The sequence below is a fragment of the Cellulomonas sp. ES6 genome (assembly GCF_030053835.1).
GTDB lineage: Bacteria > Actinomycetota > Actinomycetes > Actinomycetales > Cellulomonadaceae > Cellulomonas.
The window spans coordinates 1,991,504-2,048,311 of the sequence record NZ_CP125655.1 but is presented as its reverse complement, the minus strand read 5'-3'; the positions used below and the strand labels follow the sequence as shown (position 1 = coordinate 2,048,311).

The 56,808-nt window shown below is 75.7% G+C and carries 55 protein-coding genes and 1 pseudogene (1 of these 56 running past the window's edge); 38 read left to right on the top strand and 18 right to left on the bottom strand.

Annotation, left to right across the window (positions count from 1 at the left end):
• Positions 1–44: 44 nt before the first annotated feature.
• The 4 genes from P9841_RS09670 to dtd are packed head-to-tail and all read left to right on the top strand — an operon-like array spanning position 45 to position 3,068.
• On the top strand, positions 45–1,082 hold the full coding sequence (locus P9841_RS09670) for an FUSC family protein (protein WP_283321803.1): 1,038 nt from the start codon (positions 45–47) through the stop codon (positions 1,080–1,082).
• A gap of 38 nt (positions 1,083–1,120) precedes the next feature.
• A complete protein-coding gene (locus P9841_RS09665; RefSeq protein ID WP_343301757.1) occupies positions 1,121–1,459 on the top strand; it encodes a DUF2516 family protein in 339 nt (112 codons plus the stop codon).
• A gap of 44 nt (positions 1,460–1,503) precedes the next feature.
• Entirely contained in the window at positions 1,504–2,628 is a 1,125-nt protein-coding gene (locus tag P9841_RS09660) for an asparaginase (protein WP_502848885.1), read from the top strand.
• Complete coding sequence (gene dtd / locus P9841_RS09655) at positions 2,625–3,068, top strand: D-aminoacyl-tRNA deacylase (protein WP_283321802.1); 444 nt, start codon at positions 2,625–2,627, stop codon at positions 3,066–3,068. The genes P9841_RS09660 and dtd overlap by 4 nt, the downstream gene beginning before the upstream one ends.
• Before the next feature lie 21 nt (positions 3,069–3,089).
• Here the strand turns inward: dtd and P9841_RS09650 are convergent, their stop codons facing one another.
• Complete coding sequence (locus P9841_RS09650; protein WP_283321801.1) at positions 3,090–3,566, bottom strand: GNAT family N-acetyltransferase; 477 nt, start codon at positions 3,564–3,566, stop codon at positions 3,090–3,092.
• A 77-nt stretch (positions 3,567–3,643) separates the two neighbouring features.
• Positions 3,644–3,826: a hypothetical protein gene (locus tag P9841_RS09645; RefSeq protein WP_283321800.1), complete on the bottom strand. Its 183-nt coding sequence runs from the start codon at positions 3,824–3,826 to the stop codon at positions 3,644–3,646.
• 65 nt (positions 3,827–3,891) lie between these two features.
• Between P9841_RS09645 and P9841_RS09640 the strand changes: the two genes are divergently transcribed.
• Entirely contained in the window at positions 3,892–4,416 is a 525-nt protein-coding gene (locus P9841_RS09640) for an O-acetyl-ADP-ribose deacetylase (RefSeq protein ID WP_283321799.1), read from the top strand.
• A 63-nt stretch (positions 4,417–4,479) separates the two neighbouring features.
• On the opposite strand, the gene P9841_RS09635 is transcribed toward P9841_RS09640, so the two are convergent.
• Positions 4,480–5,622, bottom strand: coding sequence for a pyridoxal phosphate-dependent aminotransferase (locus tag P9841_RS09635; RefSeq protein ID WP_283321798.1), 1,143 nt, complete (start codon positions 5,620–5,622; stop codon positions 4,480–4,482).
• 74 nt (positions 5,623–5,696) lie between these two features.
• On the opposite strand from P9841_RS09635, the gene P9841_RS09630 reads away from it, so the two are divergent.
• The 9 genes from P9841_RS09630 (at position 5,697) to P9841_RS09590 (ending at position 13,615) form a co-directional block, all read left to right on the top strand.
• Positions 5,697–6,722 carry an SHOCT domain-containing protein gene (locus P9841_RS09630; RefSeq protein ID WP_283321797.1) on the top strand — a complete coding sequence of 342 codons (1,026 nt, stop codon included), beginning with the start codon at positions 5,697–5,699 and terminating at the stop codon, positions 6,720–6,722.
• A 64-nt stretch (positions 6,723–6,786) separates the two neighbouring features.
• On the top strand, positions 6,787–7,143 hold the full coding sequence (locus P9841_RS09625; protein ID WP_283321796.1) for a TraR/DksA family transcriptional regulator: 357 nt from the start codon (positions 6,787–6,789) through the stop codon (positions 7,141–7,143).
• Positions 7,144–7,423: 280 nt separating this feature from the next.
• Complete coding sequence (locus P9841_RS09620; protein ID WP_283321795.1) at positions 7,424–8,269, top strand: SDR family NAD(P)-dependent oxidoreductase; 846 nt, start codon at positions 7,424–7,426, stop codon at positions 8,267–8,269.
• A 10-nt stretch (positions 8,270–8,279) separates the two neighbouring features.
• Entirely contained in the window at positions 8,280–8,954 is a 675-nt protein-coding gene (locus P9841_RS09615; RefSeq protein ID WP_283321794.1) for a TetR/AcrR family transcriptional regulator, read from the top strand.
• On the top strand, positions 8,944–9,717 hold the full coding sequence (locus tag P9841_RS09610) for a hypothetical protein (RefSeq protein WP_283321793.1): 774 nt from the start codon (positions 8,944–8,946) through the stop codon (positions 9,715–9,717). Before P9841_RS09615 ends, P9841_RS09610 begins: the two co-directional genes overlap by 11 nt.
• Before the next feature lie 7 nt (positions 9,718–9,724).
• Positions 9,725–11,002, top strand: a complete 1,278-nt coding sequence (locus P9841_RS09605) for an aminotransferase class III-fold pyridoxal phosphate-dependent enzyme (protein ID WP_283321792.1) — start codon at positions 9,725–9,727, stop codon at positions 11,000–11,002.
• A 107-nt stretch (positions 11,003–11,109) separates the two neighbouring features.
• A complete protein-coding gene (locus P9841_RS09600) occupies positions 11,110–12,555 on the top strand; it encodes an MFS transporter (protein WP_283321791.1) in 1,446 nt (481 codons plus the stop codon).
• 92 nt (positions 12,556–12,647) lie between these two features.
• Entirely contained in the window at positions 12,648–13,145 is a 498-nt protein-coding gene (locus P9841_RS09595; protein ID WP_283321790.1) for a VOC family protein, read from the top strand.
• Positions 13,142–13,615 (top strand): acyl-CoA thioesterase, encoded by a 474-nt coding sequence (locus P9841_RS09590; RefSeq protein ID WP_283321789.1) that lies wholly within the window; start codon positions 13,142–13,144, stop codon positions 13,613–13,615. Before P9841_RS09595 ends, P9841_RS09590 begins: the two co-directional genes overlap by 4 nt.
• Positions 13,616–13,658: 43 nt before the next feature.
• Here the strand turns inward: P9841_RS09590 and P9841_RS09585 are convergent, their stop codons facing one another.
• Complete coding sequence (locus P9841_RS09585) at positions 13,659–14,525, bottom strand: Cof-type HAD-IIB family hydrolase (protein WP_283321788.1); 867 nt, start codon at positions 14,523–14,525, stop codon at positions 13,659–13,661.
• A 177-nt stretch (positions 14,526–14,702) separates the two neighbouring features.
• On the opposite strand from P9841_RS09585, the gene P9841_RS09580 reads away from it, so the two are divergent.
• From P9841_RS09580 to P9841_RS09560, 5 genes are all read left to right on the top strand, one after another.
• Positions 14,703–16,343: a methyl-accepting chemotaxis protein gene (locus P9841_RS09580; protein WP_283321787.1), complete on the top strand. Its 1,641-nt coding sequence runs from the start codon at positions 14,703–14,705 to the stop codon at positions 16,341–16,343.
• A gap of 123 nt (positions 16,344–16,466) precedes the next feature.
• Complete coding sequence (locus P9841_RS09575; RefSeq protein WP_283321786.1) at positions 16,467–16,832, top strand: hypothetical protein; 366 nt, start codon at positions 16,467–16,469, stop codon at positions 16,830–16,832.
• A 174-nt stretch (positions 16,833–17,006) separates the two neighbouring features.
• Positions 17,007–19,589 (top strand): ATP-dependent Clp protease ATP-binding subunit, encoded by a 2,583-nt coding sequence (locus P9841_RS09570; protein WP_283321785.1) that lies wholly within the window; start codon positions 17,007–17,009, stop codon positions 19,587–19,589.
• An 87-nt stretch (positions 19,590–19,676) separates the two neighbouring features.
• On the top strand, positions 19,677–20,384 hold the full coding sequence (locus P9841_RS09565; RefSeq protein WP_283321784.1) for a helix-turn-helix transcriptional regulator: 708 nt from the start codon (positions 19,677–19,679) through the stop codon (positions 20,382–20,384).
• A gap of 65 nt (positions 20,385–20,449) precedes the next feature.
• Positions 20,450–21,532, top strand: coding sequence for a serine hydrolase domain-containing protein (locus P9841_RS09560; RefSeq protein ID WP_283321783.1), 1,083 nt, complete (start codon positions 20,450–20,452; stop codon positions 21,530–21,532).
• A 22-nt stretch (positions 21,533–21,554) separates the two neighbouring features.
• Here the strand turns inward: P9841_RS09560 and P9841_RS09555 are convergent, their stop codons facing one another.
• Positions 21,555–21,944 (bottom strand): VOC family protein, encoded by a 390-nt coding sequence (locus P9841_RS09555; RefSeq protein ID WP_283321781.1) that lies wholly within the window; start codon positions 21,942–21,944, stop codon positions 21,555–21,557.
• A 154-nt stretch (positions 21,945–22,098) separates the two neighbouring features.
• Between P9841_RS09555 and P9841_RS09550 the strand changes: the two genes are divergently transcribed.
• On the top strand, positions 22,099–23,118 hold the full coding sequence (locus tag P9841_RS09550) for a LacI family DNA-binding transcriptional regulator (protein ID WP_283321780.1): 1,020 nt from the start codon (positions 22,099–22,101) through the stop codon (positions 23,116–23,118).
• A gap of 32 nt (positions 23,119–23,150) precedes the next feature.
• On the opposite strand, the gene P9841_RS09545 is transcribed toward P9841_RS09550, so the two are convergent.
• Positions 23,151–23,705, bottom strand: a complete 555-nt coding sequence (locus P9841_RS09545) for a hypothetical protein (protein WP_283321779.1) — start codon at positions 23,703–23,705, stop codon at positions 23,151–23,153.
• Positions 23,706–23,845: 140 nt separating this feature from the next.
• Here P9841_RS09545 and P9841_RS09540 point away from each other — a divergent pair, with 140 nt between their 5' ends.
• On the top strand, positions 23,846–24,544 hold the full coding sequence (locus P9841_RS09540) for an alpha/beta fold hydrolase (RefSeq protein ID WP_283321778.1): 699 nt from the start codon (positions 23,846–23,848) through the stop codon (positions 24,542–24,544).
• Between the two features lie 196 nt (positions 24,545–24,740).
• Here the strand turns inward: P9841_RS09540 and P9841_RS09535 are convergent, their stop codons facing one another.
• Positions 24,741–25,367 carry a TetR/AcrR family transcriptional regulator gene (locus P9841_RS09535; protein WP_283321777.1) on the bottom strand — a complete coding sequence of 209 codons (627 nt, stop codon included), beginning with the start codon at positions 25,365–25,367 and terminating at the stop codon, positions 24,741–24,743.
• Positions 25,368–25,474: 107 nt separating this feature from the next.
• Here P9841_RS09535 and P9841_RS09530 point away from each other — a divergent pair, with 107 nt between their 5' ends.
• Together P9841_RS09530 and P9841_RS09525 are read left to right on the top strand one after the other, a co-directional pair.
• Positions 25,475–26,566, top strand: coding sequence for an ABC transporter permease (locus P9841_RS09530; RefSeq protein WP_283321776.1), 1,092 nt, complete (start codon positions 25,475–25,477; stop codon positions 26,564–26,566).
• A complete protein-coding gene (locus tag P9841_RS09525) occupies positions 26,563–28,302 on the top strand; it encodes an ATP-binding cassette domain-containing protein (protein WP_283321775.1) in 1,740 nt (579 codons plus the stop codon). The genes P9841_RS09530 and P9841_RS09525 overlap by 4 nt, the downstream gene beginning before the upstream one ends.
• A gap of 19 nt (positions 28,303–28,321) precedes the next feature.
• Here P9841_RS09525 and P9841_RS09520 read toward each other — a convergent pair whose 3' ends face one another.
• The gene (locus P9841_RS09520; RefSeq protein WP_283321774.1) at positions 28,322–29,089 is read right to left on the bottom strand and encodes an ABC transporter ATP-binding protein; all 768 of its coding nucleotides are present in this window, start codon (positions 29,087–29,089) and stop codon (positions 28,322–28,324) included.
• Positions 29,090–29,235: 146 nt separating this feature from the next.
• Positions 29,236–30,693, bottom strand: a complete 1,458-nt coding sequence (locus tag P9841_RS09515) for a sugar porter family MFS transporter (protein ID WP_283321773.1) — start codon at positions 30,691–30,693, stop codon at positions 29,236–29,238.
• 221 nt (positions 30,694–30,914) lie between these two features.
• Between P9841_RS09515 and P9841_RS09510 the strand changes: the two genes are divergently transcribed.
• From P9841_RS09510 to P9841_RS09500, 3 genes are all read left to right on the top strand, one after another.
• Entirely contained in the window at positions 30,915–31,517 is a 603-nt protein-coding gene (locus tag P9841_RS09510) for a hypothetical protein (RefSeq protein ID WP_283321909.1), read from the top strand.
• A 369-nt stretch (positions 31,518–31,886) separates the two neighbouring features.
• Positions 31,887–32,507: a DUF47 domain-containing protein gene (locus P9841_RS09505; RefSeq protein ID WP_283321772.1), complete on the top strand. Its 621-nt coding sequence runs from the start codon at positions 31,887–31,889 to the stop codon at positions 32,505–32,507.
• Positions 32,508–32,513: 6 nt separating this feature from the next.
• Positions 32,514–33,518 (top strand): inorganic phosphate transporter, encoded by a 1,005-nt coding sequence (locus tag P9841_RS09500; protein ID WP_283321771.1) that lies wholly within the window; start codon positions 32,514–32,516, stop codon positions 33,516–33,518.
• A 43-nt stretch (positions 33,519–33,561) separates the two neighbouring features.
• On the opposite strand, the gene P9841_RS09495 is transcribed toward P9841_RS09500, so the two are convergent.
• Both P9841_RS09495 and P9841_RS09490 read right to left on the bottom strand, forming a co-directional pair.
• On the bottom strand, positions 33,562–34,533 hold the full coding sequence (locus P9841_RS09495) for an NUDIX hydrolase (protein ID WP_283321770.1): 972 nt from the start codon (positions 34,531–34,533) through the stop codon (positions 33,562–33,564).
• A gap of 10 nt (positions 34,534–34,543) precedes the next feature.
• Positions 34,544–37,033, bottom strand: a complete 2,490-nt coding sequence (locus tag P9841_RS09490) for an RNA degradosome polyphosphate kinase (RefSeq protein ID WP_283321769.1) — start codon at positions 37,031–37,033, stop codon at positions 34,544–34,546.
• Positions 37,034–37,524: 491 nt separating this feature from the next.
• On the opposite strand from P9841_RS09490, the gene P9841_RS09485 reads away from it, so the two are divergent.
• Positions 37,525–38,133, top strand: coding sequence for a hypothetical protein (locus P9841_RS09485; protein WP_283321768.1), 609 nt, complete (start codon positions 37,525–37,527; stop codon positions 38,131–38,133).
• A 218-nt stretch (positions 38,134–38,351) separates the two neighbouring features.
• Positions 38,352–38,981 (top strand): hypothetical protein, encoded by a 630-nt coding sequence (locus P9841_RS09480; RefSeq protein WP_283321767.1) that lies wholly within the window; start codon positions 38,352–38,354, stop codon positions 38,979–38,981.
• On the opposite strand, the gene P9841_RS09475 is transcribed toward P9841_RS09480, so the two are convergent.
• Positions 38,978–39,214 (bottom strand): hypothetical protein, encoded by a 237-nt coding sequence (locus P9841_RS09475; RefSeq protein WP_283321766.1) that lies wholly within the window; start codon positions 39,212–39,214, stop codon positions 38,978–38,980. The genes P9841_RS09480 and P9841_RS09475 overlap by 4 nt on opposite strands.
• 60 nt (positions 39,215–39,274) lie before the next feature.
• A complete protein-coding gene (locus P9841_RS09470) occupies positions 39,275–39,505 on the bottom strand; it encodes a hypothetical protein (protein WP_283321765.1) in 231 nt (76 codons plus the stop codon).
• A 346-nt stretch (positions 39,506–39,851) separates the two neighbouring features.
• Here P9841_RS09470 and P9841_RS09465 point away from each other — a divergent pair, with 346 nt between their 5' ends.
• Positions 39,852–40,379 (top strand): hypothetical protein, encoded by a 528-nt coding sequence (locus tag P9841_RS09465; protein ID WP_283321763.1) that lies wholly within the window; start codon positions 39,852–39,854, stop codon positions 40,377–40,379.
• Between the two features lie 280 nt (positions 40,380–40,659).
• Here P9841_RS09465 and P9841_RS09460 read toward each other — a convergent pair whose 3' ends face one another.
• A complete protein-coding gene (locus P9841_RS09460) occupies positions 40,660–40,881 on the bottom strand; it encodes an ABC transporter ATP-binding protein (RefSeq protein WP_283321762.1) in 222 nt (73 codons plus the stop codon).
• A gap of 1,136 nt (positions 40,882–42,017) precedes the next feature.
• On the opposite strand from P9841_RS09460, the pseudogene P9841_RS19155 reads away from it, so the two are divergent.
• Both P9841_RS19155 and P9841_RS09450 read left to right on the top strand, forming a co-directional pair.
• A pseudogene (locus P9841_RS19155) lies at positions 42,018–42,125 on the top strand (helix-turn-helix domain-containing protein); the annotation flags it as partial.
• Between the two features lie 137 nt (positions 42,126–42,262).
• Positions 42,263–42,784, top strand: coding sequence for an MmyB family transcriptional regulator (locus P9841_RS09450; protein ID WP_349306961.1), 522 nt, complete (start codon positions 42,263–42,265; stop codon positions 42,782–42,784).
• A gap of 37 nt (positions 42,785–42,821) precedes the next feature.
• Here the strand turns inward: P9841_RS09450 and mshD are convergent, their stop codons facing one another.
• Entirely contained in the window at positions 42,822–43,718 is an 897-nt protein-coding gene (gene mshD, locus P9841_RS09445) for a mycothiol synthase (protein ID WP_283321761.1), read from the bottom strand.
• Between the two features lie 90 nt (positions 43,719–43,808).
• Here mshD and P9841_RS09440 point away from each other — a divergent pair, with 90 nt between their 5' ends.
• Complete coding sequence (locus tag P9841_RS09440; protein ID WP_283321760.1) at positions 43,809–45,161, top strand: NAD(P)-binding domain-containing protein; 1,353 nt, start codon at positions 43,809–43,811, stop codon at positions 45,159–45,161.
• An 86-nt stretch (positions 45,162–45,247) separates the two neighbouring features.
• On the opposite strand, the gene P9841_RS09435 is transcribed toward P9841_RS09440, so the two are convergent.
• On the bottom strand, positions 45,248–46,147 hold the full coding sequence (locus P9841_RS09435) for a LysR family transcriptional regulator (protein WP_283321759.1): 900 nt from the start codon (positions 46,145–46,147) through the stop codon (positions 45,248–45,250).
• A gap of 85 nt (positions 46,148–46,232) precedes the next feature.
• On the opposite strand from P9841_RS09435, the gene P9841_RS09430 reads away from it, so the two are divergent.
• Complete coding sequence (locus P9841_RS09430) at positions 46,233–47,498, top strand: MFS transporter (protein WP_283321758.1); 1,266 nt, start codon at positions 46,233–46,235, stop codon at positions 47,496–47,498.
• 9 nt (positions 47,499–47,507) lie between these two features.
• On the opposite strand, the gene P9841_RS09425 is transcribed toward P9841_RS09430, so the two are convergent.
• Complete coding sequence (locus tag P9841_RS09425) at positions 47,508–48,608, bottom strand: LacI family DNA-binding transcriptional regulator (RefSeq protein ID WP_283321757.1); 1,101 nt, start codon at positions 48,606–48,608, stop codon at positions 47,508–47,510.
• Positions 48,609–48,810: 202 nt separating this feature from the next.
• Between P9841_RS09425 and P9841_RS09420 the strand changes: the two genes are divergently transcribed.
• The 5 genes from P9841_RS09420 (at position 48,811) to P9841_RS09400 (ending at position 56,734) form a co-directional block, all read left to right on the top strand.
• Positions 48,811–50,082, top strand: coding sequence for an extracellular solute-binding protein (locus P9841_RS09420; protein ID WP_283321756.1), 1,272 nt, complete (start codon positions 48,811–48,813; stop codon positions 50,080–50,082).
• 4 nt (positions 50,083–50,086) lie between these two features.
• Positions 50,087–51,052: a carbohydrate ABC transporter permease gene (locus P9841_RS09415; protein WP_283321755.1), complete on the top strand. Its 966-nt coding sequence runs from the start codon at positions 50,087–50,089 to the stop codon at positions 51,050–51,052.
• 5 nt (positions 51,053–51,057) lie between these two features.
• A complete protein-coding gene (locus tag P9841_RS09410) occupies positions 51,058–51,960 on the top strand; it encodes a carbohydrate ABC transporter permease (RefSeq protein WP_222171108.1) in 903 nt (300 codons plus the stop codon).
• Between the two features lie 91 nt (positions 51,961–52,051).
• Positions 52,052–55,486 carry a GH36-type glycosyl hydrolase domain-containing protein gene (locus P9841_RS09405; RefSeq protein WP_283321754.1) on the top strand — a complete coding sequence of 1,145 codons (3,435 nt, stop codon included), beginning with the start codon at positions 52,052–52,054 and terminating at the stop codon, positions 55,484–55,486.
• Between the two features lie 60 nt (positions 55,487–55,546).
• Complete coding sequence (locus P9841_RS09400; protein ID WP_283321753.1) at positions 55,547–56,734, top strand: glycoside hydrolase family 1 protein; 1,188 nt, start codon at positions 55,547–55,549, stop codon at positions 56,732–56,734.
• Positions 56,735–56,802: 68 nt separating this feature from the next.
• On the opposite strand, the gene P9841_RS09395 is transcribed toward P9841_RS09400, so the two are convergent.
• A protein-coding gene (locus tag P9841_RS09395; protein WP_283321752.1) for a dicarboxylate/amino acid:cation symporter crosses the window boundary here: on the bottom strand, positions 56,803–56,808 show its 3' portion. Its footprint extends 1,428 nt past the window's final position; the window shows 6 of its 1,434 coding nt (coding positions 1,429–1,434); its start codon lies off the right edge, out of view; it ends in the stop codon at positions 56,803–56,805.

Here is a 56,808-nt window from a genome sequence, read left to right as displayed (position 1 = left end):
TCCGCGTGCAGGTCGCCGCGCGCGCCCGGCAGGGGTGGTCGCGCGTGCGCAGCGCCTTCGCCCCCGTCCTGCAGGCGGTGGTCGCGGCCGGCGTCGCCTACGCGATCGGCTACCACGTGCTGGGGCACAGCGCGCCGTTCTTCGCGCCGGTGAGCGCGTGGATCGCGCTCGGGTTCACCGCGGACCGTGACCTGCGCCGGGTGGCGGAGCTCGCGGTCGGCGTCGCGCTCGGGGTGGCCCTGGGCGACCTGGTGGTGCACGGCATCGGCACGGGGCCGTGGCAGGTGGCGCTGGTGCTCGGCGTCGCGGCGCTGGTCGCCCGGTTCCTCGACCGCGGGCCGATGCTGACCACGCAGGCCGGCGTCCAGGCGATCGTCATCGTGGGCCTGCCGGCGGTGGGCGCGTCGGGCGGTCCCGTCGGCCGGTGGACCGACGCCCTGGTCGGCGGCGCGGTCGCCCTCGCCGTCGCCGCGCTGACCCCGAGCGACCCCCGCCGGCGCCCCCGCGCGCAGGGCCGGGCGGCGGTCGAGGAGCTGGCGGCCATGCTCCGCGTGCTCGCCCGGGGGATGCGCGACCGCTCGCCGGCCGACGTCGAGGACGCCCTCATCCGCGGTCGCGCCAGCCAGCCCGCGCTCGACGAATGGCAGGACGCGGCGACGGCGGCCCGGGACCTCGCGCGGGTGTCCCCGGCGGGGCGGCGGCACCGGGCCGAGCTCGTGTGGGTGGGCCGGTCCGCCGTGCGGGTGGACCGGGCCGTGCGCAACGCCCGCGTGCTGGCGCGCCGCACGCTCGCGACCGTCGAGGCCGAGCCGCCGCACGACCTGGCCGCCGTGGCGGACGCCGTCGACCGCGTCGCGCTGGCCGCGGACGCGCTCGCCGCCGCGCTCGGCACCGGGTCCGAGCCGCTGCGCACGCGCGAGGAGCTGCTGCGCCTGGCGGCCGGGCTCGACCCGTTCACGCTCACGCCCGGCGACTGGCAGGCCCAGAGCCTCGTGCTGCTGCTGCGGTCGCTCGTCGTGGACCTGCTGGAGGCCGCCGGGGTGGACGCCCGCACCGCCCGGGAGACGCTGCCGGAGATCTGACCTCGTCGTCGTCCGGCTCCGCCCCGTAGGCTCGGCGCGTGATCTTCGCCTCCGCGCAGGTTCTGCTGCTGCTCGCGTTCAGCCTCGTCATCCTCGTGCTGGCGGTCTGGGCGCTCGTCGACGCCCTGCGCCGGCCGGCGTCGGCGTTCGCCGCGGCGGGCAAGCAGACCAAGCAGATCTGGTCCATCATCCTGGGCGTCGCCACGGTCGTGGCGTTCATCGCCGTGCCGCCGCCGCTCGGCATCGGCGCGTTCCCGCTGTTCCTGGCCCTGCTGAGCGCGGTCGCGGCGATCGTCTACCTCGTCGACGTGCGCCCGGCGGTCGGCCCGCACTCCGGCCGGCGCGGGGGCGGCGGTCCGTCGCGCGGCGGGTGGTGAGCGTGCCGGGGGCCCGCCCCGGGGGGCCGCAGCTCGCGGCCCGGCTGCACGAGGTCGGAGCCGCCGCGTCCGTCACGGCGGCGCACGCGGCGGCGACCGGTGACGTCGGCACGGCGGCCGTGCCGCTGGCGCGCGTGGTCCGCGGCGACGTCGTCGAGTCGGTGCACACCGGGCACCTCGTGGTGCTGGGTCCCGGCGGCGACGTCCGGCTGGCGCTCGGCGACCCCGACGTCACGGTGCTCGCGCGCTCGTCGCTCAAGCCGCTGCAGGCGGTCGGCATGCTGCGCGCCGGCCTCGACCTGGACGGCCCGCACCTGGCGCTCGCGTGCGCGAGCCACGACGGCACCCCGGAGCACCTGCGGGTGGTGCGGGAGACGCTGCTCGGCGCGGGGCTGGACGAGTCCGCCCTGGACAACACGCCCGACGTGCCGCTGGACCCCGACGCCGCGTTCGCCTGGCGCCGGGACGGCCACGGGCCCGAGCCCGTCGCGCAGAACTGCTCCGGCAAGCACGCCGCGATGCTCGCGACCTGCGTGGCGCACGCCGGCGAGCCCGGGTGGGAGCCGGAGCGCTACCGCGAGGCCGACCACCCGGTGCAGGTGGCGTGCCGCGCGGCGGTCGAGGAGCTGACGGGCGTCCAGGCGTGGCACGTGACGGTCGACGGCTGCGGGGCCGCGCTGTTCTCGACGACGCTCACCGGGCTGGCGCGGGCGTTCGCGCGGATCGCGACCGCCCCGGCGGCCGAGCCCGGGTCGCCGCTCGCGCGCGTCGCGACCGCGATGGCCGGGCACCCCGGGCTGGTCGGGGGCGAGCGGCGCGACGTGACGCGCGCGATGCGCGCCGTCCCCGGACTGGTCGCGAAGGACGGCGCCGACGGGGTCTACGCCGCGGCGCTGCCGGACGGCGGGGCGCTCGCGTTCAAGGTCGCCGACGGCAGCGCCCGCCCGCGACCGGCCGTGCTCGCGGCCGCGCTGCGGGTCGCCGGAGCCGAGGCCGTGCCCGGGGTGGACCTCGAGGCGCTCGCCGCGCTGGGCGACGTGCCGGTGCTCGGCCACGGGGAGCCGGTCGGGGCGGTGGTGCCGGCCTTCGGGGCCGCGCCGGCGCCGGCCGTGCCCGCGGTGCCCGCCGACCTCGCCGACCCCGCCGAGTCCGCGGAGGGGACCGCGTGAGGGCGGTCGTCCAGCGGGCGACCCGCGCGTCGGTGACGGTCGCCGGGCAGGTCGTCGGGGCGTTCGACGGTCCCGGCCTCGTGGTGCTGCTCGGCGTCACCCCCGGGGACGGCCCCGCGCAGGTCGCGCACGTCGCGCGCAAGATCGCCGAGCTGCGGATCCTGCGCGACGAGCGCTCCGCCGCGGAGGTCGGGGCCCCGGTGCTCGTGGTCAGCCAGTTCACGCTCTACGGCGACACCCGCAAGGGCCGCCGCCCCACGTGGAACGCCGCGGCGCCCGGTCCGGTCGCCGAGCCGCTCGTGGACGCCGTCGTCGCGGACCTGCGGGCGCGGGGGCTGACGGTCGCGACCGGGGTGTTCGGCGCCGACATGGCGGTCGAGCTCGTGAACGACGGACCCGTGACGCTGCTGGTGGAGTCCGCCCCGGACGCGGTGGGCTGAGCGCGGGCCCCGACGGGCGCCTCAGGCCAGGTGGAGCACCAGGCGCTCCTCCGATCGGCCCGGCGCCTGCGCGTGCCGCTCGCCCGTCCGGACGAAGCCCGCGCGCACCACGAGGTCACCGGCGGCGTGGTTGCCGTCGACGACCCACAGCGACACCGTCGCCGCGCCCTCCGCCCGGGCCGCCTCCCGGACCGCGTCGAGCAGCGCCCAGCCCAGACCCCGCCGCCGGACCTCGGGCGCCACCCACAGCTGCACCACGTGCCGGTCGGACGTCGGCGAGCCGGGCTCCTGGATCATGCCCACGAGTCCGCGCGGCGTGCCGTCGTCGTCGACCACCCACGTCGCCGCACCGCGCAGGCGCATGCGCCAGTGGGTCTCGGCGAACATCTCCTCGCGCGCCAGCGACGACCCGAACACGCCCGGGTCCTCGCGCAGGGCGCGCAGGCGGACGTCGCGGACGACCTCCCAGTCGTCCTCGTCCACCCGCCGCAGCTGCACCCCGCCAGCATGCCGCACGGCCGTGGGGGCGTCACGGCGGGCGCACCGGACGGCCGGGGGCGTGCCCGCGGCCGGCGTCAGGGGCGGACGGGATCCGCGTCGTCGCGCCCCGGGACCGGCCCGCCGTGGCCCGCCGGGTCGGGGACCGCGCGCGCGACGTCGGCGACCTCCTCCTCCGGGCGGGGCGGAACCGTCTCGTCGACCTCGAGCTCCGGGACGTCGTCCCGGCCGTCGTGGACCGGGTGGCTGGACTCCGTCATCGTGACCTCCTCGCTGTGCCGCTCACGGTAGGCGCACCCGCGGCGGTCCGCGCGACGATGGGGCCATGCGCATCGAGGCCGCGGCCGGGGACATCACCACCCAGGACGTCGACGTCGTCGTCAACGCGGCGAACTCGTCGCTGCTGGGCGGCGGGGGCGTCGACGGGGCGCTGCACGCCGCCGCCGGGCCGGAGCTGCTCGCCGCCTGCCGGGAGCTGCGGCGCACGACGCTGCCGGACGGCCTGCCGACGGGCGACGCCGTCGCGACCGGCGCGGGGCGGCTGCCGGCGCGCTGGGTGGTGCACACCGTCGGGCCGGACGCCCGCGCGGGGCAGCGGGACCCGGCGCTGCTCCGGTCGTGCTTCACGCGGTCGCTCGACGTCGCCGCCGGGCTGGGCGCGCGCTCGGTGGCGTTCCCGGCGGTGAGCGCCGGCGTGTACGGCTGGCCGGCGGACGCGGTGGCGCGGGAGGCGACCCGCGCGGTGCGGGAGTGGGCAGCCGGGCACGACGGCGCGGTCGACCTCGTGCGGTTCGTGCTGTTCTCGCCCGCGGTGCTGGCGGCGTTCGAGGACGCGCTCGCGGAGGCCTGAGCGGGGGTGGCGGGCGGCGCGGAGCGCGGGCGCCCCGGGCGCGTCCGGGCCGGGTGCCGCGCGTCAGCCGCGGGCGGGCAGCCGGGACAGCCCGCGGCGCAGGTCGTCCGCCCCGGCCGTGAGCGAGATCCGCACCCAGCCCTCGCCCGCGGCGCCGAACGCCGAGCCGGGCGCGACCGCGACGCCCTCGCGCCGCACCAGGTCCTCCGTCCACGCCGCGACGTCGCCGCCGGTGGCGTGGGAGACGTCCGCCCACAGGTACAGCCCGCCGGTCGCGTCCAGCCACGGGATGCCCCGCCCGTCCAGCACGGCGGTCGCCAGGGCGCGGTGCTCCCGGTACGTGCGCCGGGCGTGGTCGACGGCGTCCTGCGGCCCGGTCAGCGCCGCGAGCGCCGCGTACTGCGCGGGGGTGTTCACGCAGGACACCACCGCCTCCTGCACGTGCGGCAGCAGCGGCGCCAGCAGGTCGGGGACCACGAGCGCGCCGACCCGGAACCCGGTCATCGCGTGCGTCTTCGAGAACGTGTGGACGGTCAGCACCCTCCCGTCGGTGTCGAACCGCGCGGCCGGCACGTGCGGGGCGTCCCCGGGGAACGCGGCGTAGCACTCGTCGGACAGCACCCACAGGTCGTGCCGCCGGGCCACGTCCACGAGCTCGGCCAGCAGACCCGCCGGCAGGGTGGTGCCCAGGGGGTTGGACGGCGAGTTGAGCAGCAGCACCCGGGTCCGGTCGGTGACGGCGGCCTCGACGGCCGCCGGGTCCGGCAGGAACCCGTCCTCGGCGCGCAGCACGTACGGCTGCGGCTCGGCCTGGAGCAGCCGGGTCGCCATCGTGAACGGCGGGTAGCCCGGGTCCGGCACCAGGACGCCGTCGCCGGCGCCGACCGTCAGGCTCAGCCCCAGGTGCAGCGCCTGGGCGCCGCCGGCGGTGACCCACACGCTGTCCCGCCGCACCGGGGGAGCGTGCTGGGGGTCCAGCCACGCGGCGAGCGCGTCGCGCAGCGCCGGGACGCCGCCGTTCGGCGTGTACCGGGTGTCGTCGCGGTCCAGGGCGTCGCGCGCGGCGGCGAGCACGTGCGGTGCGGTCGGCAGGTCCGGCTCGCCGACGCAGAGCACGATCGCGTCCGGCACCGTCCACGCGAGCTCCAGGACGCGGCGGATCCCGGAGGCGGGGACGGTGCGGACGTGCGGGGCGGCGACGGGCATGACCGCAGGCTAGGACGCGCGTGTGTCCGGCCGGTGACGCCGCGGGGCCGGACGCCGGCGGGCAGGATGGTCGCGTGAGCAGCCCCGTCACCGCACCGCCCGCCGCGTCCGCACCACCCGCCCCGGGCCGCGGCGCGCTCGTCCTGCTGCTGATCGCCCTGGGTGCCGGTGCGCTGACGTGGTGGCTGCTGTGGCTCGGCGCCCACGACGCGACGCTCGTGCGGTGGGAGTGCGCCGCCGCGCAGTGCGCCACCGACGACCTCGCCGGGGCGGCGTTCCCGCTGGCGGTCTTCGCGGCCGGCGTCCTCGTGACCACCCTCGCGCCGCTGGCACGCCGGGCGACCCCCGGCCTGGTCGTCGCCCTCGCAGCCGGCGCCCTGGTCACCGGCTGGTCGGGCGCCGTCCGCGACGGCCTGTCCCCGCTGGAGCGTGTGCGCGTCCCCCTGGTCGTGGCCGGCGCCCTGCTGGTCGCGGGCCTCGTGGCGGCCGTGCTCGGCGGGGTGCGCAGCGCGCGCACCTCCGGGGTGGGCCCGCGGCTGCTCGGCCTGACCGGCACGTGGGCGCGGGTGCGTGACTACGAGACCGTGGACCGGACACGGTGCCGGGCGACGGTGCACTACGCGGACGCCCGGGGGACGCGGTACGCGGTCCGCACGGAGGTGCCGCGGGAGGCGTTCCGGCACGCGCCGCGGGCGTACTACGACCCGCTGCGGCCCGGCGACCCGTCGCGTCTCCGGGTGGCCGTGCCCCCGCAGCCGCTCGGAGCGGCCGGGCGCCGCGCCCGGGACGAGGCGGTGCGCGCGCTGCTGCCCCTGCCCGACGACGACCTGCCGGGCGGGGCGCCGGCGACGGCGTCGACGCGGCGGGGCGCGCGGCCGGGTGCGCCGGGCACGTCTGGGTCGTCCGCTGCGGGCACCGGCTCGGTGTCCGGGGCTGGGATGTCGGGCACGTCCGGGTCGTCCGACGCGTCCCCGGGAGACGCCGCGGCGCTCGTCCACGAGCTCGAGCGCCTGCACGCGCTCCACGCGTCCGGCGCCCTCACCGACGGGGAGTACGCCGCCGGGAAGGCGCGCGTGCTGGGGGACCGCGGCGGGGCGTGAGGCCCTCACCGGCGGTGCCGTCCGCCCCTGTGGCGGGACGCCGTGGGCGGCGGATACTGGCTGGATGGCGGAGACGCTCGACCGGGACGAGGTCGCGGCGGTGCTGCGGGAGCGCCGGCGCGAGGCGGTCGCGCGCCTGGCGGGGACGGGCGCCGAGCGGGACGCCGTCGTGGCGGCGGCCCGCGAGTCCGTCACCGACGACGAGCACGACCCGGAGGGCTCGACCATCGCGTACGAGCGCCGGATGATCGACGCGCTGACGCACGACATGCGGGAGCGGATCGCCGACGTGGACGCCGCGCTCGACCGGCTGGAGCGCGGGACGTACGGCACGTGCGAGCGGTGCGGGCAGCCGATCCCGGTCGAGCGGCTGCGCGCCCTCCCGACCGCGCGCACCTGCGTTCCCTGCGCCTCCCGCTGACCTGACTCACCCCACCTCGCCCCCGGCCGCGCCCCGACCCCCGCCCCGACCCGCCCTGCGCTCACCCACCCGCGCGCACCCGCATGGGTGGTCGAGATACCAGGACACGCCGAGCCGGGGGCCCGACTCCCGCGCGTGTCCTGGCATCTCGCTGGTGCGCGGGCCTCCTGGAGGGTGCGGGGCCGGTGTTGTCGGCGGGCGCGCCGGCGGCGTGTTACCAGGGCGTAAAGCCTGGTCGGGAGGGCTTCCGCACGGTCGGGAGCGGGTGCGACAGTCGGCTGTGGGTCGATCGACCCACTTCGCCCCGCCGGTCCGCCGGCACCTCGCCCGGGAGCCCGTCATCGCCACCGCACCCCGCCCCGTCGCCGTCGTCACCGGCGCGTCCTCCGGTATCGGTGAGGAGTTCGCCCGCCGGTTCGCCGCCCGCGGTCACGACGTGGTGCTGGTCGCCCGCCGCGCGGACAGGCTGACCGCGCTCGCGGACCGGCTCGCCGCGGAGCACGGGGCCGCGGCCACGGTGCTGCCGGTCGACCTCGCGGACCCGGGCGGTCCCGCGGAGCTGGTGGCGGGGATGCGCGAGCGCGGCCTGCGCGCCGACGCGCTCGTCAACAGCGCCGGGTTCGGCACCTACGGGCCGTTCGCCGGGGAGGACCCCGCGCGGATCGCCGCGGAGGTCCAGGTCAACGTCGCCGCGCTCACCGTGCTGTCCCGGCTGCTGCTGCCGGACCTCGTCGCGGCGCCGGCCGGCGTCCTCGTGAACGTCGCCAGCACCGCCGCCTACCAGCCCGGTCCGTCCTTCGCGGTGTACGCCGCGACCAAGGCGTACGTGCGGTCGCTGACGGAGGCGATCTGGCAGGAGCACCGCGGCACGCCGCTGCGGGTGCTGTCGCTGGCGCCCGGGCCGACGGAGACCGAGTTCTTCGAGGTCGCCGGCTCCGACCGGTTCCGCATCGGCCAGGTGCTGACCGTCCCGCAGGTGGTCGACGTCGCGTTCCGGGCGCTCGACCGCCGGGACCCGCCGCCGTCCGTCGTCGCCGGCCGTCGCAACGCCGTCACCGCCGCGCTGGCGGGGGCGCTGCCGCGGCGGCTGGTGCTGCGGGTCGCGGGCCGGCTGACGGGGGCGTGACGTGGCGCGGATGGCCGTGGGGGACCGCCGGCGGGCGCTCGTCGACGCCACCGTGCGCGTGATCGCCCGCGACGGCGTGGCGGGCGCCACCACGCGGGCGGTCGTCGCGGAGGCGGGGATGTCCCTGGCGAGCCTGCACTACGCCTTCCCCTCCCGGGACCACCTCCTGGAGGCGGTGGTCGCGGACGTCACCGCCCAGGAGCGCCGCACCGCGGAGGCCGGCCTGCTGCCGCTCGACGACGACGACGCGGCAGGCACCGGCGCGGGCACGCTGGAGGAGGTCGTCCGCGACGGCCTCGAGCGCTACGTCGGGCTGCTCGTGGCCGACCCGGACCGCGAGCGCGCGCTCCTGGAGCTGGCGCTGTACGCGATGCGCGCCCCCGGGCAGCGCGCCGCCCTGGTCGCGCAGTACGACGTCTACCGGACCGCCGCCCGGGCCAGCCTCACGGCCGCCGCGCGCGCCACCGGCAGCCGGTGGACCGTGCCGCTCGACGACGCCGCGCGGGCGCTCGTGATGGTGACGGACGGCATCACGACCGCGTGGCTCGCCGACCACGACACCCCCGCCGCGCTGCGGAGCGCGGCGTTCGCCGCCCGGTCGCTGGCGGCGCTGGCCGAGCCCGTCGCCGGCCGCGCCGACCCCGACAGCCCCGACCCCGACCTGGAGGACGCCCGTGCTCACTGAGACCGATCCCCGCGCCGCCGCGTTCGTGAACCTGCACGCGGTCCTGGGCGCGCTGCCCGAGCTGGTCCGCCGGGTGCCCGCCGCGCGCGAGCTGCTGACCGTCGACCCGCGCCCCGTCTCGGTCGTGTTCGCCGTCCGGGGCGGGCCGCGCGCCGCGCTGGCGTTCCGCGACGGCGCCGTCCAGGTGGTGCCGGACCGCACCGTCGGCACGATCCTGCTGCCGTTCGCGTCCCCCGAGGCGTTCAACCGGGTGGTCGCCGGCGAGGCGCAGCCCGTCCCGGTCACCGGCCTGCACCGCATCGGGTTCCTGCTGCGGGTGTTCACCCCGCTGACGGAGCTGCTGGGCCGCTACCTGCGCCCCGCGCCCGAGGACCTCGCGGACCCGGCGTTCCGGGAGACGAGCACCGCCCTCACGCTGCACGTGGCCGTCGCCGCCGCGGCCCAGCTCGCCAACGAGGACCGCGCGGGCCGGTTCAGCGCGCACCACACGGTGGACGGCGACGTGGCCCTCGAGGTCACGGGGTCGCTCGCCTACACCCTGCGGGTCCGCGACCACCGCATGACGTTCGTGCCCGAGCCGTCGCCCCGGCCGCGGGCCGCCCTCACGTTCGCCGACCTCGACACCGCGGGAGCGCTGCTCGCGGGGAAGGTCAGCGCGCTGGCGTGCCTCGGCGACGGGCGGATGGCCATGCGCGGGCACGTCGCGATGGTCGACAACGTCAACCGCATCCTCGACCGCGTCGGTCAGTACCTCGGAGAGTGAGCCCGCGATGACCACCACCACCCCGACCGTCCCGTACACCCACGCCCGCAGCCGCGAGCTGTTCGAGCGGGCCCTGAAGGTCGTGCCGTCCGGCGTCTACGGCCACCAGGGCCCCGCGGAGGGCTGCGCGATCCCGGTGTCCGCCTACCCGCTGTTCTCGCAGCGCGCGGAGGGCACCCGGTTCTGGGACGTCGACGGCAACGAGTACATCGACTACATGTGCGGCTACGGCCCGAACGTGCTCGGCTACGGCGACCCGGACGTCACCGCCGCGGCTGCCGCGCAGCAGCGCCTCGAGGACGTCGTCACCGTCCCGTCGACGGTGATGATCGACTTCGCGGAGCTGCTGGTCGACACGGTGGCCAGCGCGGACTGGGCGTTCTTCGCGAAGAACGGCGGCGACGTCACGACGCTCGCCGTCATGACCGCCCGCGCGGCCACCCGGCGCAAGAAGATCGTGTTCTTCGAGGGCTTCTACCACGGGGTCGCGCCCTGGACGCAGAAGCTCGACTACCCCGGGGTGCTGGAGGAGGACGTCGCGCACAACCTCTATGCGCCGTGGGACGACCTGCCGGCGCTCGAGCGGCTGTTCTCGGAGCACCGCGGGCAGATCGCCGGGCTGATCGCCCAGCCGTACCTGCACGGCAACTTCGCGGACAACCGGCTGCCGTCGCCCGGCTACTGGCAGGCGGTGCGGCGGCTGTGCGACGAGCACGGCGTGGTGCTGATCGTCGACGACGTGCGGGCCGGGTTCCGCCTCGACCTGGCCGGGTCGGACCACCACTTCGGGTTCCGGGCGGACCTCATATGCTTCTGCAAGGCGCTCGCCAACGGGTACAACGTGTCGGCGCTGTGCGGGACGGACGCGCTCAAGGACGTCGTCAGCTCGCTCACCTACACCGGGTCCTACTGGATGAGCGCCGTCCCGTTCGCCGCGGGCATCGCGACGATCACCAAGCTGCGCGAGCTCGACGCGCCGGCGCTGTTCGACCGGCTCGGCACGGAGCTGACGACCGGCCTCGTGTCCGCCGCCGCCGACCACGGGCTCACGCTGGTGGCCTCGGGCGCGCCGTCGCTGTTCTACCTGCGGCTGGCCGAGGACGACTCGCTGATGCTGCACCAGGAGTGGGTCGCCGAGTGCGTGCGGCGCGGGGTGTACCTGACGTCGCACCACAACCACTTCATCAACGCGGCGCTGACCTCCGCGGACATCGCGCGCACGGTCGAGGTCGCGCACGAGGCGTTCGGGGTGCTGCGGGACCGGCACCCCGGGCTCGGCGGGTAGGCGGGGGTCCCGGGGCGCCGACGGCGACCCGGGCACGCAGGACGGCACGACGGCACCACGACGCCGGCGCACCCGCGCCGGCGGGGCACGGGCGAGAGGTGCAGGCCATGACGACGGACGAGGGGACGGCCGCGGCGCGGACGGCGGCGGGAGCGACCGGGCCGGGGGCCGGGCCCGCTGCGGGAGCGACCGGGCCGGGGGCCGGGCCCGCTGCGGGAGCGACCGGGCCGGGGGCCGGGCCCGCGGGGAGCGGGGCGGACGCGGGCGGCGCGACGCCTCCGCCCGTCCCGGCCCGGGTGGCCGTCGGGGCGGCGTACGCGGCGCAGGGCTTCGGCTACGCGACCGTCGTCACCGCGCTGCCGGCGTTCAAGCAGCGGCAGGGGATCGACGACACCGCCGTGTCGCTCGTCGTGCTGCTGGTGTGCGTGGCGGCGGCCGCCGGGTCGGTCGTCGCCGAGAGGCTCGCGACCCGGCGGGGCAGCCGCCGCGCCCTGCTCGCCGGCCTGGGGGTGCAGGCGGTCGCCCTGCCGCTCGTCGCCGGGTCGACGCCGATGGTGCCGTTCGTCGCCGGGTTCGCGGTGTACGGCCTGGGGCTCGGGATGGTGGACGCCGCCGGCGGGATCCAGGGGGTCCTCGTGCAGCGCCGCTACGGCCGCCCGGTGATGTCCGGGTTCTTCGCCTGCTACACGGCCGCGGCCGTGCTGGGGGCGCTCGTCATGTCGGCGCTGGTCGGCGCGGCTGCCGTGCCCGGCGCCGCGGGGGCGCTGGTGGTCGCGGCGGTCGTGCTCGCCGGGGCGCTGCTGCTGGGCCGGCACCGGCTGGTCGGCACCGACCTGGCGCTCGCGGGGGCGCCCGGCCCGGCGGCGACCGCCGGTGCGGGGGACCCCGTCGCCGCGGTGTCCGCGCCCGCGGGCGGGGCCGCCCCCGGCTCGGCCGTGCCCGGAGTCGCCCCCGGCGTGCTGCTGCCGCCCGGCCCGCCCCGGCGCCCGCTCCCGACGCGCGGCATCTGGCTGGTCGGCAGCGTCGTGCTGGCCGCGTTCGTCGCCGACTCGGCGGTGAGCACCTGGAGCACCGTCTACCTGCACGACGTGCTGCTGGCGTCCGCCGCCGTGGCCCCGCTCGGGTACGCCGCGTACCAGGCCGCGATCCTCCTGACCCGCCTGGCGGGCGACCGGCTGGTGACCCGGACGGGCCGCGGGCCGCTGGTCGCGACGACGGCCGTGGCCGCCGCGGTGGGGCTGGTCCTCGTGGCGCTGGTGCCCAGCCCGGTCGCCGCCGTCGCGGGCTTCGCCGTCGTCGGGGTCGGGGTGGGAGCGCTCGTGCCGCTGGCGTTCTCCGCGGCGGGCGACCTCGACCCGGACCGCGTCGACGAGGTCGTCGCCCGCGTGAACGTCTTCAACTACGCCGGAGCGGTGCTCGGGGCGGTGGCGGTGGGGCTGCTCGCCGACGGTCCCGGGCTGGCGCTGGCGTTCCTGCTCCCCGCGGCCCTCGTCGCGCCGGTCGCGGCGACGGCGGGGAGGCTGGCGCCGGGGAGGCTCGCGGCGGCACGGTGACGGAGGGGCGGCGCGGCGGCGACGCGACGGCGGGCGGTGACGCCGCGGGGCCGCCCGGCGCACACTGGGAGCCCGAGTCGAGGAGGCCTCCCGTGGCGACGACCGTGCACCCGTTCCTGTGGTTCGACCGCGAGGCCGAGCAGGCCGCCGCGCTGTACGTGTCGCTGATCCCGCGCTCCCGGGTGCTGGGCACCCGCCGGTACCCCGAGGGGTCGCCGGGCGGCGTCGGCGGCTCGGTGATGTCGGTGTCGTTCGAGCTCGACGGCGTGCCCGTGGAGGCCCTCAACGCCGGGCCGCAGTTCCCGTTCACGGAGGCGTTCTCGTTCGTCGTGACCGTCGACGACCAGGCGGAGCTGGACCGCGTCTGGGACGGCCTGCTCGCGGGCGGCGGCGAGCCCTCGCAGTGCGGCTGGCTCAAGGACCGGTTCGGCCTGTCGTGGCAGGTCGTCCCGCGCGCGCTCGACGAGCTCCTGCAGGACCCCGACCCGGACCGCGCCGGCCGCGCGACGCAGGCGATGCTGGGCATGCAGAAGCTCGACGTCGCGGCGCTGCGGGCGGCCGCCGACGGCGGACCTACGCTGACCCGGTGACCGACACCCTCGCCCGCACCTCGCCCGACGGACGGCGCGGACGCGTCACCATGCAGGTCCGCTGGTCCGACGTCGACCTGTTCGCGCACGTCAACAACGCCGCCTACCTGCGGTTCCTCGACGACGCGCGGTTCGCGCTGTTCCCCTCGATGGGCGTCGACCCCGCCGGGCGGCCCACCGACTCGCTGCTGGTGGTGGTCAAGCACGAGATCGAGTACCTCGCGCCGCTGTCCTTCCGGCCGGCGCCCGTCGCGGTGGACGTCTGGGTGCCCCGCATCGGGCGGTCCTCGGTGGACTTCGCCTACGAGGTGCTCGACCCCGACGGCGACGACCCCGTCGTCTACCTGAGCGCCCGCTCCCGCATGGTCCAGCTCGACCGCGGGACCCACGAGCCGCGCGCGTTCACGGCCGGGGAGCGGGCCGTGTTCGAGCAGTACCCGGGCGAGGCGCCGCCGCTGCACCCCTGGTAGCGAGCCTCGGTGGCGACCTCCTGGTAGCGACCCCTGGTCGCGGTCAGGCTCCGGGCGTCGTGGCGAGCAGCGCCTCCAGCGTGAGGACCACGCCGTGGCGGGCGTTCGACGGCACGACGTACCGCGCCCGGGCCCGCACGTCCGGGTGCGCGTTGTCCATCGCGAACGACCACTGCGCGGCGTCCAGCAGACCCGCGTCGTTCAGGTAGTCCCCGAACGCCATCGTCTGCGCGGCCGTCACGCCGAGCCGTTCCTGGACGCGGCGCAGCGCGTGGCCCTTGTCGGCGTCGGGGTTCATCACGTCGAGCCAGTGCTGACCCGACACGAGCACCCGCAGCCGCGGCTCCAGGTCCGCGAACGCCGGCGCGGTGGCCTCCTCGACCGAGCCGAAGTCGAAGACCGCGATCTTCAGCACCTCGTCGTCGACCGCGGTCAGGTCGTCCACCTGCTCCAGCCACGCGTAGTGCCGCGCGGCGTGCTCGAAGAACGGGCCGTCGCCGCGCTCGACGTACCCGGCGCGCCGGCCGCACAGCACCATGCCGACGTCGCGGCCCGCCGCCGCGAGGCCCCGCACCCGCCCGACGACCCCCGGCACGTCGTGCGCCGGCAGCGGGTCGGTGGACAGCGCCACGTCGCCCTGGCCCACGTACGCCCCGTTCTCGGCGATGCACACCAGGTCGCGGCCGTGCTGCCGGAACAGCTCGCGCAGGTTCGCGTACTGGCGTCCGCTGGCCGGGCAGAACGCGATGCCCCGGCGCTCCAGCTCCTCCAGCACCGGCCAGAACGCCTCCGGCACGCGGCCCTGCTCGTCGAGCAGCGACCCGTCCATGTCGGACACCACCAGCCGGATGTCGAGGTCCTGGGGGAGCGCGGGCGGGTCGGTCACGGGCACGGCGGTGGAGGTCGGCACGGGTCCAGTGTCCCAGGGTCGCCCGCGTCGGCCCGCGCCGGCGGCTGCGGGGGCCGGGCGGCGGGTGAGCGGCGGGTGGGCGGGTGTGGCGGACGCCGCTCGCCGGACCGCTCAGACGCCCGCCGCGCGAGCCGATCGGCCGCACGCGGGGGGACGACACGGTGGAGGGTGTGACACATGGCAGCAGCACCGGGGCAGCCGACGTCGGGAACGCGGCGGTGGACGGGGGTCCGGGCGAAGGTCCTGGGCGTCGCGGCGATCGGGGCGGCCACGGCCGTCGCCGCGGGCGTCGCCTCGCAGGTGGCGCTCGGTGGCGTGTCCGAGGCGAACGAGCGTCTCGCGGACCTGCAGGAGGTCTCGACCCAGGTCGGCGAGGTCCGCACCATGAACTCGGACGTGTCCGGCTGGCAGGTGGCGTACGCGTGGGACACGCGGCGGATCGGCGGGCCCGAGGCCGTCGCCGACGCCAACCCGAACCGCGCCGGCTACCTGGACTCGGCGCAGAGCCTGCGCGACACGCTCGCGACGGTGGACACCGGCGCGCTCACCCCCGAGGAGCGGTCGACGTTCTCGGACATCGTGTCGCTCTGGGACGACTTCTTCGCGGCGGACGACCGCGTCGTGGAGGCGTACCGCGAGGGCACCCCCGAGTCGCTCGACGCCGGCGACGCGCTCGTCACCGGTGACGCCTACGACGTCTACTACGCGATCGGCGACGCGACCACGTCCCTGCTGGACTCGCTGCGTGACCGGACGGTCACGGCGACGCAGGACGCCGCGTCGACCGCCCGCACCGGGCGCGTCGCGACCGGGGTCGTCATCGCGCTGGGGGTCGCGCTCGCGCTGCTCCTGGGGCTGCGGACCTCCTCGTCGATGGCCCGCGCCGCCGGCCGCGTCCGCGCGACCGCCGAGGCGATGGCTACCGGGGACCTCACCCAGGTGCCCGACGTGCGCACCCGCGACGAGCTCGGCGAGATGGCGTCGGCGCTCGCCACCGCGCAGACCAGCCTGCGGGCGGCGATGGCCGGCGTGGTCGAGACGGCGCACACCGTGGCGTCCGCCGCCGAGGAGCTGTCCGCGGCGTCCGCCGAGGTCGCCGCCGGCACCGACGAGACGTCCGCGCAAGCGGGTGTGGTGGCGGCTGCCGCGGAGCAGGTGTCGCGCAACGTGCAGACGGTCGCGGCGGGTGCCGAGCAGATGGGGGCGAGCATCCGGGAGATCGCGCAGAACGCGTCGCAGGCGGCGAAGGTCGCCGGTCAGGCGACGTCGGCGGCGGCCACGACCAACGAGCAGGTCGCGCGCCTGGGGTCCTCGTCGCAGGAGATCGGGAACGTGGTGAAGGTCATCACGTCGATCGCGGAGCAGACGAACCTGCTGGCGCTGAACGCGACGATCGAGGCGGCTCGGGCCGGTGAGGCGGGCAAGGGCTTCGCGGTGGTCGCCGGCGAGGTGAAGGAACTGGCGCAGGAGACGGCGAAGGCGACGGAGGACATCGCCCGGCGGGTGGAGGCGATCCAGGGCGACACCACGGGTGCGGTGGCCGCGATCGGGGAGATCTCCCAGATCATCGCGTCGATCAACGACTACCAGCTGACGATCGCCTCGGCCGTGGAGGAGCAGACCGCCACGACCAACGAGATGTCCCGCTCCGTGGCCGAGGCCGCGACGGGCTCGGGAGAGATCGCCACGAACATCACCGGCGTCGCCTCCGCCGCCGCGTCGTCGTCGCAGATCGTCGGGCAGGTCGGCGGAGCGGTCCGCGAGCTCGCGCGCATGTCGGAAGAGCTCCGGTCGCGCGTCGCGCAGTTCACGTACTGACCGGAGCCGTGCTGACGGCTGTCACGGCTGGTGGGTTCTGTGTCACACTAATCGTCTCGGCCGTGGTTTCGGTGCGGGGATGGCGATCAGGTGGGCGGACAGCGTGGACAAGCACGGGGAGGGATGAGGGCGATGACGCGGGACGGCGAGCGGCCGGACACCCTCGGCGAGTGGGCCGCGTCGGACGAGCCGGCGGTGCGGCCCGGGGCCGAGGTCCTCCGCGGCGCCGCGGCACGTGCGGCGTCGCGCGCCCTGCTCGAGGAGGCCGCCACCGACGACGCCGCGAGCCGCGCCCTGGTCGAACGGAGCCGTCCGGGCCGCCCGCCGCTCGAGGAGGGCGGCGTCGGACCCTCGCCCACGTGGCGGTACCGGGTGCCGCGCTCGCTCGACCAGCGGATGCGCGCGCAGGCCGCCGCCGAGCACCGCGACCTGTCGGAGGTGCTGCGGTCCGCCGCCGCCGAGTACCTCGAGGCCCACGCGGCGGGCTGACGGCCCGGTCCGCAGCAGCCGGGTCACCCCTTCCGCCGTCACGCCAGGGGCGAACACGGGACGCCCGCGACACACCCCGCCGTTAGCATCGAACAACGCCGACTCGTCGTGCGTGTCGACCCCGGGTCAACGGGCCGGGTCGCGCGGCGAGCACGCCGCTCGTGAGGAGTGCACATGTTCGAGAGATTCACGGACCGAGCCCGTCGCGTGGTCGTCCTCGCCCAGGAAGAGGCGCGGATGCTCAACCACAACTACATCGGCACCGAGCACATCCTCCTGGGTCTCATCCACGAGGGGGAGGGTGTCGCGGCCAAGGCGCTCGAGTCGCTCAACATCTCGCTCGACGCGGTGCGCGCCCAGGTGCAGGAGATCATCGGCGAGGGCCAGCAGGCCCCCAGCGGGCACATCCCGTTCACGCCGCGCGCCAAGAAGGTGCTGGAGCTGTCGCTGCGCGAGGCGCTGCAGCTCGGCCACAACTACATCGGGACCGAGCACATCCTGCTCGGCCTCATCCGCGAGGGCGAGGGCGTCGCGGCGCAGGTGCTCGGCAAGCTCGGCGCGGACCTGAACCGCGTCCGCCAGCAGGTCATCCAGCTCCTGTCCGGCTACCAGGGCAAGGAGCCGGTCTCGGCCGGCGGCCCGCAGGAGGGTCAGCCCTCGGGCTCCGCCGTCCTCGACCAGTTCGGCCGCAACCTGACGCAGGCCGCGCGCGAGGGCAAGCTCGACCCGGTCATCGGGCGCGAGAAGGAGATCGAGCGGGTCATGCAGGTGCTGTCCCGCCGCACCAAGAACAACCCGGTGCTGATCGGCGAGCCCGGCGTCGGCAAGACGGCGGTCGTCGAGGGCCTGGCCCAGGACATCGTCCGGGGCGACGTGCCGGAGACGCTGAAGGACAAGCAGCTCTACACGCTGGACCTCGGCGCCCTGGTGGCCGGTTCCCGGTACCGCGGTGACTTCGAGGAGCGCCTGAAGAAGGTGCTCAAGGAGATCCGCACGCGCGGCGACATCATCCTGTTCATCGACGAGATCCACACCCTCGTGGGTGCGGGTGCCGCCGAGGGCGCGATCGACGCCGCGAGCATCCTCAAGCCGATGCTGGCCCGCGGCGAGCTGCAGACCGTCGGCGCGACGACCCTGGACGAGTACCGCAAGTACGTGGAGAAGGACCCGGCCCTCGAGCGCCGGTTCCAGCCCATCCAGGTCTCTGAGCCGAACCTCCAGCACGCCATCGAGATCCTCAAGGGCCTGCGCGACCGGTACGAGGCGCACCACCGCGTCTCGATCACCGACGGCGCCCTCGTGGCCGCCGCGACGCTGGCCGACCGGTACGTCAACGACCGGTTCCTGCCGGACAAGGCGATCGACCTGGTCGACGAGGCCGGCGCCCGCCTGCGCATCCGCCGCATGACGGCCCCGCCGGAGCTGCGCGAGCTCGACGAGCAGATCGCCGAGACGCGCCGCGACAAGGAGTCGGCGATCGACGAGCAGGACTTCGAGAAGGCCGCGCGCCTGCGCGACCAGGAGAAGCAGCTCGGCCTCAAGCGCCAGGAGAAGGAGAAGGCCTGGAAGTCGGGCGACCTGGACGCGGTCGCCGAGGTCGACGAGGAGCTCATCGCCGAGGTGCTGGCGCTGGCCACCGGGATCCCGGTGTTCAAGCTCACCGAGGAGGAGTCGAGCCGGCTGCTCAAGATGGAGGACGAGCTGCACAAGCGGGTCGTCGGCCAGGAGGCGGCCATCAAGGCGCTCTCGCAGGCCATCCGCCGCACGCGTGCGGGTCTGAAGGACCCGAAGCGCCCGGGTGGGTCGTTCATCTTCGCCGGTCCCACCGGCGTCGGGAAGACGGAGCTGGCCAAGGCGCTCGCCGAGTTCCTGTTCGGGGACGAGGACGCGCTGATCCAGCTCGACATGTCCGAGTTCTCGGAGAAGCACACCGTCTCGCGGCTGTTCGGCTCGCCCCCCGGCTACGTCGGGTACGACGAGGGCGGCCAGCTCACGGAGAAGGTGCGCCGTCGTCCGTTCTCGGTCGTGCTGTTCGACGAGGTCGAGAAGGCCCACGCGGACATCTTCAACTCGCTGCTGCAGATCCTCGAGGACGGTCGCCTGACCGACTCGCAGGGCCGAGTGGTCGACTTCAAGAACACCGTGATCATCATGACCACCAACCTCGGCACCCGGGACATCGCCAAGGGCGTCCAGACCGGCTTCCAGGCCGGCGGCGACCTGTCGACGTCGTACGAGCGCATGAAGGCGAAGGTCAACGACGAGCTCAAGACGCACTTCCGTCCGGAGTTCCTCAACCGCGTCGACGACGTGGTCGTGTTCCCGCAGCTCTCGCAGCCGGAGATCTTCGCGATCGTCGACCTGATGATCGCCAAGCTCGACGCCCGCCTGCGGGACAAGGACATGGGCATCGAGCTCACCGAGGCGGCCAAGAAGCTGCTCTCGGAGAAGGGCTACGACCCGGTCCTGGGCGCCCGGCCGCTGCGCCGCGCGATCCAGCGGGAGATCGAGGACGCGCTGTCCGAGAAGATCCTGTTCGGGGAGCTGCACGCGGGTCAGCAGGTGGTCGTGGACGCGCACGGCGAGGGCATCCTCGGCGAGTTCACGTTCCGCGGCGAGGCCCGGGGGCCGCGCACGAAGGAGCCGGTGGCCGTGGGGGCGCACTCCGCGGGCACGCCGGGCTCCGGCGCGGACGTCCCGCCGGCGCCGCCGATCGCGTCGTCCGGTGACGGCGGCACGGGCCTGATGCCGGCCTGACGCCGGTCCCGCCTCGACGAGGGCCGGGTCCGCACCACGGTGCGGGCCCGGCCCTCGTCGCGTCACGGGCGTGGCGATACTGGTCGGGTGTACGTCGAGCGGCCGTCGCGGCTGGTCCCCGGCGCGGTCGTCTGGACGGTCGACGCGTCCGCGGCGGACGGGCGCGTCCTGCCGGACGGCTGCATGGACCTGCTGTGGTCGGACGGCCGCCTGCTCGTGGCGGGGCCGGACACGACGGCGCACACGACCGGCCCGGTGCCGGCGGGGCGACCCGTCTCCGGGGTGCGACTGCCCCCGGGTGCCGCGCCCGTCCTGCTCGGCGTCCCGGCGGACGCGCTGCGCGACCTGCGGCCCGACCTCGCGGCCGTCTGGGGCGACCGGTTGTCGCGGGCCTGGACCGACGCGGTCGCCGCCGGGGGCGCCGTCGCCCTGGAGCGTCTGATGGCGGGCCGGCTGGCGGAACGTGGCGGGCGCCCGCGGGACGTGGCGGTCGCGGCCCGGATGGTCGCCGCCGGCCGGGGTGCCGAGGACGTGGCCGACGCCCTGGGGGTGACGACGCGGACGGTGCACCGCCGCAGCCTCGCGGCGTTCGGCTACGGCCCGCGGACGCTCGGGCGCGTGCTGCGCCTCCAGCGGGTGCTGGGGCTGCTGGACGACGGGCTGCCGCTCGCCGAGGTCGCGCTCCGCGCGGGGTACGCCGACCAGCCGCACCTGTCGCGCGAGGTCCGGGCGCTGGCGGGTGTCCCGCCGGGCGCGCTCGCCGCTGAGCGCCGGGGTGTCGGAGGTGGGGGCTAGCGTCGGCGGTCCAGCCGCATCCAGGGCGAGGAGCGCGGGTCACCCTCTCGCTGCCTGGAGGCCGCGTGCCCGGATCCACCGACCACCCCGCCGTCGACGCGCCCGACGCCGCACCCCCGTCCGCCGTCGGCGTCGCGACGGTCGTCGTGGACCCCCGCGACGGGGTCGTCGTGCGGGTCGCGGGGACGGCGGACGCCACCACGGGCCGGCCGCTGACGGCGTCGACCCCGATGCACCTGTGCTCCGCGGCGAAGACCGTCGCGGCCGTGGTGGTCCTCCGGCTCGCCGCGCGCGGCCTGCTCGCCCTGGACGCCGACGTGCGGGAGCTCGTCCCCGTCGAGGTCGCCGTCCCGGGTGCCGCCGGCCCGACGCTGCGGGACCTGCTCGCGCACCGCGGCGGTGTCGAGGACCCGCCCGGCGCCTTCGAGCCGGCCGCGGGCCCGGCGCCCGCCACCGCGGACGTCGTCGCCGGGCGCACGGCCGCGCACCCCGGCCCGGTCCGGGTGACCGCCGTGCCCGGCACCGCGTTCGCGTACTCCGACGCCGGGTACTGCCTCGTCGAGCTCGCGGTCGAGGCGGCCACGGGCGACGCGTTCGCCGAGGTGGTGCACCGCGAGGTCGCCCGGCCGCTCGGCCTGAACGCCACGGCCGTGTGGGCCGGAGAGGTCCCGCCACCGGGGGCGGCGCGCGGTGACGCCGTCGCGCGGATCGCCGCCTCCGCCGCCGCCGGGCACCGACCCGACGGCACGCGCGTGCCGGGCGGGCGGGTGCACTACGCGGGCCTGGCGGCCTCGAGCCTGTGGTCCACCCCCGAGGAGACCGGCGTCCTGCTCGCCGACCTCGTGCGGTGCTGGTCCGGCTCCGGCGAGGGCGTGCTGCTGGGCGGCGACGCGGCCGCGCCGATGCTGGACGACGCCGGCGAGCCGGGTGTGGGCCGCGGGGTCTTCGTGCTCGGGTCGGACGAGCGGCCGTGCATCATGACCCAGGGGTGGGGCGACGGGTTCCAGTGCCAGCTGCGCGGGTACCCGGCGGCCGGCGGCGGGATCGCGGTGCTCGTCGACCAGGATCCGGGCGAGCCGCAGGCCCGGTCGGTGGTGGGGCGGACGATCGGGGGCATCGCCGGGCGCCGGGGGTGGGTCGCGCGGTGACGGGACGGGGCGTCGGGCCGCCTCAGCCCGCCGGTGCGAACAGGTCGACGGCGGTGCCGTCGGGGTCGTGCAGCACGGCGTAGCGCTGGCCCCACACCGCGTCCCACGGCGGCAGGTGCCCGGCGAAGCCGGCGTCCACCATCCGCGCGTAGGTGGCGTCGACCTCCGCGGCGTCGGCGCACGCGAACGCCAGCGCGACGCGGTGCCCGCCGGTCGGCGGCTCCCACCCGGGGTCGAAGGAGCGCACGACCTCCACGGTGTCCCAGGCCAGCCGGAGCCCACCGACAGCGAGCTCGACGTGCGGCGCGGCGTCGGCCCCGGGCGGGACGTCGACGCCGAGGGCGCGGTAGAACGCGAGGGTGCGGGGGAGGTCGGCCGCGACGAGGCCGACGAGGTCCAGGCGAGGTGTCATGCCCCGACCGTAGGGCGGTGCCCGTCGCGCCGTCGTGGACGTTCCGGACACCCGGCGGCCGCGGACGTCGCCCGCGCGGTCGGGTGCGCGCGGCTGGGTCCTGCCACCCAGAAGCGGCCCTCGGCACGCCCGGGAATGCGCCTACCCTGCGGCCATGGCCGGACAGGTGACGCTCAGCGACGTGGCCCGCGAGGCCGGTGTGTCGCTCGCGACCGCGTCCCGGGCCCTGAACGGCAGCGCGAACCGCACCGTGGGGGCGGACCTCCGCGAGCGGGTGCTCGAGGCCGCGTCCCGCCTGCGCTACTCGCCCGACGGCGTCGCGCAGGCCATGGCGAGGGGCCGGACGACGGCCCTCGGGCTGGTCGTGCCGGACATCGCCGACCCGGCCTGCGCCGCGCTCGCGTCGGGGGTCGTCGCCGCCGCGGAGGACGCCGGCCTGAGCGTGACCCTGACGTCGACCCGGCACGAGCCCGGCAGGGAGGCGGCTCTCGTCGCCCTCCTGGAGCGCCAGCGTGCGCGGGCGGTCGTGCTCGCCGGCGGGCGGCAGGCCGATCCCGCGGGGGAGCAGGCGGTGCGCGCCGCCGTGGACTCGTTCCGCGCGGTGGGCGGGGCGGTGGCGTCCGTCGGCCGCGCGACGTTCGGCGTGCCGACGGTGGTGGTCGGTGACCGGGAGGGGGCGTCCGACCTGGTGACGGCCCTGCACGGCCGGGGCTACCGCCGGTTCGCCGTGCTCGCCGGCCCGCAGACGCACACGCTCGCGGCGGACCGCAGCGCCGGCGCCGTCGCCGCGCTCGCCGCGCTGGGGTGCCCCCCGCCGGTGGTGGTCCGCGGGGCGTTCTCCCGCGACGGCGGCTACGAGGGGATGCGCCAGGTCGTCGAGGACCGGGCGGACGTGCAGGTGGTGCTCGCCGTCAGCGACGTGATGGCCGCGGGGGCGCTCGCCGCCGCGCGCGACGCCGGGCTGTCCGTGCCGGGCGACCTCGCGGTCGCGGGCTACGGCGACGTCGGCCTGCTGCGGGACGCGATGCCGGGGCTGACCACGGTCCGGCTGCCGCTCGCGGACATCGGGGCGTTGGCGGTCCGGCTGGCGCTCGAGCCGCCCGCAGCGGGCGAACCCGAGACGGTCCGCGTCACCGGCCAGGTCGTGCTGCGGGGGTCGACGCCCGGCGTGTGAGCGCGCGAGCGCCGGTGCGCCGGCGCGTCGGCTCAGCCGGGGGCGTCGGCGGCGTCTCCCGTGCCGGTGGTCGCCGCCGGCCAGGAGCCCGGCACGGCGCCGTCGGGCGCGGCGACGACACCCTGCGCGGGGGTGAGGGTCCGCCAGGTGCCCGACTGCTCGTCCCGCTCCAGCAGGACGAGCAGCGTCCCGGCGGCCTCCAGCGGGTCGCCGTCCGGGTAGCGACTCCCTCCCGTGCAGGTGAGCGGGGTCGACGCCACCTCGAGGACCTCCCCGGCGCGCGCACCGGAACCGGCGAGCACCGCCTCGACGCGGACCGTGTGCACGCTCGCGTCGGCGCCGAACAGCTCCGCCGCCCCCGACGCAGGCGCCGGACCGGTCGTGCGGACGACGGCGTCCGCCTCGGCCACCGCGTCCGCCGGGGTCGGGAACCGCACCCAGTCGACGCACGTCTCGCTGCGGGTCGCGCCCGCCGCGCACCCCGAGGACGCCGCGAGGGCCACGGCGGTGAGCGCGGGCAGGACCCCGCGGGCGACGGAAGGCCTGCGCACCGGGGGCGGCCGGGTGCCGCGCTCGTCGGGGTGCACGGTGACCTCCCGTCGTCGCGGTGCCCGGTGCCGGTGGGCTCGTGCACCCCGTCTGTGTGCCCGGTCGTCGCGCCCTTGCACCGGTCGGCCGTCCGCGCCGCCCGGCTGGTCGGGCCGGCGGCGCGGGTACCGTCGGACGGGTGAGCGAGCCGCCCCTGCACGTGAGCGTCGCCGGGGACGGTCCGGCGCTCGTGCTGCTGCACGGCAACGGCGAGGACGCCCGGTCGCTGGCGCCGGTGGCCGGGCGGCTCGCGGAGGACCACCGCGTGATCGCCCCCGACGCGCGGGCGCACGGCAGGTCGCCGCGCGGCACCGGGCCGCTGACGATCGCGCGCATGGCCGACGACGTGGCCGACGTGCTCGGCGGGCTGGGGGTCACCGGTCCGGTCGACGTCGTCGGCTACTCCGACGGCGGGAACGTCGCGCTGCTGCTCGCGCTGCGCCACCCGCGGCTCGTGCGCTCGCTCGTGCTGTACGGCGCGAACACGGAGCCGGCCGGCCTGTCGGCCCGCACGCGCGCCGAGGTGACGCTGACGTGGCTGGCGCAGCGGGCACGCGGGCTGGTGGACGCCCGGGCTCGCGCGCGGGCCGAGGTGACGGACCTCATGGTCCACCAGCCGCGCATCCCCCTGCGGGCGCTGGCCCGGGTGGAGGTCCCGGTGCTGGTGGCGGCCGGCGAGCACGACGTCGTGCGGCGCGCGCACACCGAGGCGGTCGCCGCGCACCTGCCGCGGGGCCGGGCGCTCGTCGTGGCCGGGGCCGGTCACGGGCTGCCGCTCGACGACCCGGCGGCGTTCACCGCCCTGGTGCGGGCGTTCCTCGCCGACCTCCCGGCCTGACCGCGCCGCCCCGGGCTGCCCGCGGCTCTCGCCCGCGCTCCCGCGCGCCGCGACCCGTCGAGCGGCCACCAGGCGGGGGTCGTGCGCGGGGATGCACCCCGGGTACCGGCCTCTCGACGCGGCCCGGCGCGTCCGCGGGCGGGGAGTGGCGCGGGGGGGGGCAGGGTCAGGGGCTAGCGGGTCAGCGGCCAGGGGGTCAGGGGGTCAGCGCCGACAGCAGGTCCTGGACGTCCACCGGGCGTCCCGGCAGCGGGTCGCCCCCGGGTCGCAGCGCGGCGCGCAGCAGCGGTCCGCGCCGCTCGAGCATCGCCGCGTTGAGCACGTCCGGCAGCCCGGGCAGGGGGCGCAGGGCCGCGGCGAACATCAGCAGGATCTCGGGGACGCCGATGTCCGGTCGCACGAGCCCCAGCCGCTGCGCGGTGCCGACCACGGCGGCGGCGCCGGAGGCGGTGCGGGCGCGTTCCGCGACGAGCTCGGGGGTGAACAGGTCGGCGTCCCGGGACCGGGGGGCCAGGGCGGGCACCAGCATCGGCAGTCCCGACTCGAGCACGCCGGTGAGGAACGCGTCCCACGCGGCCGCGGGGTCGTCGCCGGCGAGGTCGGCGTGGGCGGTGGCGACCAGCCCGCCGACGTGGGCGAGGCGGTCGGCGATCACGGCGCGCACCAGCGTCGCCCGGTCGGGGAAGTGCCGGTAGACGGTGCCGACGCCGACGCCGGCGGCGCGGGCGACGGCCTCCATGGGCACGTCGAGGCCACGGGAGCCGTAGAGCGTGCGGGCGGCGTCGAGGATGCGCTGCCGGTTCCGTGCCGCGTCCGCCCTCACGTCGACACCCTAACCGCCAGTAACCGGAATCGGAGGTTCCGCTTCAGTGCTACGGTGGGCGGGACGGGCGTCGCGGACGGCGCCCCCGACGCTCCCGGGAGGCGAGCATGCGCGCGATGATCCTCAAGGAGTTCCGGGAGCTGCGGCGCGACCGCCGGACGGTCGCGATGCTGGTGGTGCTGCCGCTGCTGCTGCTGACGATCTTCGGCTTCGCCGCGAACTTCACGGTCGACAGCCTCACCACCGTGGTCGTCGGGCCGCAGGCCGAGGCGACCGCGGACCGCGTCGCCGGGTCGCCGGCCGCCGGGACGCTCGACATCCGCTCGGTCCGCCCGTCCGAGGGCCGCGAGGACGCCGTCGACGCGCTCGCGGCCAACCGGTACGACCTCGCCGTCGTCACCGCCGCCGACGGGGACGTGCCCGAGGTGCTCATCGACGGCACGAACCTGTTCGCCGCGCAGGCCGCGAACGTCGTCGTCGCGCGGCTCGGGGACGCGGTGCGGCCGGAGGTGCTGTTCAACCCCGACCTCGAGACGTCGTGGGTGATGGTCCCCGCGCTGATCGGGCTCATCCTCACGTTCATCGGCACGATCATCACGAGCATCGGGCTGGTCAAGGAGCGGGCGGCGGGCACCCTGGAGCAGCTCGCCGTCATGCCGCTGCGACCGGTGGACGTGATCGTCGGCAAGATCGCGCCGTACTTCCTGCTGGCGGCCCTCGACATGGCGGTGGTCACGGTGCTCGGGATGCTCATCTTCGGCGTGCCGTTCACCGGCAGCGTGCTGGTGTTCGTGCTGGCCGGAGCGGTCTTCCTGTTCGTGGTGCTCGGCCTCGGCGTCTTCATCTCGACGGTGTCGCAGAACGCCGGGCAGGCGATCCAGGCGGCGATCCTCGTGCTGCTCCCGCAGATCCTGCTGTCGGGGATCATCTTCCCGCTCGACGCGATGCCGCTGGGCGTCCGGTGGATCGGTTACTGCCTGCCGCTGACCTACTTCACCCAGGTCGCGCAGGGCGTGATGCTGCGCGGCGCCGGGCTGGACTCGCTGTGGCTGCCCGTGGTGGTGCTGTCGGGCATGGCGGTGGCGGTGTTCGGCGCGGCGGTGTGGCGGTTCCGCGCGTCGATCACCCCCCGCCGACCGCGCGGTGCGGGTGACGGCGCTCCCGGTGCCGTCACCGAGGTGGCGGCGGTGGCCCGGTGACCGGCTACGGCGTCGAGCGTCTGACGGTCCACCGCGGCGGGCGCGCCGCCCTGGCGGATGTCACGCTCCCGGTGCCGGAGGGCGAGGTCACCGCCGTCGTCGGGGGTGACGGCGCGGGCAAGACGACGCTGGCCCGGGTGCTGGTGGGCCGGGAGGTGCCCGTCTCGGGCAGGGTGCGGCGCGCCGACCGGAGGCGCACCGGGTTCCTGCCGGCGACGTCCGGGGTGTGGGGCGACCTGAGCGTCGCCGAGAACGTCGAGCTGGTCGCGCGGGCGTACGGCCTCGACGCCGCGACCGCCCGGGCCCGCGCCGAGGAGCTGCTCACCGCCGCGGCGCTCGCCGACGTGCCCGACCGGCTCGGCCGGCAGCTGTCCGGGGGGATGCGGCAGAAGCTCGGGTTCTGCCTGGCGATGCTGCACCGGCCGGACCTCGTGGTGCTCGACGAGCCGTCGACCGGCGTGGACCCGGTCAGCCGCGTCGAGCTCTGGCGGCTGCTGTCCACCGCGGCGGCCGGCGGTACCGCGGTGCTCGTCACCACGACCTACCTGGACGAGGCGGAGCGGGCCGCGTCGGTGCTGGTGCTCGACCGCGGCGCGGAGGTGTACCGGGGGGACCCGGCGCTGGCGGCCGGCCAGGTCCGCGGCTCGGTGCTGGTCGGACCCGCGGGGCGCGCGCCGTCCGCCACCGGGCCGCGCGGCGAGGTCGCGGCGTGGCGGCGAGGGCGCGCGCGCCACGCGCTCGTGCCCGCGGGCGTCGGCGGTCCGCCGGCCGACCTGGAGGACGCCGTGATCGCCCTGACGCTCGAACGCCGGGGCCCGTCGGAGCCTCCGACGGTGACGGACGGCGCCGCTCCGGTCGACGTCGCCGCGGGGAGCGCCGCCCCGGCCGTCGACGCCGCCCACGTCGTGACCGCGTTCGGCGGCCTGCGGGCGGTCGACGACGTCTCCCTGACGGTCCGCCCGGGGGAGGTGGTCGGCCTGCTGGGGGCGAACGGTGCCGGCAAGACCACCCTGATCCGCACGGTGCTGGGTCTGCTCGCGCCGACGTCGGGCTCGGTCCGGGTGCTGGGCGGCGCCCCGTCGCGGGCGGTCCGGCGCCGGATCGGGTACGTCCCGCAGGGGCTCGGGCTGGCGGCGGACCTCACGGTCGCGGAGAACCTCGCGTTCGTCGCCGCCGCGTACGGGTCGCGGGACGTCCCGGACCTGCCGGCGGACCTCGTCGCGGTCGCGGACCGTCTGGTCGGGGGTCTGAGCCTCGGCCTGCAGCGCCGGCTCGCGTTCGCGGCCGCGCTGGCGCACCGCCCCGAGCTGCTGGTGCTCGACGAGCCGACGTCGGGCGTCGACCCGCTGGCGCGCGCGGCGCTGTGGGACACCGTCCGCGCGCAGGCCGAGGCGGGCGTGGCGGTGCTGGTGACGACGCACTACATGCAGGAGGCCGAGCAGTGCGACGCCCTCGTGCTGATGGCGCACGGGCGGCGGGTGGCGTCCGGGACCCTGCCGGACGTCCTCGACGGGTCGACGGCGGTCGAGGTCGTCGGGGCCGGCTGGCAGGCCGCGTTCGCCGCGCTCGGCGCCGCGGGGCTCCCCGTCACGGTCGCGGGCCGGTCGGTGCGGGTCGCGGGCGCGGAGCCCGGCGCGGTGGAGCGCGTGCTCGCGTCCGCGGGCGTCACCGGCCGGGTGCGGTCGGTGCCCGCGCGCCTGGAGGAGGTGCTGGTCCTCGCCGACGGCCGGGCGTGACGCGGACCGGCCGCCGCGCTCAGCGGAACGCGCCGACGGCCTCCGGGAACGCCTCCGCGAGCTCGCGGGTCTCCGGGTGCTGCGGGTCGGACAGCAGGGTGCGCAGCGGCCCGCTCTCCGCGATCCGACCCTCGGCGAGCACGTGCACCGTGCCCGCCAGCCGGTCGACCATCCGCAGGTCGTGGGACACGACGAGCAGCCCGACACCCGCCTCGGCCAGCCCGGCGAGCTGGTCGGCGACCGCGTCGCGCAGCGCGGGGTCGAGCGCCGTCGCGGGCTCGTCGAGCACGAGGACCTCGGGTCGGGTGGCGAGCGCGTCGGCGAGCGCGACGCGCTGCTTCTCCCCGCCCGACAGGGAGTGGAGCGTGCGGTCGAGGTAGCGCGGCTCGAGGCCGACCCGCGCCAGGACGTCGGCCGGCTCCTGGCCGGTGGCCCGCCCGGCCTTGCGGGCGTCGTCGAGCGTGCTCTTCAGCACCCGCTGGACGGTGGAGCGGGAGTCGACGCCGACCAGGCCCTCCTGGTGGACCGCACGGACCAGGGCGCGGAAGCCCTTGGCCTCCTTGCGGGACATCTTCGCGACCGGCCGGCCGCCGTACGTCGCACGGCCCTGCGTGGCCTTGTGCCGGCCGAGCAGCACCTGGACGAGCGTGGACTTCCCGGCCCCGGAGCGGCCGATCAGGCCGACCGTCTCCCCGGGAGCGACCGACAGGGTCGCGCCCGCCAGGACGGGGGCGCCGCCGTAGCCGGCCCAGACGTCGTGCGCGGCGAGCGTGGCGGGGCCGGTCATCGGACCACCACCTCCGTCCGGTGCGTGCCGGTGGCGTGCTGGTGCGGCGTTCCCACGGTGTGTCCCTTCGAGCGGTGTCCGGTCCGTCCAACGGCCGAGCCCCCCGCGTAGTTTCCGCGAGGGGCTCGGCCGGGATCAAGCCGGGGTCACGTGCGCGCCGTGCCGCGGCTGCGCGCCGGCGGCAGGTCCTCCATGTCCTCGAGCTCGACGCCCTTGGTCTCGGGCACCTTGCCGAGCACGAACACGAACGACAGCCCCGCGAACACCGCGTACATCAGGTACGGCCCGGTCGCCCCGAACGAGTCGAGCAGCGGCGGGAACGTCACGGTGATGAGGAAGTTCGCGATCCACTGGGCGGCAGCCGCGACGCCGAGCGCCGCCGCGCGGATGCGGTTGGGGAACATCTCGCCGAGCAGCACCCAGACCAGCGGTCCCCACGACGCCCCGAAGAACACGACGAACGCGTTCGCGGCGACGAGCGCGACCGGCCCCCACGGCGAGGGCAGCGAGACGTCCTCGCCGGAGCCGGACGCCTGGGTGAACGCCAGCGCCATCACGGCGAGCGCCACGGTCATGCCGGCGGACCCGGTGAGCAGGATGGGCCGGCGGCCGATCTTGTCGATCAGCGCGATCGCGATGAACGTCACCGCCACGTTCGTGACCGACGTGATGGTGGAGACGAGGAACGACTGGCTCTCGTCGAACCCGACAGCCTGCCACAGCGTCGTCGAGTAGTAGAAGATCACGTTGATCCCGACGAACTGCTGGAACACCGACAGCAGGATGCCGACCCACACCACCGGCAGCAGCCCGAACCGGGGGCCGCGGAGCGTCGCCTGCGCCTCGAGCTGCTTGTCCTTCTCGATCGTCTTCTCGATCTGGTCCACGCGCTCGCCGGCGTCCTCGTCCGGGCCGAGCACGGACTGCAGCACGGCGACCGCCTCGTCGCGCCGGCCCTGGGCCACCAGGTACCGCGGCGACTCGGGGATGCGCAGGGCGAGGATGCCGTACACCGCGGCGGGGACCACGGCCACGAGGAACATCCAGCGCCACGCCTCCCACCCGAGCCACAGCACCTCGGACGCGCCGCCTGCGGCCTCCTGCAGCAGCTGGTCGGACAGCAGCGCGGAGAAGATGCCGATCGTGATCGCGAGCTGCTGCAGCGAGCCGAGCCGGCCGCGCAGCGCCGCCGGGGCGATCTCGGCGATGTAGGCGGGGGCGATCACCGAGGCGATGCCGATGCCGATACCGGCCATGACCCGCCACAGGATGAGGTCCCAGACGCTCCAGGCGATCGCCGACAGGATCGACGAGACGAAGAACAGCACCGCGCCGAGCACCATCACGCGGGTGCGGCCCCAGCGGTCCGCGAGCTTGCCGCCGGCCCACGCGCCGAACGCGCAGCCCAGCAGCGCGACGGCCACCGCGAAGCCGGTGAGGGTGGAACCGAGGTCGAACTGCCCCTGGATCGCGTCGACGGCGCCGTTGATGACGGACGAGTCGAAGCCGAACAGGAACCCGCCGACCGCGGCGGCGACCGCCAGGCCGATCGCCTTGTTGTGCGACGGGTGCCGGCCCGCCGACGGGACGTGTGACTGCGCCATGACGCTCTCCTTGCTCCACGGTGACGCCCCCGGGCCGCGGGGGCGGCGCAGGGCCATCCCACCTTTCACCTGTCCGCCGCATCTCGCATGCGGAAGCACGGGGGCTCCGCGCCACGGGCGGCCGGCGCGGGGCGGACAGGCGCGCAGGCGCGGGCAGGGCCGACAATCGAGGGGTGACGTCCGACTCCGGCGGGCCCCGCCCGCGCTTCCGACGGCCCGCGATGCTCGACCCGCGGGCGGCTGACGCCCTGCCCGGCGACCTCGACCCCGCCCTGCGCTCGGAGGTCGCGCACACCACCGCGTCCGCGATCGTGCACCGCGGGCGGTCCGGCGGCGACGACCCCGCGCTGGTCGAGCGGCTGGTGCGGCTCGTCGAGCACGAGGGCCTGGACGCGGTCGCCGCGCTGTGGTCCGACAGCCCGGCGACGACGCTGCCCGGCACGCTGTGGCGGCTGTACGTGCTGCGCGAGTGGGTGCGGCGGGACCCGCAGACCATCGCGGACCGGTACCGGCAGGGCCTGCACGCGGCACCGGTGCACCACGTCGTCGCCGGCGTGCCGAGCCCTCCCGGGCCGGAGGAGGTCCGCGAGGTGCTGGACGCGGTGCTCTCGGGCCTGTGGACCGGCGACCTGGACGTGGCGCTCGAGCGCGGGGCCGCGTTCTGCCGGGTGCTGGGCACCGGGGCGGCGTTCGACGCCGACCACCTGGACCTCGCCGCGGACGACTCGTCCGCCCGGCTGACGCGCAGCGCCGGGTCGCTGGTGCGGACCGCCGAGGAGCTCGAGCACGCGGCCGAGCTGTGGCGCGCCGGGGCGCTGGAGTGACGTGCCGTCCACCCGTCACAACACCGCCGGGACGGCCCGCATGCCGTGGGATTCCTCACCCCGTCCAGCCCGCGACGCGCCTGCGGGCGACGCGTACAGTGGTTCGCGACGCCGGGCCGCGGTAGCCCCGGGCTCCAACACCAGCCGCTCCGAGCGGCCTCGCGCCGAGAGGCGCTCCCGGTCCGGCGTCCTCATCCTCCGTGGCGCACGTCGACGTGTGACCTCGGTCCCGGACCGGGCCCGGACGTGACGAGCGCGACACCCGGGACTCCGTGCGCGTTCACCCTGCGTTCACCTTCGGGGTTGTGAGTTCACCCCACGGCTGCCCTAGCCTGTGCCTGACAAGAGCCCTCTTCCCCGGAGCCTCCCGTGCGCCTGCGCCTCACCCCGCGCGACACCTCGTTCTTCGACCTCCTCGCCGCATCGGCGGCGCACCTCGTGACCGGCGCGAACCTGCTGGCCGAGCTGCTCGGGGCGGACCGCCCCGCCCGCAAGGCGCTCGCCAAGCAGCTGAACGAGGTGGAGCACCTGGCGGACGAGGCCACCCACTCGATCATGCGGCGGCTCAACCAGACCTTCGTCACGCCGTTCGACCGCGACGACATCTACGGCCTGGCGTCCGCGCTGGACGACTGCATGGACTACATGGAGGAGGCCGCCGACCTCATCGTCCTGTACAAGCTGGACGCCCTGCCGAACCGCGTCGCGGACCAGGTCCAGGTGCTGCAGCGCGCCGCCGAGCTGACCGCGGAGGCGATGCCGCGGCTGCGCTCGATGGACTCGCTGTCGGAGTACTGGGTCGAGGTCAACCGGCTCGAGAACCAGGCCGACAAGTCGCACCGCAAGCTGCTCGCCCAGATGTTCGACGAGATCACCGACCCGATCCTCCTGATGAAGCTCAAGGAGGTCGTGGAGAAGCTCGAGGACGCGGCGGACGCGTTCGAGAAGGTCGCGAACATGGTCGAGACCATCGCGCTCAAGGAGTCCTGAGCCCCGGTGGAACTCGCGCTCGTCGTGGTCGTCGTCGCCCTGGCGCTCGGCTTCGACTACACCAACGGCTTCCACGACGCCGCGAACGCCATCGCGACGTCCGTGTCCACCCGCGCGCTGACGCCGCGCGCCGCCCTGCTCATGGCCGCGGCCATGAACTTCACGGGGGCGCTGCTCGGCACCGAGGTGGCGGAGACCATCGCCACGTCGATCGTCGACCTGCGGGACGCGTCGTCGCACCAGGCGCTCGTCGTCGTGCTGTGCGCGCTCGTCGGCGCGATCGTGTGGAACCTCATCACGTGGTGGTTCGGCCTGCCCTCGTCGTCGACGCACGCCCTCATCGGCGGCCTCGTCGGGGCGGGCCTCGCCGGCGGGCTGGCGATCTACGGCTCCGCGATCGTCGAGAAGGTCGTCCTGCCGATGATCTTCTCGCCGCTGATCGGATTCGGCCTGGCGTTCCTCGTGATGGTCGGCGTGCTGTGGCTCGTGCGGAGCTCCTCGCCGTCCCGGACCACCCGCCGGTTCCGCCTCGCGCAGACGGCGTCCGCCGCGGCGATGGCGCTCGGGCACGGCCTGCAGGACGCGCAGAAGACGATGGGCGTCATCTTCATGGCGCTGCTCACCGTCGGCTGGGCGGACCCCGAGGGCGGCATCCCGCTGTGGGTGAAGCTCGCGGCGGCCGCGGCCATCTCGCTGGGCACGTACTCGGGCGGCTGGCGCATCATGCGCACCCTGGGCCGCAAGATCATCGAGCTGGACCCGGCGCGCGGCTTCGTCGCCGAGTCGGTGTCCGCCGTCGTGCTGTACGTCAACGCGTTCGCGCTGCACGCGCCGGTCTCGACCACCCACACGATCACCTCGGCGATCATGGGCGTCGGCGCCACCAAGCGGCTGTCGGCGGTGCGCTGGGGCGTCGCGAAGAACATCGGCGTCGCGTGGGTGCTCACGATCCCGGCGGCCGCCGGCGTCGCGGCGCTCGTCTACCTGGCGATGAGCCCCTTCCTGAACTGACCGCGACCCGGCCCCGGACGCGGGCCCGGTCACGCGGGGCCGCTCAGCCGCGGCTGAGCGGGGTGAGGACCTCGACCGCCTCGACGCGGGGCCTGCCGCCGGCGTCGGAGACGTGGCAGACCAGCACCTGGCCGGGACGCAGGTAGGGGTCCTCGGCGGGCAGGGCGGCCGCCGCCCGCGACCGCGCGTGCGCGGAGACCACGCCCAGCACGGTCGGCAGCACCGGGCGGTGCGTGCAGACGGCGACGTCCGTGGCCGACCGCAGCAGCGCGGCCACCAGGTCGGCGGTCTTCTCGGGGGACTGCTCGTGCTGCGCCTCGGTCAGCGGCTCGTCCTCCGCCGGCGTCAGCCCCGCGGCGGCGGCGTACGGGCCGACGGTGCTGCGGCAGCGCGCCCACGGGCTGGTCACGACCTCCGCGACCCCGAACGCCGAGAGCACCGGGACGAGCGCCCCGGCCTGCCGGCGACCGGCGTCGGTCAGCGGCCGCGTCGCCTCCTTCCGGCCCCAGGACGCGCGGCTGCGGGCGCGGCCGTGCCGGACGACCACGAGCGCCCGGGTGTCGAGCCGGCCGCGGGCGTGCTCCGCCACCAGGGCGTCGAGGGGGATCCGGTCGTCGTCGCGGGTGAGGCGCCGGCGCGCGACCTCGGCGTCGACCCACCGCACGCGGTCGATCTCGTCGGCCGAGGCGTGCTCCGCCGGCGGGCGGGCGTGCACCGCCGGGCGGTCCGGGCGGCCGGCGACCTGCGCGGACCAGTAGTGCACGCGCTTGCGGCGGCCGTCGGACAGCGGGTACTCCAGGCCGGGCAGGGGGCGGCCGAGCACGATCTCGAGCCCCGCCTCCTCCTCGACCTCGCGGACCGCTGCCGTCGTGACGTGCTCGCCCGGCTCGAGCTTGCCCTTCGGCCAGGACCAGTCCTTGTACCGCGGACGGTGCACGAGCACGACCTGCAGGCGCCCCTGCCGCACGCGCCACACCAGGGCGCCCGCGGCCTCGACGACCGGGACCGCCCTCACGGGGCCGTCCTCATCGGGCGCCGCCCAGGCGCCGGCGCTGCCGGTAGATCAGCACCGACTGCAGGTCCCGCAGCGGGCCGTCCTCCCCGGTGGCGTGCCGGGTCCACACGCCGTCCGGGCCGAGGTGCCACGACGACGTGCCGTCGTCCATCGACTCGTCCAGCAGGTCCACGAGCTCCGCGATCTGGTCGGGGTCGGCCAGGCGGACGAGCGCCTCGACGCGGCGGTCCAGGTTGCGGTGCATGAGGTCCGCCGAGCCGATGTAGACCTCCGGCCCGGGCAGCCGGTCGCCGCCGGCGTCCCGGCCGGCGTCCGCGACCTCCGGCGTCACCCCGTCGTCCGCGGCGAACGCGAACACCCGGGCGTGCTCCAGGAACCGGCCGAGGATCGAGCGGACCCGCACCGTCTCGGACAGGCCGGGGACGCCCGGGCGCAGCGCGCAGATGCCGCGCACGCACAGGTCGACGGGCACGCCCGCCTGGGACGCGCGGTACAGGGCGTCGATGGTCTCCTCGTCGACCATCGAGTTCACCTTGATCTTGATCCAGGCCGGCCGTCCCTCACGCGCCGCGCGCGCCTCCCGGTCGATGCGCTCGACCAGCCCGGACCGCACCGAGCGCGGCGCGACCAGCAGCCGGTGGAACCGGGACTTCGGCGCGTACCCGGACAGCTGGTTGAACAGGCGCGTGAGGTCCTGCCCGACGTCCGGGTCGCACGTCAGCAGCCCGAGGTCCGTGTAGATGCGGGCGGTCTTCGGGTTGTAGTTGCCGGTGCCGACGTGGCAGTACCGGCGCAGCCCGTCGGACTCCTGGCGCACCACCAGGGACAGCTTCGCGTGCGTCTTGAGGCCGACGATGCCGTAGACCACGTGCACGCCGGCCTGCTCGAGCTTGCGCGCCCACTCGATGTTCGCCTGCTCGTCGAACCGGGCCTTGATCTCCACCAGGGCGAGCACCTGCTTGCCGGCCTCGGCGGCGTCGATCAGCGCGTCGACGATCGGGGAGTCGCCGGACGTCCGGTACAGGGTCTGCTTGATCGCGAGGACCTTCGGGTCGGCCGCGGCCTGCTCGAGGAACGTCTGCACGGACGTCGAGAACGAGTCGTACGGGTGGTGCAGCAGGATGTCGCGCGCCCGGATCGCGGCGAAGACGTCCGTCGGCGTCGCGCTCTCCACCTCGGCCAGGAACCGGTGCGTGGTCGGCACGAACCGCGGGTACTGCAGGTCCGCGCGGTCCAGGTCGGCGATGAGGTTGAGGCCGGTGTGGTCGAGCGGCGCCGGCAGCTCGTACACCTCCTCCTCGGCCACGCCGAGCTCGCGCACGAGCAGCTGGCGGATGCGCGGGCTGATGGTGTCGGCGATCTCCAGGCGCACCGGCGGGCCGAACCGGCGCCGCAGCAGCTCCTTCTCCATCGCCTGGAGCAGGTTCTCGGCGTCGTCCTCCTCCACCTCCACGTCCTCGTTGCGGGTGACGCGGAACGTGTGGTGCTCGCGCACCTCCATGCCGGGGAACAGCTGGTCCAGGTGCTGGGAGATCACGTCCTCGACCGGCACGAACGACATCGGCCCGCGGTCGGTCGGCGCCTGCGACGGGGCGGCGCTCGGGCGGCCCCGGGCGTCGACCGCGATGTACCGGGGCAGCAGCGGCGGCACCTTGACGCGGGCGAAGTGCTCCTTGCCGGTCGTCGGGTTCACCACGACGACGGCCAGGTTCAGCGACAGGCCCGAGATGTACGGGAACGGGTGGGCCGGGTCGACCGCCAGCGGGGTCAGCACCGGGAAGATCTGCTTGCGGAAGAACTTGCGCAGCCGGTCCTGCTCCGCCTCCCCGAGCTCGTCCCAGCGGACCAGCGTGATGCCCTGCTGCGCGAGCTCCGGCTGCACCTGCTCGGCGAACACCCGCGCGTGCCGGGCGGACAGGTCGTGCGCGCGCACGCTGATCGCCTCGAGCACCTGCCGGGGGCTGAGGCCCGACGCCGCGGTGACGGCCAGGCCGGTCGCGATGCGGCGCTTCAGGCCCGCGACGCGCACCATGAAGAACTCGTCGAGGTTCGACGCGAAGATCGCCAGGTACCGCACGCGCTCCAGCAGCGGCTGCGTCGCGTCCTCGGCGAGCTGCAGCACTCGCTCGTTGAACGCCAGCCACGACACCTCGCGGTCCAGGAACCGGTCGACGGGCAGCGGCGGCAGCTCGGCGGCGTCCGTCGCCGGGGCGCTCGACAGCGGCGCGATGTGCTCGGCGATGTGCGCGGCCAGCTCCGGCGCCAGCGGGCGCGTCCGCGTGGTCGGCGCGGAGGTCGCCGGGGCGGGGGCCGTGGCGGGCTTGCCGTCCTGCTCGGCGGTGCGGCGCGTCGTCCCGCGCGCGCGGGAGGTGCTCGCGCGGGCCGGGCGCGCACCGCCGGCGGACGTGCTCGCGCCGGCGGAGGCGCGGGCGGTCGCCGTCGTCGCGGCCGAGGTGCGGCGGCCCTTCGGGGTCCCGTCGGAGGCGGAGGCGTCGGTCATCTCCACATGGTGGCACGATCATTCGAACAGCACGTGGCGGTGGAGAAACGGGCGCGTGGCCGGCAAAGACGGGCTGCCTAGCACCTTCGCGCCCGCTTCTGGAGCGTTGCGCGACCGACTCCGCCACAGCGTCGCCTCGACGTGCTTGCGACGCACGAAGCCGCTGGCTGTGCGGCCCTTGCTGCGCGCTATCGCTGAGCGCGCCGCCGGAGGCTGGCCCGTCGTCGCCGGGTCGGCGCCATCGCGCGCTCGTGTGGCCAGCGTGCCTCGGCTGTACTGGCTCACCCGCGAGGGCATGGGCGTGGCCGGTGTGCACGGCGCGGTCGCTCGCCCGAAGCTCTCAGACATCCGTCACGACCTGACGGTGCTCGACGTCGCGCACTGGCTGGCCGCGCACCGCGCGCCCAGCCACCGCCTGGTCACCGAGCGCGAGATTCGGCGCACCGAGACCTCGCTCGGACGAAATTCATCGCCGAGACTATCTCTGTGCCATGAAACCAGCGACGTGTCGCGACGAGTTCACAGAGGAGCTGGCTCAATGCAGGTCGCTCCGCGAATATGCGATCGACCACATTGAGAAGGATGAAGTTCGATTCTTGACGCTGGAAAGCGCCCAATCGCGTGCCTTCCGCGCATATGAGAACTTCATCGAGAACGTGTTCCTCTCGTTTATGACGGGTGAGCCCTCCGTTTCCGGAGCAGCCGTCGGGCGGTACGTGACCCCTCCGTCTCGGGAGCATGCCCGGCGCATGCTTCAAGGAAAGGCGCGCTTCCTGGACTGGGCCGACCCGTCTACGGTCATCGAGCGGGGTGAGTACTATTTCTACCCCGATGGGCATCTATCGGTGGCAGTGACGCAGTCTTGGAACATGATCGACTGGATGCGGAAAATCCGCGACCACATCGCGCACAACAGTGTGGAAAGTGCCGCGCAATACCGAAAGGTCGTGGCTGCGCTTCTGCTTATCGAACCGCCCGTCGCGCCGCGGCCTGGCGAACTTCTCCAGATGCGTCCTCGGCGAGGGCCCTTCAAGGGGAGGGAGGTCCTCGCAAGCCTGTTCTCCGACTTGGAGGCCTTTGTGGCCGCTGCCGTGGGCTGATGCAGTGACGCTGCACTGGGAAGCCGCCAAGGTTCCTCGGCGAGGCGTGCACAGCGTGATAGTTCCGCCAGGTGCGACACAGCCCGGCAAGGGCAGCCGTCAGCGGTCGACGGTAGGTCAGGCAGGTCGGGCGAGGTGTTCGAGCGCGGCGCCCCTCCGTCCAGATTTGCTGTCGAAACGAGAGGCGCCGGCTACCTGCCCAGGACCACACTGCAGGCATGCCCGAGACCAGCACTTCCGCGCCGGCCGCGCCAGAGATCATCGCGACGTTTCATCGCGCGCGGTTCGCGATGCAGCGGGCAAGGCTTCGCCTCAAGGAGGCTGAGCGTGAAGCCGCGGTCGCGGCCGCGGTCGCGGTCGACATGGCGGTCAGCCTGGACAAGGCATGGTCGGCAGCCGTCGAGTGGACGTTCTGGGTGGTCGCGATCGATGAGATCGTCAGGCGCGTGCTCACGGACGAGCAGCGCGAGGACCTAGCCTTCGAGGGTGGCGCGGGAGACGCTCTCGCACGCATCGGTGACCGCCTCGACGGGCTCCGGTACCTGCGGAACCTCCACGCCCACCAACTCGCCGACACATTGCAGGTGCGAGCGCGCGACACCGCTGCCGGCCAGCCTGTCCCGAGGCTCGCGTGGGCTCCCATCGACGCGCTGCCGCCTTCGGACCGGACCGGGAAGGCGGCCAGGGAGGGCAAGGAGGCGTACCGGCTGCACATCGCCGGGCAACTCGTTGGGCCAATCGCCCAGCGCATCGACGTCGGCTACGCCTCCGGGGCCTGGTCAGCCGCCCTTGCGCGCCACGCTCCAGCGCCGAAACCGGTCGGTCGTATAGCACGGCGGCAGGACTAGGCGCCGGGGAACCCCGCGGCCCGGGACACCTTGTTCCACTCGTCCAGGCGCTCTAGCAGCGCATCGCTAAGGGCGCGCGCCGTCGTCGAATGCAGGTAGTGCTTGACGCCGTGCACGGTCACCACGATGCACTCGTCATGCTCGTCGCCCGTCAGCTGGACGTCGACATGGCCCCTGGGCCAGTTGACCGGCTCGTCAGGCTCGTGCGTCTCGGGGATCGTCTTCTGGGGCACCGCTGGTCCTTTCGTCGTGACGGTCCGAAGACGCGGCGTCTTGCCGCGACATACTCGCGCCTAGCGCCGGCCCTCGAACCGATCGGCCAGCCGACGGGCGAGGTCCGCGACGTGAGCCGGCCCGAGCGGGTGGGATCCAACGTCGCCATAGCGCGATCCGCCTACGTCGCCGAGGTCATCAGCGAGCTGCGTCGCCACCAGCAGCGCGACGTCGTCGCGGTCCAGCACGGCTGCGAACGCGCGCAGCAGCGCGACCGTCTCCCCCAGCTCGATGTCGTCTACCTCACCCATGCAGCAAATCCTGGACCCAGGACCCCCTCGCTGTCTGGCCTTCGGCGAGGTGCATGGATCTGACACGCGGGATGGCCGGTCGTAGCGGGTCACCCCGGCGGCCAGGTTCGTCGAGGTTCCCCCTCCTTTCTCTCTAGCTCTCGAACCTCAGTGGCTGCTGACGATCGTCTACTGCGACACTGCCGGCGCCGCCTGCTGCCGCAGGGCGACCGGCTCCGTCTCGTCTCAGTAGACCCGTCCGCGTTTCGTCGCGATGACGGGGTGCTATCTGAACCCGCGGGGGAGTCAGTCCGGGTCGTCGACCTCGCCCTTCGTCATCCCGGTGCCAGGCACTACCGTTCGACGCGTGACCGAGCGCGGCCCCTCAACCCCGAACGGCGAAAGCGCAGCGCACGACCCCCGCACGCAGTCGCCCGGCACTGGCGCCGGCAAACGAGCCGCCATCTGGGGCGCGATCGTGCTCGGGCTCGGCCTACTCGTCCTCTACGGATGGGCGGAGCAGGCTGACCCGAAGGAAGACGCCTGGCGGGCCGTCCTGCGGTGGGTCGACTCGTTCGTCCAGAGTCCCGGCCTAGGTGGCCTCGCCGCCGTGGTGGCGGCCTCGGTAGCTCTCGGCCAATGGCGACGCCAGGAGCGAGCCGAGCTGAAGATCCGCAGAGATCAGCAGTGGTGGGACGTGTTCAAGCTCATCTACCCCTCCAGTCACATCCACAGCGGCCCGCCAACCGCAGAAGAGCGCCAACTGGTAGACACCCTCGCTGACCAAGCGGACACTGAGGTTCAGACAGCAGCCGCCGAGGCTCTCATCGGCGACCTTGAGCGTCGTGACAGGGGCGCCGAGAGGGGCCACCGATGGAAGCGCCGAGAGGGGTGAGACGGGATGCCTAAGCCCAAGAACACGAGGACCGTCACGGCGCGCCAGCCCAATACGACCGTCGTGACGATGAAGGACCTCGCTGTGCGGAAGCAAGAACTGCAGGTCAAGCGAAAGGCGCTCCGAGCCGCCCGGGGAACCAAGACCAGCGACCGGATCTAGCATCCAGGCCTCACGTCCTGTCGACGGCACTTCCTCAAGCCGTCAGCCGCGCGACAAGAGGCGCATAGACGACACGGCCTCGCACCCCAACGGGGCGTGAGGCCGTGTCGTGTGAGACCTACACCTGCTGGGTGATGGTCCCGCCCGGGTTGCGCTTGGCCGTCGCGCCGGTCACGAACCGGCCGGTGCTCGCGCTCCGAGCCACCGCCCGCCCGTTGCTCGTCCCGGAACCGACCCGCTCCGTGGTCGTCTTGCCCGGCCACCGCGCGACGGTGGCCTTCGAGACGAACCGACCCGTGCCCGCGCTACGCGAGACGCTACGAGAACCGCTACGTGCCATGGTGTCCCTCCTTGGGGGACTCGAGGTTGAACAGGATCACGACCTCGGCCGGGCGCCAGCCCTGATGAGCTGACGCCCGACCGGAGCGGCTCAGCGGCCGCGGGTGGTCTTGATGGTCTGCGTGATCGTCACGCGGATCGGACCGCGAGTGACCGTGCGCGTCGTGCGTCGGACAGCCATGTGACCCCTCCTTCCCGGGTGTCGACACCGACACCCGGAAGGAGCGACCCCCCTCTAGAGGGGCCTGCGAACTCCTGTTAACCTCGGATCTCCTGCCAAGGGACCCGACGCCTCCAGCTCGGTGCGCTACGCACCCCTGCTGGGGGCGTCGCTGTTTTGCAGGATACATGCTCGCTCCGACACGTCAACTGACCTGTTAAGAATTCGACGTGCCGCTCCCTCAGATCCCACCCCGGATTCCTCCGCGCCCCGTCGGGCCCGTGGAACCAGGTGAGCACCACAGGGCTTCATGCGACGCCGTACGGGGTCGCACGTCCATGGGCGAGACCGCACGGTCCGCCGAGCCGACGTGACCCCATGGCGTACGCCGGACCTACATGTTGTGCCCGTTGCGTACGCGCAACCCCATGGCTAGGGGGTAGCACCTCCGCTACCCCTACGCCACGTACGCGCCCCGGAGCCGCCGCAGTGCCCCGTTGGCCCGTACGGAGCGCCGGAGCTCGTCCACAGGTCCGAGGCATGTCAGAGGCCGGTGGTAATGCGGCACACCTCTGGGGAGAAAGCAAGCGATTCGTCCACAGGTATGCACAGGCCCATCCACAGGCGCATGGCAAACAAATGCCCCGGCGGGCGACCTGAAATGCCGCGTACGCCGCGTCCAGCGCGCAGCGGACCGCTCAGCCGTGTCACGACAGCTCCCCGAGGATGACCTCGAGGTGGGCGTCGTAGATCGTGCCGAGCGCACGGGCGCCGCGGCTGGTGCGCCGGCGCGGTTCGGTAGCGCGGGACCGAGTTCGTCCAGCCGAGTCGCGGACCGAGGTCCCGCACGGCGTTGGCTCCCCCAGGCGCCGCAGTTCCCCGCGCGAGACCGAGGCGGCGCTGCCGCGCCGAGACTTCTCACTGGACACGCTGGTCGCGGTCGCGGCCGGTAGCGCTCGCTCCCGCCGGACGACCGCGTGCGCCGCGTCCCGGGCCTGCGCCGCGAGGAGGTCGCCGCGCTCGCCCGGGTCTCCACCGACTACTACACGCGGCTCGAGCAGGGCCGCAGGATCGTCCCGTCCGCCGGGGTCGTCGCGGCCATCGCGTCCGCCCTCCAGCTCGACGAGGCCGGCCGCGCGCACCTGGAGCACCTCGTCGGCGGGTCCCCCCGCCCGTCCCGGCGCCCCGTCCACGCGCAGCGCGCACGCCAGGGCCTGCGCAGCTGCTCGACGCGCTGGACGGCGTCCCGGCGCTGCTGCTCGGCCGCCGCACCGACGTGCTCGCGGCCAACCGGCTCGCCCGGGCGCTGCTCGCCGACTTCGACGCGATGCCGGCGCGCGACCGCAACTACGCGCGGTGGATGTTCCTCGACCCCGCGGCGCGCGAGCGCCTCGTCGACTGGGACGCGCAGGCCCGCACCGTCGTGGAGAACCTCCGGCTCGAGGCAGGCCGCGACCCCGACGACCCGGCCACGCAGGCGCTCGTCGGCGCGCTCGCCGCGGCCAGCCCGGAGTTCGCCCGGTGGTGGGAGGAGCACCGGGTCCACCAGCGGACCTTCGGCGACAAGCGGTTCCGGCACCCCGTGGCCGGCGACCTCACGCTGCAGTACGAGACGCTCACCACGCCGGGCGACCCGGACCAGGTGCTGTTCCTGTTCACCGCCGAACCGGGGTCGCCGTCGCGGCAGGCGCTCGACCTGCTCACGAGCTGGACGCTCGACGGGGCCCGCCACCGCCCCGGCTGATGCGGGGCCGCCGACCGCTGCCCCCGCACCCGGGAGGTCAGGCCCGGTACACCACGTCCACCGCGGACCGCTCGAACCCCGCGGCGCGGTAGACCCGGATCGCCGCGTGGTTGTCGCCCTCGGTGTAGAGCACCACGCGCCGCACGCCGCGCCCGGCGAGGTGGGCGAGCATCCGCGCCGTCAGCGCCGGGCCGAGGCGCTGGCCCTGCGCGTCCGGGTCGACGCCGAGCGCGTAGACCTCGCCCTCGTCGGGGTCGGCGACCTTGGTCCAGCCGAAGGCCAGCAACCGGTCGTCGCGGACCGCGAGCAGGAACCCGGTCGGGTCGAACCACGGCTCGGCCTCGCGGTCCTCCAGGTCGGCGCGCGTGAGGCGTCCCTGCTCGGGGTGCGCGGCGAAGGCGCGGGCGTTCACCGTGACCCACGCGTCCTCGTCGCGCCCGGGATCGAACGCGCGCACGGTGACGCCGTCGGGAAGCGGCGGGGCGTCCGGCACGACGACCGGCTCGAGCGCCATCTGCCACAGCTCCCGGATCACGGGCAGCCCGCGGGCGGCGGCGAGCGCGCGCGCGGCGGGCAGGTCGCCGTGCGCCCACACCGCGACGCCGTCTCCGCCGTGCTCGCGGGCCAGCGCGCCGGCGGCGTCGAGCAGCGCCGCGCCCGTCCCGCGCCGGCGGTGCGCCGGGTGGACGACCACCTCGGCGGTGGCGAGCGCCGGGTCGCGCAGGTCCACCTGGGCGTAGCCGGTCGTCGTCCCGTCCGGGGCCGCCGCGACGAGGTGCCGCACGCCCGGCCCGCCGCCGGTCAGCCACAGCAGCGGCTGCTCGGACAGGGGCGGCACGCCGTCGGTCCCGGCCGCGGCCGCGGCGAGGTCGCGCACGGCGCGGGCGCCGTCGGCGTCGAGGGCTCCGGAGGTCACGGTGATCGGGTCGGGCACGCCCCCATCCCACCACCCCGCGCCGGCGCCTGCGCGGTCCCCGGGGGGAACGTCCCCGGGGCCCCGGGCGTTGGACCTCGTGTGCCTGACGTGACCCCGACCGACGCCGTCGCGGACGTCGTGGTCGTCGGCGCGGGCCAGGCGGGGCTCGCGGTGGCCGCGCACCTCGCGCGCTCCGGGTTCGTCCCCGCCGGCACGTCCGGGGGCCCGACCTACGTGGTGCTGGACGCGGCGCCCGGCCCGGGCGGGGCGTGGCGCGAGCGGTGGCCGGGCCTGACGATGCGGACGGTCAACGGCGTCTACGAGCTGCCCGGGCGCGCGCTGCCCGACTTCCCCGCCGACGAGCCGGCGTCCGCGGCGCTGACCCGGTACTTCGGCGACTACGAGCAGGAGCTGGGGCTCGCGGTGCGGCGGCCCGTCCAGGTGCGCGCGGTCCGCGACGACGGCGGGCTGCTCGCGGTCGAGACCGTCGAGCGGCCCGGCGCGGGCGACCCGGACGCCGCCCCCCGAACCGTCCCGACCACCCCGGCCGCCCTCGCCACCCGGCCCGGGACCCCGGCGCGCGGCACGACGCCGGACGCGCCGCCCGACCCCGACGACGGCCTGGGCTGCGGGGTCGGCGCGGCGCGCGCTGTCCCCGGGCCGGCGCCGGCCCCCGACCTGCCCCCCGACCTCGAGGCGCCCGTGCCCGCCCGCCGCCGCACCGTCCGCACCTGGCACGCCCGGGCCCTGGTCAACGCCACCGGCACCTGGACACGGCCGTTCTGGCCGTCCTACCCGGGCCGGGACGTGTTCGCGGGCACCCAGCTCCACACGCACGACTACCGCACGCCGGAGGAGCTCGCGGGGCGGCGGGTGCTCGTGGTGGGCGGCGGCATCTCCGCGGTGCAGCACCTGCTGGCGATCCACCCGCACGCCGCGTCGATGACCTGGGTCACGCGCCGCCCGCCGGACTGGCGGGACGAGGAGTTCTCCCCGGAGCTGGGCCGCGCCGCCGTGGCGCGGGTGGAGGAGCGGACCCGCGCCGGGCTGCCGCCGGGGAGCATCGTCTCCGCGACCGGCCTGCCCCTGACGCCGGAGTACCGCGCGGGCATCGCGGCCGGGGTGCTGCGCGCCCGGCCGGTGTTCACGCGTCTGGTGGCGGACGGCGCCGTGTGGGACGACGCGACCGCCCGCGGTCCGCTCGCCGCGGGCTGGGTCACCGGCCCGGTGCACGAGACCGCCGACGTCGTGCTGTGGGCGACGGGGTTCCGGCCCGCGCTGGACCACCTGCGCCCGCTGGGGCTCCGGAACGCCGAGGGCGGCATCGTCGTGGACGGCACCCAGGTGGTGGCGGACCCGCGGGTGCAGCTCGTCGGCTACGGCCCGAGCGCGAGCACGGTCGGGGCGAACCGCGCCGGGCGGGAGGCGGTCCGGCGCGTGCGCGCGCTGCTCGGGGTCTGACCGGCCCCGGGCCGGCTCCATCGGCCGGCCGCACCGGTCCGGCCGCACCGCGCCGGCCGCACCGCGCCCCGCGTCGCCCCGTCGCCTCACCCCGCCGTCGCGGCCCCCTCCCGCACGAGCCGCGCCAGCGCCGCGGCGGCCGCCCCGGGCCGACGGTCCGCCGGGGTCGCGAGCGAGAGCGGCCACCGCAGGTCCGCGCCGCCCACCTCGCGCGTGACCACCCCGTCGGAGGCTCCCACGGCGAACCGCGGCAGCAGCGCGACGCCGAGCCCGTGACGCACGTACGCCGCGGCGGTGCCGATGTCCGCGATCTCGATCGTCACGCGCCGGCCGACGCCCGCCCCGGCGAGGGCCGCGTCGGCGACCGCGCGGTTGCCGTAGCCCTCCGGCGAGTCGATGAAGTCCAGCCCGTCGAGCCGCCGCACGTCCACGGGTCCCGCGTCGCCACCCGCCAGCGCGTGCCCCCGGGGCAGGACGAGGACCATGGGCGCCGACGCCAGCTCCGTGAGCCGCACCCCGACGGGCAGCGGCCCGGGCGCGGAGACGAACGCGAGGTCCAGGCGGCGCGCGGCGACCTCCGCCACCAGGCCCCGGGACCCGGAGGGCGCCGCCGTCAGCCGCAGCGCGACGTCGGGGTGCCGGCGGTGGAACTCCCCGAGCAGGCCGGGGACGTCGAGCAGCGGCACCGACGTGAGCGTGCCGACGCGCACCGTGCCGCGCAGCCCGCCGCGCACGGCGGTGACGGCCTCGCGGGCGTCGCGCGCGGCGTCGAGGGCGGTGCGGGCGTGCGGCAGCAGCGCGGCCCCGGCGTCGGTGAGCTCCACGCGACGCGGCGTCCGGTCGAGCAGCCGCGCGCCCACCTCGCGCTCCAGCGACGCCACCGACGCCGACACCGCGGACTGCACGAGGACGAGCCGGGCGGCCGCCGCGGTGAACGACCGCTCCTCCGCGACGGCGACGAACGCGGCCAGGTGCCGGAGCTCCATGGCAGCACGGTATCGCGATGCGCGATGGCTGCGAGCGTGATTCAGCGTTGGACGCGATGACTCGTCCGGGCGCACCGTGGGAGGCATGTCCACCACGACCGTCCGTCTCGGCACCCCGGCGCCCGTCGTCCCCGCCGTCGGGCACGGGACCGGCTTCTGGCTCGTCGCCGCCGTGTTCCTCACGACGATGGCGTTCTCCACCGTCCCCGCGCCCCTGTACCCGCTCTACCAGGAGGCCGACGAGTTCTCGACGCTGACGGTGAGCGTCGTCTTCGCCGCGTACGCCGTCGGCGTCGTCGTCAGCCTGCTGCTCGCGGGGCACGTGTCCGACCGGGTCGGCCGGCGTGCGGTCCTGCTGCCGGCACTCGGCCTGGAGCTGGTGGCCGCCGTGCTGTTCCTGTCCGGGTCGGCGCTGCCGCTGCTGCTCGTGGCCCGCTTCGTCAGCGGGCTCGGCGTCGGCGCGCTGACGGCCACCGCCACGGCGCACCTGCAGGACCTCCACGCCCGCCACCGCCCCGGCGCGCCCGACCACCGGCTGCACGCCGTGTCCACCGTGGCGAACCTCGGCGGTCTCGGCGTCGGCTCTCTCGTCGCGGGCCTGCTCGCCCAGACAGGGGTGGCTCCGCTGCGCCTGTCGTACGCCGTGTTCGCCGTGCTGCTCGCCGGCGCGGTGGTGGCCGTGCTGCGCACGCCGGAGACCGTCGAGCGCGGCCCGCGCGCCGCCGCGCACCCGCCGTACCGGCCCCAGCGCCCGCGGGTGCCGGCCGGCCCCGCGCGGCGGCCGTCGCTGGTGGCGCTGGCCGGAGCCGCGGCGTCGTTCGCGGTGTTCGGCGTCTTCACGTCCGTGGCGCCCGGGTTCGTGGCCGGCACGCTGCACCACCCCGCGCGTGCCCTCGCCGGGCTGGTGGTGTTCGTGGTGTTCGGGTCGGCCGCGGCGGCGCAGGTGCTGGGCCGCCGCGTCCGCACCGACCGGCGCCTGCGCGCGGGCGCCGCGGCGGAGGCGGCCGGCCTGGTGCTGCTCGTCGCCGGCATGGCCGCCGCGTCGCTGCCGCTGTTCCTCGTGGGAGGTGCGGTGACCGGCGCGGGCGCGGGGCTGCTGTTCGCCGCGGCGGTCGCCACCGTGAGCGGAGCCGCGGAGCCGGCCCGGCGCGGCGAGGCGCTCGCGGGCCTGTTCCTCGTGGCCTACCTCGGGCTGAGCGTGCCCGCGCTCGCCCTCGGGCTGCTGACGCTCCGGGTGCCGGCGACGGCGGCGATGGCCGCGCTGGCCGGGACCCTGGTCGTCGTGCTGGCGGCGGTCGCGCTCGCGGGCCGGCCGGGCGGGCGCGCGTCGTCCCGCGCCGGGGAGGGCTGACCGTCCCGCTCAGGCGTCCGGGCAGCCGCAGCTCCGGCGCCGCACCACCTGCACGGGCAGGCGGTGCGACTCGGGCTCGCCCCCGGCGGCGCCGGCGTGCCGCACGAGCACCTGCACCGCGAGGCGCCCCATGGCGGCCATCGGCTGGCGCACCGTCGTGAGCGTGGGTCGCGCCAGCCGCCCGGCGAGGATGCCGTCGAACCCCGTGACCACGACGCGGTCGGGCACGGGCACCCCGCGCGCCGCCAGCAGGTCCAGCACGGCGAGCGCCGTCTGGTCGCTGGCGCAGACGAGGGCCCGGGGGAGCCGGTCGGCGTCCGCGAGGGCGGCGACCACCTCCAGCCGGTGCGGCTCGGCGAGGTCGGTGGGGTCGAGCGGCTCGGAGGGGACGTCGATCCCGGCGGCGCCGAGGGCCTCCTGGAACCCGGCGAACCGGTCGGCGTAGTCGGGCGTGCTCAGCCGGCCGACGAACGCGAGGTCGCGCAGGTGGTGGTCGGCGACGAGGTGGCCCACGAGGTCGCGCATGCCGGCGCGGTTGTCGACGGTCACGTGGTGCAGGCCGTCCGCGACCGGCGGCATGCTGAACGCCACCACCGGGATCCGCCGCGCCACGTGCTCGAGGGCCTCCACCGGCGTCGGCCCGGGGAACATCGCGAGGCCGTCCACGCGTCCGGCGATCTCCGTCACCGACGCCCCCGACCCGGAGCCGCTGGACAGCAGGAGGGCCTGCCCGCGCTGCCAGCACTCGAGCTCGACGCCGCGCTGCACCTCGTCCACGTAGAGCGGGAAGGCGCGCGGGTCGGAGTCCGGGTCGGTGCCCGGCGTGGCACCCGCGCCGCGGCCGGCACCGGGGCCGGCGCCCCCGTCGGCCCCCTCCTGCGGGGCGGCGAGCATGAGGTCGAACGAGTACAGACCGAGCGCGCCGGTGCTGCCGTGGGCGAGGCCCCGGGCGCTGCCGGACGGCACGTAGCCGAGCTCGCGGGCGGCGACGAGCACCGCCTCACGGGTGGAGGCGCGCACGCGCTCGGGCTGCCGGAACGTGAACGACACGGTGGCGATCGACACGCCGGCGCGCTCCGCGACGTCGTACACGGTGGGTCGACGCGGCACTGCTCACCTCCCTCGCGGCCCGTGGCCGGTCCGATCGTAGGGGCTGGCCGGACGCGGCACCCGCGACGTCCGTCCGGGGCGCCCCCCGGTTGCGCGATCCACTCTATGCGCTTAACATCACACACGATCTAAGCGCATAGACCCGTGAGGCGCACCGTGCGCCGATCAGCCGCCGCACCGTCCGTTCGAGGAGGAACGACCCATGATCCGTCCCGCTGCGCGTGTCGCCCTGGTGACCGCGCTCGCCCTGACCGCACTCACCGCGTGCGGCCGCTCCGACGACACCGGCACCGGCAGCACCGACGAGTCCACCCTGTCCTCCGGGGCCGCCTCCGGCGAGCTGACCGTGTGGGCCATGGGTGCCGAGGGCGAGGCCCTGCCGGACTTCGTGCAGGACTTCGTCGCCGACAACCCCGACGTCGACATCGAGGTCGTCCCGATCCCGTGGGACGCCGCCCGCGACAAGTTCCAGACCGCGATCGCCGCCGGCACCACGCCGGACGTCGCGATGATGGGCACCACGTGGATGGCCGAGTTCGGCGACGCGTTCGCCCCGGTGCCCGACGGCATCGACACCGGCGACTTCTTCGAGGGCTCCGTCGGCACCACGGAGCTCGACGGCCAGGCGGTCGGCGTCCCGTGGTACGTCGACACCCGCGTCCTGTACTACCGCACCGACCTCGCCGAGCAGGCCGGTTGGGACGAGGCGCCCGCCGACTGGGACGAGCTGCAGCAGATGCTCACCGACATCAAGGACAAGACGGACGCCGAGTACGGCATCCGCATGCTGGCGTCCGGCAACGACGCGTTCCAGGGCTCGCTCTGGGCTCCGTGGTCCAACGGCGCGAGCCTCATGGACGACGACGGCACCGAGTGGACGCTCGACACCCCGGAGATGGCCGAGGCGTACGAGTACTACACGTCGTTCTTCGACAAGGGCCTCGCGGACGCCCAGGCCGACCGGACCCCCGGCGCCACCGAGGCCGACTTCGTCGCCGGCCGCGTCGGCGCGTTCATCGAGGGCCCGTTCATGATGGGGTCGCTCGAGCAGCTCGGCGGCGAGGAGTTCGCCGACCAGTACGCCACCGCGCGGATCCCCGCCGGGAAGACGTCCACCTCGTTCGCGGGCGGCTCCAACCTCGTGGTCTTCAACGACTCCGACAACCAGGACGCCGCCTGGAAGCTCGTCGACTGGCTGACCCAGCCCGACGTGCAGGTCGACTTCTACGAGCTCACGGGCGACCTGCCGTCGCAGCAGTCCGCCTGGGACGACCCGGCCCTGGCCGACGACGAGAAGCTGGCCGTCTTCGGCGAGCAGCTCCAGGACACCCAGTCCCCGCCGGTCAACACCGCGTGGGTCCAGGTGGCCGCCGCCGCCGACTCCGCCCTGGAGCGCATGATCGTCAGCGGCGAGGAGCCGGCCGACGCGCTCGCCGCCCTCCAGGAGCAGGCCTCGTCGATCGGCGTGGGCTGACGCCATGAGCGCGACCACCACCCGTGCGGCCGGGGCCACCGGTCCCGGCCGCACGGCCAGCCGCCGCAGCACGCCGGAGCGCGGGCCCGTCGCCGCGCGCCGACGCCGTCAGGGCCGGGTCGCGTGGCTGTTCGCCGCGCCGTTCGTCCTGGTCTTCGGGTTCTTCATGCTCGTGCCGCTGCTGTCGTCGTTCGGGATGTCCTTCACGGACTTCACCGCGCGCGACGTCCGCAGCCCGCTCGCCGTGAACTTCGTGGGCCTCGACCAGTACGTGACGCTGTTCGGCGACGCGAGGTTCCTGAAGTCGCTCGGGGTCACGGCGACGTTCGTGGTGATCGGCATCCCCGTGACGATGGCCGTCGCCCTGCTGCTGGCGATCGCGCTCAACAACGGCATCGGCCGGTTCCGCGCGGCGTTCCGGGTCGGGTTCTACGCCCCCGTCGTCACCAGCATCGTCGCGGTGTCGGTGGTGTGGCGGTACATGCTGCAGCCCGACGGCCTCATCAACACCGCGCTCGGCTGGGTCGGCATCGACGGGCCGTCGTGGCTCACGGACACGCGGTGGGCGCTGCCCGCGCTGATCCTCATGGCGGTGTGGCGGAACGTCGGCACGCTCATGGTGATCTTCCTGGCCGGCCTCCAGGCCGTCCCCGCGGACGTGCAGGAGGCCGCGACGATGGACGGCGCCTCCGCCTGGCGCCGGCTGGTCAGCATCACGCTGCCCCTGCTGCGCCCGACGCTGCTGCTCGGCGCCGTGCTCGTCTCCGTCGGGTACCTGCAGTTCTTCGAGGAGGCCTTCGTGATGACGCAGGGCGGCCCGCTGGACTCCACCCTGTCGACGGCCTACTACACGTTCGAGCAGTTCGGCTTCGGCAAGTACGGGCAGGCGTCCGCCGCCTCGTACGTGCTGTTCCTGGCGATCGCGCTCCTGAGCCTGCTGCAGTTCCGGCTGCTGCGCTCGAAGGACTGAGGGACATGGCCACCACGACACCGCCCGTGACCCCCGCCGTGCCCGCGCCCCGCGCGCAGGCCGCCCCGCCGCGGTCCCCGCGCCGCCGCCGGTTCCCGACCGGGCGCGCGCTGACCTACACCGTCCTCGTCGTCGGCGTCGCGCTCTGGCTGCTGCCGTTCGTGTGGATGGTGCTCGGGTCGGTCAAGACGCAGCGCGAGATCCTCACCCGGCCGCCGACCTGGTGGCCGCAGGAGCCGACCGGCGCGAACTTCGCCACCTGGTTCGACGAGCTGCACTTCACGCAGTACTTCACGAACTCGTTCGTCGTCGCCGTCGTGACGGTGCTCGGGAACCTGCTGTTCTGCTCGATGGTCGGCTACGCGCTGGCCAAGATGGACTTCGCCGGCAAGAAGGTGCTGTTCACGGTCGTGATGACCATGCTCATGGTCCCCGGCGTCGTGACGTTCGTGCCGCTGTTCGTCATGGTCACCAAGCTCGGGCTGCTCAACACGTACGCCGCGCTGATCCTGCCGTTCGTCACCCAGCCCGTCGGCGTGTTCCTCATGCGGCAGTTCATGCTCGGCATCCCGGACGAGCTCCTGGAGGCCGCGCGCATGGACGGCGCGGGGGAGCTGCGGATCTTCGCGCGGGTCGTGATGCCGCTGTGCGGCCCGCCGCTCGCGACGCTCGGCATCCTGACGTTCCTCGGCTCCTGGAACAACTTCCTGTGGCCGCTGGTCGCCTCGCAGAGCCAGGACATGTACACGCTGCCGGTGGCGCTGTCGCTGTACTCGACCGGGCAGCGCGGCACCGACTACGGCCTGCTGCTCGCCGGCGCGGTGCTCATCATCACGCCGATCCTGCTGCTGTTCCTGGCCCTGCAGCGCTACTTCATCCAGGGCGTGGCCACCACCGGCCTGAAGTGACACCGGGTGCGCCGTCGCGCGACGGCGCACCCGGCGTCCGGCCCCGCGTCCGGCCGTCCCGCACCGCACCACCGAAGAGGTTCCCGCACCGATGACCCGCACCCTCCTGCGCCCGCAGCACCGCACCGAGCCCGACACCGGCGTGGCCGCGCCCGGCGGCGTCGACGTCCGGCTCACCCCCGCGGGCGACGTGCGCGCGATCCGCGCCCCCGGCGGCCTGCTCGTCAACCAGTACGTGCCGGGGCCGCACGACGTCGCGACCGGCGGCCTGCACCTGCGCCGCACCGGCCCCGGCGGCGTGGACGCGGTGCCGCTGACGGGCGCCCGGTCGTCCGCCGCGCACCGGGTCGGCGACGGGTGGGTCCGCTGGGACGGGTCCGGCCTGGGCGTGCGCTGGACCGTGCACCTCGTGCTGGACCCGGACCGCACGGCCTGGGTGTGGCGCGTCGAGCTCGCGGCGGAGGGCGGCGCCGAGCCCGGCACGACGTACGACGTGGCGTTCCTGCAGGACCTGTCGCTGTCGCCGGAGGCCGCGGCGCAGTCGTCCGAGCCGTACGTGAGCCAGTACGTCGCGCACCGCCTGGAGCGGGACGCGCGGTTCGGCCGCGTGGTGCTGAGCCGGCAGACGATGACCTCCGCGCCGGCCCTGCCGCTCGCGGCGGTGGCGCTCGCCGAGGGCGCGGTCGCGGCCGGCACCGACGCGTTCGACCTCCACACCCCCCGGGCGCGCGCCGGGCTGACGCCGGCGTTCCTCACCGGCGAGCCGTGGCCGGACCGGGTGCGGCAGCACGAGATGGCCACGGCCGCCCTGCTGTCCCACCCGAGCGACCTGGCGACGCCGCGCGTCCTGCACGCCGTGACCGGGTTCTGGCCGGACCGGCGCGGCCCGATGACGGCGGTGCTCGCGGAGCTGCCCGCACTCGCGGACGACCTGGTCGCGCGCGCCGGCATCGCGGCGGCGACGTCCGCACCCGCGGGACCGGTGCGCGACGAGCGCTCGCTGCTGGCCACCGCCCCGCTGCTGTCCGGCGCCCCGCTCACGGACGACGCCCTGCTCGCGTTCGGCGACGGGGCGCGGTACCCGGAGCGGGACGCCGACTCCGGCGCGCTGCTGACGTTCTTCACCTCCGGCGGCGCCCACGTCGTGCGCGGGGAGAAGGACCTGCTGCTCGACCGGCCGCACGGCCACGTGCTGCTCTGCGGCGACGCGCTCGCCCCGGACCGCCCGACCCTGTCGACCACCGTGTTCGCGCACGGGGTGGTCGGCTCGCACACGGTGCTGGGCAACACGTCGTTCGACCGGTTCGCGAGCGTGCACCGCAACCACCTCAACCTGCTGCGGTCCAACGGCGTGCGGGTGCTGGTGCGCCGCGACGGCGGGGCGACCTCCGCGGAGGGCGTCGCGGCGGGTCCGGGCGACGCGTGGCGGCTGCTCGGCCAGCCGTCGGCGTTCGTGCTCGACGTCGGCGAGGCCCGCTGGCTGTACCGGTGGGCGGACCTCGAGGTGGAGGTGCGGACCGTCGCCGCCTCCGACCGCGCGGTCCTGCTGACCGAGGTGCGCGCCTCCGCAGACCTGGACGTGCTGGTCACGACCGACGTCGAGCTCGGTGACGGGGCGTGGCGCGCGGAGCCGTCGGACGACGGCGCCGCGCTCGCCTTCCGCGCGGAGCCCGGCACCGCGGTGGCGGAGCACCACGACGCGCTCACCTACGTCCTGGCCGCGTCGCCCGGCGCGACGGTCGCGGGCGACGGCGTGCTGCTGCCCGACGGCGAGGACCGCGGCACGTCCGTGGTGACGGTCCGCGCGTCCGCGACCCGGCTGCTGCGCGTCGCCGTCGCGGCGGACCTGGAGCGCGGGGCCGTGGCGGTGCCGGAGGCCGTCAGCGTCGTGGCCGAGGGGCTCGACCGCGCCCGGCACGCCGCCGGGCACCGGGCGACGCTCGCCGCGCTGACCCGCGACCTGCGGGTCGCGCCCGGCTCCCGGCTCGCGGAGCTCGAGGTGCTGCTGCCGTGGTGGGCGCACGACGCGCGGGTGCACTTCCTGGTGCCGCACGGTCTCGAGCAGTACTCGGGCGCCGCGTGGGGCACCCGCGACGTGTGCCAGGGGCCGTTCGAGCTGCTGCTCGCCGCCGGCCGGTTCGCGACCGCGCGCGACGTGCTGCTGCGGGTGCTGTCCCGGCAGTCGGTCGCGGGGACGTTCCCGCAGTGGTTCATGTTCGACGACTACGCCGAGGTGCTGCAGGAGCACGCGCACGGCGACGTGGTGGTCTGGCCGCTGTTCGCGCTCGGGCAGTACCTGCGGGCGACCGGTGACCTGGGCGTGCTGGACGAGGTGGTGCCGTTCCGCGACGGCGGGCCCGCGACCGTCGCCGCCCACGTGGAGGCGCTGCTCGCGTACCAGGAGGAGAACCGCGTCCCCGGCACCGCGCTGCCGGCGTACGGCGAGGGCGACTGGGACGACACCCTGCAGCCCGCGCGCCCGGAGATGCGGGAGCGGATGACGTCGACCTGGACGGCCGCGCTCACGTACCAGGCGCTGACGCTGACCGCCGGGGAGCTGGCCGGTGCCCCGGCGCCCGGCGTGCGGACGCTCGCCGACCGCATGGCGTCCGCCGCCGCGGACGTGCTCGCCGACGTCCGGCGGCTGCTGCTGCCCGACGGCGTGGCGGCCGGCTTCGCGACCGTCGAGGACGGCGAGGCCACGCCGGTCATCCACCCGCGCGACACGTCGACGGGCCTCACGTACCGGCTCATCGCGATGACCCGCCCCGTCATCGCCGAGCTGTTCGACGCCGACGAGGCCGCCCGGCACGAGGCGATCGTGCGCGAGCACCTGCACTTCCCCGACGGCGTGCGCCTGACGAACCGCCCGGCACGGTTCGCCGACGGCGAGGTCGAGAGCTTCCTGCGCGCCGAGCAGGCGGCGTTCTTCGGCCGCGAGGTCGGGCTGATGTACGTGCACGCGCACGTGCGCTGGGTCGAGGCGCTCGCGAGCCTGGGCCGCGCCGCGGTCGGCGAGGAGCTGCTGCGGCTGTCCCCCATCGGGATGCGGGACCGGGTGCCCAGCGCCCTGCCGCGCCAGCGCACCTGCTACACGTCGTCGTCCGACGCGACCTTCCCCGACCGGTACGCCGCCGCCGAGGGCTTCGACCGGCTGCGCACCGGCGACGTCCCGACGGCCGACGGCTGGCGGGTCTACTCCTCCGGGCCCGGCATCTACCTGCGCCAGGTGGTCCAGGGCCTGCTCGGCCTCGAGGAGCGCGCGGACGTGCTGGTGCTCGACCCGGCGCTGGCCCCCGAGGACGACGGCCTCGAGGTCGACGTGGTGCTGGCCGGGCGGAGCCGGCGCGTCCGGTACCACGTGGACCCGGCGGCGGCCGGCGTCGAGGTGCGCCTGGACGGCGCGTCCGCGCCGGCGCCCGCCACGCCGCAGCCGCGCCGGTACCGCACCGGGGGGGCGGCCGTGCCGCTCGACCTGCTGCGGGACGTCGCCGTGCTGGACGTCCGGACCCCGCCGGGCTCCTGACGCCGGCGCGGCCGCGCCGAGCCCCTAACCACCCCCGACCCCCGACGAGAAGGACCACCCATGACCGTCCGCCGCTTCCCCGACGGCTTCCTGTGGGGCGCCGCCACGGCCGCCCACCAGGTCGAGGGCAACAACGTGAACTCCGACTGGTGGGTGCGCGAGCACGCCCCGGGCACCGACCTGCCCGAGCCGTCCGGCGACGCCGCCGACTCCTACCACCGGTACCCCGAGGACATCGCGCTGCTGGCGGGGCTCGGCCTGAACACGTACCGCTTCAGCATCGAGTGGGCCCGGATCGAGCCCGAGCAGGGCTACGTGTCGCGGGCGCAGCTCCAGCACTACCGCCGCATGGTCGACACCTGCCGCGAGCACGGGCTCACCCCGTCGGTGACGCTGCACCACTTCACGCACCCGCGCTGGTTCGCGAGGCTCGGCGGCTGGCGCAACCCCGTCGCGCCCGACCTGTTCGCCCGCTACACCGAGGCGGTGCTGCCGGTGCTCGGCGACGACGTCGAGTGGGTGTGCACCGTCAACGAGCCCAACATGGTCGCGATGACCCGCGGCGAGGAGGGCACCGAGATGACGGCGTCCCGCCTGCCGGCGCCCGACCCGCAGATCACGGACGCGCTGATCGCGGCGCACGGGCGCTCGCGGGACGTGCTGTCCGGCGTCGGGCAGGTGCGGTCCGGGTGGTCCGTCGCGACGCAGGCGTACCACCCCGCCACGCCGGACGCCGTCGAGGCGACGGCCGCCTACGGGTACCCGCGCGAGGACGTGTTCCTCGACGCGGCCGCCGGCGACGACTGGATCGGCGTGCAGGCGTACCTGCGCACGTTCATCGACCGGGACGGGCGGCCCGTGCCCGTCGCCGACGACGTCGAGAAGACCCTCATCGGCTGGGAGTACTTCCCGCCCGCGCTCGGCATCGGCGTCCGCAACGCGTGGGCCCGCACCGGCGGCGTGCCGGTGGTCGTCACGGAGAACGGCATCGCCACGCAGGACGACGCCCGCCGCATCGACTACACCCACGACGCCCTGGTCGGGCTGCACGACGCGATGGCCGACGGCATCGACGTGCGCGGGTACCTGCACTGGTCGGCGCTCGACAACTACGAGTGGGGCTCGTACACCCCGACGTTCGGGCTCATCGCCTGGGACCGGCAGACGTTCGCGCGCACGCCGAAGCCCAGCGCGCACTGGCTCGGGCAGGTCGCCCGCTCCGGCGAGCTGACCCACCCGCACCGCTGACGCCCGCCGCCGGGCCCGCCCGCGCGCGGGCCCGGCGGGTCAGCCGGGTGTGAGGAGCCGGGCGTCGCTCAGCG

Coding starts and splice junctions, on each gene's coding strand:
- P9841_RS09415 (WP_283321755.1), top strand. CDS start 50,087: ATGAGCGCGACCACCACCCGTGCGGCCGGGGCCACCGGTCCCGGCCGC.
- P9841_RS09515 (WP_283321773.1), bottom strand. CDS start 30,693: ATGGCGCAGTCACACGTCCCGTCGGCGGGCCGGCACCCGTCGCACAAC.
- P9841_RS09405 (WP_283321754.1), top strand. CDS start 52,052: ATGACCCGCACCCTCCTGCGCCCGCAGCACCGCACCGAGCCCGACACC.
- P9841_RS09480 (WP_283321767.1), top strand. CDS start 38,352: ATGCCCGAGACCAGCACTTCCGCGCCGGCCGCGCCAGAGATCATCGCG.
- P9841_RS09615 (WP_283321794.1), top strand. CDS start 8,280: ATGGCCGTGGGGGACCGCCGGCGGGCGCTCGTCGACGCCACCGTGCGC.
- P9841_RS09570 (WP_283321785.1), top strand. CDS start 17,007: ATGTTCGAGAGATTCACGGACCGAGCCCGTCGCGTGGTCGTCCTCGCC.
- P9841_RS09400 (WP_283321753.1), top strand. CDS start 55,547: ATGACCGTCCGCCGCTTCCCCGACGGCTTCCTGTGGGGCGCCGCCACG.
- P9841_RS09605 (WP_283321792.1), top strand. CDS start 9,725: ATGACCACCACCACCCCGACCGTCCCGTACACCCACGCCCGCAGCCGC.
- P9841_RS09645 (WP_283321800.1), bottom strand. CDS start 3,826: ATGACGGAGTCCAGCCACCCGGTCCACGACGGCCGGGACGACGTCCCG.
- P9841_RS09470 (WP_283321765.1), bottom strand. CDS start 39,505: ATGGGTGAGGTAGACGACATCGAGCTGGGGGAGACGGTCGCGCTGCTG.
- P9841_RS09580 (WP_283321787.1), top strand. CDS start 14,703: ATGGCAGCAGCACCGGGGCAGCCGACGTCGGGAACGCGGCGGTGGACG.
- P9841_RS09510 (WP_283321909.1), top strand. CDS start 30,915: ATGCTCGACCCGCGGGCGGCTGACGCCCTGCCCGGCGACCTCGACCCC.
- P9841_RS09635 (WP_283321798.1), bottom strand. CDS start 5,622: ATGCCCGTCGCCGCCCCGCACGTCCGCACCGTCCCCGCCTCCGGGATC.
- P9841_RS09520 (WP_283321774.1), bottom strand. CDS start 29,089: ATGACCGGCCCCGCCACGCTCGCCGCGCACGACGTCTGGGCCGGCTAC.
- P9841_RS09410 (WP_222171108.1), top strand. CDS start 51,058: ATGGCCACCACGACACCGCCCGTGACCCCCGCCGTGCCCGCGCCCCGC.
- P9841_RS09485 (WP_283321768.1), top strand. CDS start 37,525: ATGAAACCAGCGACGTGTCGCGACGAGTTCACAGAGGAGCTGGCTCAA.
- P9841_RS09460 (WP_283321762.1), bottom strand. CDS start 40,881: ATGGCACGTAGCGGTTCTCGTAGCGTCTCGCGTAGCGCGGGCACGGGT.
- P9841_RS09490 (WP_283321769.1), bottom strand. CDS start 37,033: ATGACCGACGCCTCCGCCTCCGACGGGACCCCGAAGGGCCGCCGCACC.
- P9841_RS09530 (WP_283321776.1), top strand. CDS start 25,475: ATGCGCGCGATGATCCTCAAGGAGTTCCGGGAGCTGCGGCGCGACCGC.
- P9841_RS09600 (WP_283321791.1), top strand. CDS start 11,110: ATGACGACGGACGAGGGGACGGCCGCGGCGCGGACGGCGGCGGGAGCG.
- P9841_RS09575 (WP_283321786.1), top strand. CDS start 16,467: ATGAGGGCGATGACGCGGGACGGCGAGCGGCCGGACACCCTCGGCGAG.
- P9841_RS09550 (WP_283321780.1), top strand. CDS start 22,099: ATGGCCGGACAGGTGACGCTCAGCGACGTGGCCCGCGAGGCCGGTGTG.
- P9841_RS09640 (WP_283321799.1), top strand. CDS start 3,892: ATGCGCATCGAGGCCGCGGCCGGGGACATCACCACCCAGGACGTCGAC.
- P9841_RS09435 (WP_283321759.1), bottom strand. CDS start 46,147: ATGGAGCTCCGGCACCTGGCCGCGTTCGTCGCCGTCGCGGAGGAGCGG.
- P9841_RS09420 (WP_283321756.1), top strand. CDS start 48,811: ATGATCCGTCCCGCTGCGCGTGTCGCCCTGGTGACCGCGCTCGCCCTG.
- P9841_RS09430 (WP_283321758.1), top strand. CDS start 46,233: ATGTCCACCACGACCGTCCGTCTCGGCACCCCGGCGCCCGTCGTCCCC.
- P9841_RS09625 (WP_283321796.1), top strand. CDS start 6,787: ATGGCGGAGACGCTCGACCGGGACGAGGTCGCGGCGGTGCTGCGGGAG.
- P9841_RS09555 (WP_283321781.1), bottom strand. CDS start 21,944: ATGACACCTCGCCTGGACCTCGTCGGCCTCGTCGCGGCCGACCTCCCC.